The organism is Candidatus Methylomirabilota bacterium (assembly GCA_035315345.1).
Classification (GTDB): domain Bacteria; phylum Methylomirabilota; class Methylomirabilia; order Rokubacteriales; family CSP1-6; genus CAMLFJ01.
The window spans coordinates 1-57,671 of sequence record DATFYA010000205.1 but is presented as its reverse complement, the minus strand read 5'-3'; the positions used below and the strand labels follow the sequence as shown (position 1 = coordinate 57,671).

The 57,671-nt window shown below is 70.0% G+C and carries 50 protein-coding genes and 1 pseudogene (1 of these 51 running past the window's edge); 18 read left to right on the top strand and 33 right to left on the bottom strand.

Features of this window, described 5'->3' with window-relative positions:
* Window positions 1-974, bottom strand: the 5' portion of a protein-coding gene (ugpB, locus tag VKN16_26490) for a sn-glycerol-3-phosphate ABC transporter substrate-binding protein UgpB (protein ID HME97771.1). Its footprint begins 358 nt before the window's first position; only the first 974 of its 1,332 coding nucleotides appear in the window; the start codon lies at window positions 972-974; its stop codon lies off the left edge, out of view.
* A 168-nt stretch (window positions 975-1,142) separates the two neighbouring features.
* Here ugpB and VKN16_26485 point away from each other — a divergent pair, with 168 nt between their 5' ends.
* A complete protein-coding gene (locus VKN16_26485; protein ID HME97770.1) occupies window positions 1,143-2,687 on the top strand; it encodes an ABC transporter substrate-binding protein in 1,545 nt (514 codons plus the stop codon).
* Between the two features lie 9 nt (window positions 2,688-2,696).
* Here VKN16_26485 and VKN16_26480 read toward each other — a convergent pair whose 3' ends face one another.
* The 7 genes from VKN16_26480 to VKN16_26450 all read right to left on the bottom strand — a co-directional run bounded on the left by VKN16_26480 (window position 2,697) and on the right by VKN16_26450 (window position 10,904).
* Complete coding sequence (locus VKN16_26480) at window positions 2,697-3,041, bottom strand: hypothetical protein (protein ID HME97769.1); 345 nt, start codon at window positions 3,039-3,041, stop codon at window positions 2,697-2,699.
* Window positions 3,038-4,675, bottom strand: a complete 1,638-nt coding sequence (locus VKN16_26475) for a glycerol-3-phosphate dehydrogenase/oxidase (GenBank protein ID HME97768.1) — start codon at window positions 4,673-4,675, stop codon at window positions 3,038-3,040. Before VKN16_26475 ends, VKN16_26480 begins: the two co-directional genes overlap by 4 nt.
* A 4-nt stretch (window positions 4,676-4,679) precedes the next feature.
* Entirely contained in the window at window positions 4,680-5,459 is a 780-nt protein-coding gene (locus VKN16_26470) for an HAD-IIA family hydrolase (GenBank protein ID HME97767.1), read from the bottom strand.
* 62 nt (window positions 5,460-5,521) lie between these two features.
* Window positions 5,522-6,994: an NADH-quinone oxidoreductase subunit N gene (locus tag VKN16_26465; GenBank protein ID HME97766.1), complete on the bottom strand. Its 1,473-nt coding sequence runs from the start codon at window positions 6,992-6,994 to the stop codon at window positions 5,522-5,524.
* Window positions 6,991-8,508 (bottom strand): NADH-quinone oxidoreductase subunit M, encoded by a 1,518-nt coding sequence (locus tag VKN16_26460; GenBank protein HME97765.1) that lies wholly within the window; start codon window positions 8,506-8,508, stop codon window positions 6,991-6,993. Before VKN16_26460 ends, VKN16_26465 begins: the two co-directional genes overlap by 4 nt.
* A 7-nt stretch (window positions 8,509-8,515) precedes the next feature.
* The gene (gene nuoL, locus VKN16_26455) at window positions 8,516-10,396 is read right to left on the bottom strand and encodes an NADH-quinone oxidoreductase subunit L (protein HME97764.1); all 1,881 of its coding nucleotides are present in this window, start codon (window positions 10,394-10,396) and stop codon (window positions 8,516-8,518) included.
* A gap of 49 nt (window positions 10,397-10,445) precedes the next feature.
* A complete protein-coding gene (locus tag VKN16_26450; GenBank protein ID HME97763.1) occupies window positions 10,446-10,904 on the bottom strand; it encodes a hypothetical protein in 459 nt (152 codons plus the stop codon).
* Between the two features lie 60 nt (window positions 10,905-10,964).
* On the opposite strand from VKN16_26450, the gene VKN16_26445 reads away from it, so the two are divergent.
* Window positions 10,965-12,401, top strand: a complete 1,437-nt coding sequence (locus tag VKN16_26445; protein ID HME97762.1) for a M23 family metallopeptidase — start codon at window positions 10,965-10,967, stop codon at window positions 12,399-12,401.
* A gap of 13 nt (window positions 12,402-12,414) precedes the next feature.
* Here the strand turns inward: VKN16_26445 and VKN16_26440 are convergent, their stop codons facing one another.
* Genes VKN16_26440 through VKN16_26430 form a run of 3 tightly spaced genes read right to left on the bottom strand, consistent with a single transcriptional unit; the run spans window position 12,415 to window position 15,363 of the window.
* Entirely contained in the window at window positions 12,415-13,617 is a 1,203-nt protein-coding gene (locus VKN16_26440; protein HME97761.1) for an FAD-dependent oxidoreductase, read from the bottom strand.
* Window positions 13,614-14,336: a methyltransferase domain-containing protein gene (locus VKN16_26435; GenBank protein ID HME97760.1), complete on the bottom strand. Its 723-nt coding sequence runs from the start codon at window positions 14,334-14,336 to the stop codon at window positions 13,614-13,616. Before VKN16_26435 ends, VKN16_26440 begins: the two co-directional genes overlap by 4 nt.
* Before the next feature lies 1 nt (window position 14,337).
* Window positions 14,338-15,363, bottom strand: a complete 1,026-nt coding sequence (locus VKN16_26430; protein ID HME97759.1) for a type III polyketide synthase — start codon at window positions 15,361-15,363, stop codon at window positions 14,338-14,340.
* A gap of 114 nt (window positions 15,364-15,477) precedes the next feature.
* Between VKN16_26430 and VKN16_26425 the strand changes: the two genes are divergently transcribed.
* The gene (locus VKN16_26425) at window positions 15,478-16,002 is read left to right on the top strand and encodes a gamma carbonic anhydrase family protein (GenBank protein ID HME97758.1); all 525 of its coding nucleotides are present in this window, start codon (window positions 15,478-15,480) and stop codon (window positions 16,000-16,002) included.
* Window positions 15,999-16,628 carry a pyroglutamyl-peptidase I gene (gene pcp, locus VKN16_26420; GenBank protein HME97757.1) on the top strand — a complete coding sequence of 210 codons (630 nt, stop codon included), beginning with the start codon at window positions 15,999-16,001 and terminating at the stop codon, window positions 16,626-16,628. The genes VKN16_26425 and pcp overlap by 4 nt, the downstream gene beginning before the upstream one ends.
* A 209-nt stretch (window positions 16,629-16,837) precedes the next feature.
* Here the strand turns inward: pcp and VKN16_26415 are convergent, their stop codons facing one another.
* The gene (locus VKN16_26415; GenBank protein HME97756.1) at window positions 16,838-17,242 is read right to left on the bottom strand and encodes a hypothetical protein; all 405 of its coding nucleotides are present in this window, start codon (window positions 17,240-17,242) and stop codon (window positions 16,838-16,840) included.
* Window positions 17,243-17,412: 170 nt separating this feature from the next.
* Between VKN16_26415 and VKN16_26410 the strand changes: the two genes are divergently transcribed.
* From VKN16_26410 to VKN16_26400, 3 genes are read left to right on the top strand one after another with little or no spacing between them, the layout of a single operon-like run.
* Window positions 17,413-18,660 carry a flavin-dependent oxidoreductase gene (locus VKN16_26410; protein ID HME97755.1) on the top strand — a complete coding sequence of 416 codons (1,248 nt, stop codon included), beginning with the start codon at window positions 17,413-17,415 and terminating at the stop codon, window positions 18,658-18,660.
* Complete coding sequence (locus VKN16_26405) at window positions 18,657-19,811, top strand: LLM class flavin-dependent oxidoreductase (protein ID HME97754.1); 1,155 nt, start codon at window positions 18,657-18,659, stop codon at window positions 19,809-19,811. The genes VKN16_26410 and VKN16_26405 overlap by 4 nt, the downstream gene beginning before the upstream one ends.
* A 14-nt stretch (window positions 19,812-19,825) precedes the next feature.
* The gene (locus VKN16_26400) at window positions 19,826-21,427 is read left to right on the top strand and encodes a D-aminoacylase (GenBank protein HME97753.1); all 1,602 of its coding nucleotides are present in this window, start codon (window positions 19,826-19,828) and stop codon (window positions 21,425-21,427) included.
* Here VKN16_26400 and VKN16_26395 read toward each other — a convergent pair.
* The gene (locus tag VKN16_26395; GenBank protein ID HME97752.1) at window positions 21,420-22,142 is read right to left on the bottom strand and encodes a winged helix-turn-helix transcriptional regulator; all 723 of its coding nucleotides are present in this window, start codon (window positions 22,140-22,142) and stop codon (window positions 21,420-21,422) included. The two genes, VKN16_26400 and VKN16_26395, sit on opposite strands and share 8 nt — an antisense overlap.
* 128 nt (window positions 22,143-22,270) lie before the next feature.
* On the opposite strand from VKN16_26395, the gene VKN16_26390 reads away from it, so the two are divergent.
* Complete coding sequence (locus VKN16_26390) at window positions 22,271-23,440, top strand: acyl-CoA dehydrogenase family protein (GenBank protein HME97751.1); 1,170 nt, start codon at window positions 22,271-22,273, stop codon at window positions 23,438-23,440.
* An 18-nt stretch (window positions 23,441-23,458) separates the two neighbouring features.
* Here the strand turns inward: VKN16_26390 and VKN16_26385 are convergent, their stop codons facing one another.
* Both VKN16_26385 and VKN16_26380 read right to left on the bottom strand, forming a co-directional pair.
* On the bottom strand, window positions 23,459-25,057 hold the full coding sequence (locus VKN16_26385; protein ID HME97750.1) for an NAD(P)/FAD-dependent oxidoreductase: 1,599 nt from the start codon (window positions 25,055-25,057) through the stop codon (window positions 23,459-23,461).
* A 26-nt stretch (window positions 25,058-25,083) separates the two neighbouring features.
* A complete protein-coding gene (locus VKN16_26380; GenBank protein HME97749.1) occupies window positions 25,084-26,520 on the bottom strand; it encodes a 4-hydroxyphenylacetate 3-hydroxylase N-terminal domain-containing protein in 1,437 nt (478 codons plus the stop codon).
* Between the two features lie 110 nt (window positions 26,521-26,630).
* Between VKN16_26380 and VKN16_26375 the strand changes: the two genes are divergently transcribed.
* The 3 genes from VKN16_26375 (at window position 26,631) to VKN16_26365 (ending at window position 31,147) form a co-directional block, all read left to right on the top strand.
* Window positions 26,631-28,964 (top strand): xanthine dehydrogenase family protein molybdopterin-binding subunit, encoded by a 2,334-nt coding sequence (locus VKN16_26375; GenBank protein HME97748.1) that lies wholly within the window; start codon window positions 26,631-26,633, stop codon window positions 28,962-28,964.
* A 46-nt stretch (window positions 28,965-29,010) separates the two neighbouring features.
* Window positions 29,011-30,717 carry a PAS domain S-box protein gene (locus VKN16_26370; protein ID HME97747.1) on the top strand — a complete coding sequence of 569 codons (1,707 nt, stop codon included), beginning with the start codon at window positions 29,011-29,013 and terminating at the stop codon, window positions 30,715-30,717.
* Window positions 30,718-30,961: 244 nt separating this feature from the next.
* Entirely contained in the window at window positions 30,962-31,147 is a 186-nt protein-coding gene (locus VKN16_26365; GenBank protein ID HME97746.1) for a hypothetical protein, read from the top strand.
* 63 nt (window positions 31,148-31,210) lie between these two features.
* Here VKN16_26365 and VKN16_26360 read toward each other — a convergent pair whose 3' ends face one another.
* From VKN16_26360 to VKN16_26325, 8 genes are all read right to left on the bottom strand, one after another.
* On the bottom strand, window positions 31,211-32,407 hold the full coding sequence (locus tag VKN16_26360; GenBank protein HME97745.1) for an acetyl-CoA acetyltransferase: 1,197 nt from the start codon (window positions 32,405-32,407) through the stop codon (window positions 31,211-31,213).
* A 90-nt stretch (window positions 32,408-32,497) separates the two neighbouring features.
* Entirely contained in the window at window positions 32,498-33,622 is a 1,125-nt protein-coding gene (locus tag VKN16_26355) for a response regulator (protein ID HME97744.1), read from the bottom strand.
* A 16-nt stretch (window positions 33,623-33,638) separates the two neighbouring features.
* On the bottom strand, window positions 33,639-34,004 hold the full coding sequence (locus VKN16_26350) for a response regulator (GenBank protein HME97743.1): 366 nt from the start codon (window positions 34,002-34,004) through the stop codon (window positions 33,639-33,641).
* Window positions 34,001-37,516 (bottom strand): GAF domain-containing protein, encoded by a 3,516-nt coding sequence (locus VKN16_26345; GenBank protein HME97742.1) that lies wholly within the window; start codon window positions 37,514-37,516, stop codon window positions 34,001-34,003. Before VKN16_26345 ends, VKN16_26350 begins: the two co-directional genes overlap by 4 nt.
* The gene (locus VKN16_26340) at window positions 37,513-38,520 is read right to left on the bottom strand and encodes an ABC transporter substrate-binding protein (GenBank protein ID HME97741.1); all 1,008 of its coding nucleotides are present in this window, start codon (window positions 38,518-38,520) and stop codon (window positions 37,513-37,515) included. Before VKN16_26340 ends, VKN16_26345 begins: the two co-directional genes overlap by 4 nt.
* Window positions 38,517-39,614, bottom strand: coding sequence for a TRAP transporter substrate-binding protein (locus VKN16_26335; GenBank protein ID HME97740.1), 1,098 nt, complete (start codon window positions 39,612-39,614; stop codon window positions 38,517-38,519). The genes VKN16_26340 and VKN16_26335 overlap by 4 nt, the downstream gene beginning before the upstream one ends.
* A gap of 32 nt (window positions 39,615-39,646) precedes the next feature.
* Window positions 39,647-40,741 carry a TRAP transporter substrate-binding protein gene (locus tag VKN16_26330; GenBank protein ID HME97739.1) on the bottom strand — a complete coding sequence of 365 codons (1,095 nt, stop codon included), beginning with the start codon at window positions 40,739-40,741 and terminating at the stop codon, window positions 39,647-39,649.
* A 232-nt stretch (window positions 40,742-40,973) separates the two neighbouring features.
* Window positions 40,974-42,383 (bottom strand): OB-fold domain-containing protein, encoded by a 1,410-nt coding sequence (locus VKN16_26325; GenBank protein HME97738.1) that lies wholly within the window; start codon window positions 42,381-42,383, stop codon window positions 40,974-40,976.
* A gap of 312 nt (window positions 42,384-42,695) precedes the next feature.
* On the opposite strand from VKN16_26325, the gene VKN16_26320 reads away from it, so the two are divergent.
* The 3 genes from VKN16_26320 to VKN16_26310 are packed head-to-tail and all read left to right on the top strand — an operon-like array spanning window position 42,696 to window position 46,670.
* A complete protein-coding gene (locus VKN16_26320; protein ID HME97737.1) occupies window positions 42,696-43,682 on the top strand; it encodes a glycosyltransferase in 987 nt (328 codons plus the stop codon).
* Window positions 43,683-43,698: 16 nt separating this feature from the next.
* Window positions 43,699-45,459, top strand: a complete 1,761-nt coding sequence (locus VKN16_26315; protein HME97736.1) for a hypothetical protein — start codon at window positions 43,699-43,701, stop codon at window positions 45,457-45,459.
* A complete protein-coding gene (locus VKN16_26310) occupies window positions 45,456-46,670 on the top strand; it encodes a glycosyltransferase family 2 protein (protein ID HME97735.1) in 1,215 nt (404 codons plus the stop codon). The genes VKN16_26315 and VKN16_26310 overlap by 4 nt, the downstream gene beginning before the upstream one ends.
* A gap of 10 nt (window positions 46,671-46,680) precedes the next feature.
* Here the strand turns inward: VKN16_26310 and VKN16_26305 are convergent, their stop codons facing one another.
* The 3 genes from VKN16_26305 to VKN16_26295 all read right to left on the bottom strand — a co-directional run bounded on the left by VKN16_26305 (window position 46,681) and on the right by VKN16_26295 (window position 52,229).
* Window positions 46,681-48,351 carry a glycosyltransferase family 39 protein gene (locus tag VKN16_26305; GenBank protein HME97734.1) on the bottom strand — a complete coding sequence of 557 codons (1,671 nt, stop codon included), beginning with the start codon at window positions 48,349-48,351 and terminating at the stop codon, window positions 46,681-46,683.
* A gap of 199 nt (window positions 48,352-48,550) precedes the next feature.
* Complete coding sequence (locus VKN16_26300; protein ID HME97733.1) at window positions 48,551-50,635, bottom strand: glycosyltransferase family 39 protein; 2,085 nt, start codon at window positions 50,633-50,635, stop codon at window positions 48,551-48,553.
* Window positions 50,636-50,897: 262 nt separating this feature from the next.
* Window positions 50,898-52,229, bottom strand: coding sequence for an NAD(P)/FAD-dependent oxidoreductase (locus VKN16_26295; protein HME97732.1), 1,332 nt, complete (start codon window positions 52,227-52,229; stop codon window positions 50,898-50,900).
* Window positions 52,230-52,325: 96 nt separating this feature from the next.
* On the opposite strand from VKN16_26295, the gene VKN16_26290 reads away from it, so the two are divergent.
* Both VKN16_26290 and VKN16_26285 read left to right on the top strand, forming a co-directional pair.
* Window positions 52,326-52,625: a hypothetical protein gene (locus VKN16_26290; GenBank protein HME97731.1), complete on the top strand. Its 300-nt coding sequence runs from the start codon at window positions 52,326-52,328 to the stop codon at window positions 52,623-52,625.
* A 93-nt stretch (window positions 52,626-52,718) separates the two neighbouring features.
* The gene (locus tag VKN16_26285) at window positions 52,719-53,147 is read left to right on the top strand and encodes a hypothetical protein (GenBank protein ID HME97730.1); all 429 of its coding nucleotides are present in this window, start codon (window positions 52,719-52,721) and stop codon (window positions 53,145-53,147) included.
* 91 nt (window positions 53,148-53,238) lie between these two features.
* On the opposite strand, the gene VKN16_26280 is transcribed toward VKN16_26285, so the two are convergent.
* From VKN16_26280 to VKN16_26270, 3 genes are read right to left on the bottom strand one after another with little or no spacing between them, the layout of a single operon-like run.
* Entirely contained in the window at window positions 53,239-53,688 is a 450-nt protein-coding gene (locus VKN16_26280; protein HME97729.1) for a cytidine deaminase, read from the bottom strand.
* The gene (locus tag VKN16_26275; GenBank protein HME97728.1) at window positions 53,685-53,882 is read right to left on the bottom strand and encodes a hypothetical protein; all 198 of its coding nucleotides are present in this window, start codon (window positions 53,880-53,882) and stop codon (window positions 53,685-53,687) included. The genes VKN16_26280 and VKN16_26275 overlap by 4 nt, the downstream gene beginning before the upstream one ends.
* 13 nt (window positions 53,883-53,895) lie before the next feature.
* Window positions 53,896-54,756 (bottom strand): hypothetical protein, encoded by an 861-nt coding sequence (locus VKN16_26270; protein ID HME97727.1) that lies wholly within the window; start codon window positions 54,754-54,756, stop codon window positions 53,896-53,898.
* Between the two features lie 298 nt (window positions 54,757-55,054).
* Here VKN16_26270 and VKN16_26265 point away from each other — a divergent pair.
* A pseudogene (locus tag VKN16_26265) lies at window positions 55,055-55,156 on the top strand (DUF4242 domain-containing protein).
* 25 nt (window positions 55,157-55,181) lie between these two features.
* Here VKN16_26265 and VKN16_26260 read toward each other — a convergent pair.
* Complete coding sequence (locus VKN16_26260; protein HME97726.1) at window positions 55,182-55,550, bottom strand: alpha/beta fold hydrolase; 369 nt, start codon at window positions 55,548-55,550, stop codon at window positions 55,182-55,184.
* Here VKN16_26260 and VKN16_26255 point away from each other — a divergent pair.
* Complete coding sequence (locus VKN16_26255; protein HME97725.1) at window positions 55,471-55,659, top strand: hypothetical protein; 189 nt, start codon at window positions 55,471-55,473, stop codon at window positions 55,657-55,659. The genes VKN16_26260 and VKN16_26255 overlap by 80 nt on opposite strands.
* Window positions 55,660-55,686: 27 nt before the next feature.
* Here the strand turns inward: VKN16_26255 and VKN16_26250 are convergent, their stop codons facing one another.
* The 3 genes from VKN16_26250 to VKN16_26240 all read right to left on the bottom strand — a co-directional run bounded on the left by VKN16_26250 (window position 55,687) and on the right by VKN16_26240 (window position 57,506).
* Window positions 55,687-56,085: a hypothetical protein gene (locus VKN16_26250; GenBank protein HME97724.1), complete on the bottom strand. Its 399-nt coding sequence runs from the start codon at window positions 56,083-56,085 to the stop codon at window positions 55,687-55,689.
* Between the two features lie 9 nt (window positions 56,086-56,094).
* Window positions 56,095-56,601 (bottom strand): hypothetical protein, encoded by a 507-nt coding sequence (locus tag VKN16_26245; GenBank protein ID HME97723.1) that lies wholly within the window; start codon window positions 56,599-56,601, stop codon window positions 56,095-56,097.
* Window positions 56,602-56,882: 281 nt separating this feature from the next.
* The gene (locus VKN16_26240; protein HME97722.1) at window positions 56,883-57,506 is read right to left on the bottom strand and encodes a MarC family protein; all 624 of its coding nucleotides are present in this window, start codon (window positions 57,504-57,506) and stop codon (window positions 56,883-56,885) included.
* Window positions 57,507-57,671 lie beyond the last annotated feature (165 nt).

The window sequence follows — 57,671 nt, the reverse complement described above, 5'->3', positions numbered from 1 at the left end:
TCCGCCGCCGGCTTGCCCTTCATCACCCAGAGGGTGGCGCCCCCGATGATCGAGGTGGCGCGCTTGTACGGCGGCCCGTAGGTCGGCAGCTGGCCGGTGCCCCACTTGAAGGTCGCGCCCTTGGTGAAGCCGCCGATCAGGGCGGACGACTGCATGTACATCCCGCACTCGCCGCTCAGGAACTTGGGGTCGGCGGTGCCCGCGCGCCCTCCGTAGGAGAAGACGTGGTCCTTCTGCCAGGCCGCGAGCTGCGTGAGGTGCTTCACCCCGAACTCCCGGTTGATCAGGAGCTGCACGTCGAGACCGTCGAAGCCGTTGTGCTTGGTGGCGAACGGCTGGTCGTGCAGCGCGTGCATGTTCTCGACCTGGACCCACGAGGGCCAGCCGGTGGAGAAACCGCACTTGGTCGCCCCCGATGAGATCAGCTTCTTGCTGTACTCCTCCACCTGCTTCCACGTCTGGGGCGGCTTGCTCGGGTCGAGGCCGGCCTTCTGGAAGGCGTCCTTGTTGTAGTAGAGGATCGGGGTGGAGGAGTTGAATGGCATCGAGTAGAGGTTGCCGTCCTTGGAGTAGTAGCCCACCACCGGCGCGATGAAGTCCTTCCAGTCCACCGCGATCTCCTGCTCCTTCATGAGCTGGTACACGGGCACGATCGCGCCGGAGAGCATCATGGTCTGGGTGCCCACGTCGAACACCTGCACGATGTGGGGCGCCTGGCGCTGGCGGTAGGCCGCGATGGCCGCGGTGAGGGTCTCCGCGTAGGTGCCCTTGCGGAGCGGCTTCACCTCGTACTCGGCCTGGCTCTCGTTGAACTGCTTCACCAGCTCGTTGACCGCGTCGTTCAGCTGGCCGGTCATGGCGTGCCAGAACTGGATCTCGGTCTTCGCGAAGGCGGGGGCGGGAAGAGAGAGCACCGCGGCGACCAGGAGCAGCGTGGTCGTGACCGAGGACCAGCGCGTCGTCGTGTATGGCATGGATGACCTCCGCTTGTCGTTCGGGATCGTGCGTCTCCGCGCAAACGCGAGCGGCTTGGGATCTCGACCGCGCGGCGCCCGGGCGACGTGTTCGTCCACCACGGGCCCGGGCGCTCGGAACTATAGCACCATTGACTCGCCGCCTGGAAGTTGCTCTATTCGCGGTGGATGGACCGTCGGGGATTTCTCTCGCGCGGCTCCCTGGGACTGGCCGCCGGCATGGCGCCGACGACGGTGCGCCGCGCCGCCGCGGAGACGACGAGGAAGCGGGAGCTGGTGGTCGCCCAGTCCTTCGACGTCACCAGCCTCGATCCTCACGGATCCACCCTGTCGAACGACTGGCGCGTGGCCTTCAACCTCTTCGACACCCTCGTCCGCCGTCATCCCGACGGCACCCTGCACCCGGCCCTCGCGACTGCCTGGAGGCGGACGACGCCCACGACCTGGCAGCTCGCCCTGCGGCCCGACGTGCGCTGGCACGACGGGACGCCGTTCACCTCGGCCGACGCCAAGTACAGTCTCGACCGGACCCATGACCCCCGAGTGAAGGCCGCCCGCATCCTCGGATCCTGGTGGACCGCGGCGATCGAGCGGACCGAGGCGCCCGATCCCGCGACGCTGATCATCCATACCCGCTGGCCCGATCTGCTCATGCCGGGGCGCCTCGCGTCGTGCGTGGGGTCCATCGTCCCCTGGGCGTACGTCGACCGCGTGGGGTTCAAGGTCTTCAACGAGCGTCCGATCGGCAGCGGGCCCTTCCGCTTCGTGTCGCAGACCCGGGGCGACCGATGTGTCCTCGACGCCAATCCGGACTATTGGGGTGGCCGTGTCGACGTCGATCGGGTGGTCTTCCAGTCGGTCCCGGATCATGCGCGGCGGGCGGACCTGCTCCTCCGCGGTGCGGCCGACCTGATCGTGCCGCTGGCCCCCGAGGACCGCGCCCGCGTGGCGGCCGCGCCGTCCACCCGCGTCGCCGGCGTGCTCTACGCGGGTCTCTACGTGCTCGCGGTCAACGTCTGGGTCGCCCCCTTGAGCAACCCGTTGATCCGGCAGGCGCTGTCCCTCGCCATCGACCGGGAGACCATCCTCAAGGAGCTCTGGCGCGGCCGCGGTGTGGTGCCGAACGGACCCATCCCCCGCGGAGACGCCGCGCACGATGCGTCGCGGCCACCCCTGCCGTACGATCCCGGGGCCGCGCGCCAGCGGCTCAAGCAGGCGGGCTACCGGGGCGAAGCGATCCACTTCGAGACGACGGCGGGCATGATCGCCAACGACCGGGCCATGGCCGAGGCCATCGCCGAGATGTGGGAGGACGTCGGGGTCAAGGTCGTGCTCGACGTCATCGACACCGCCGTCCGCCACCAGAAGAACCGGCAGCAGGCCTTCAAGGGTGTCTGGTGGTCGGATCCGACCTCGATCATCCGCGACCCCGACGGCATGATGGGACGACTGCTCAGCCCGGGCCAGGCGCACGACTACTGGCGCCACGACGAGTTCGACCGCCTCGCGGTCGCCGCGCGGCGGAGCGGGGACGAGAGCGCTCGGGCCGAGACCTACCGGGAGATGACCAGGATCTTCCTCGAAGAGAACCCGTGGATCGTGGTCTTGCAGCCGATCGAGGACTACGGACTGCAGCGCTACGTGGAGTTCACGCCCAGTCCGGACCAGCAGTTCGACCTGCGCCGGGCCAACTTCCGGATGCGGCGCGCCTGAGCGTGGCGGCTACGGTCGCTTCTCGTACACCGCGGTGTTGCCGGTCCGCGCCGATTTGGCGTAGAGGTGATGCTTGTCGGCGTCGGCGGCCAGCGTGACGATGACCGACAGGGTGCCGACCTTGAAGTTCATCTGGACCTCGGATTCCGAGGCGAGGTAGCGGCCGGTCACCCGCTGTCCGCCCGGCTTGGTCGAGGTCACCCGGCCGTCGGTGGCGAACTCGAGCCAGTCCTTCGGGCCGCCGTCGGGATCGTGCGTCATCTCCCAGCGGCCGAGAAGCCAGGCCTGATCGGTGGCCGATGACACCGCCGCGCTCATGAGCAGCAGGGCCAGGGCCACCACGCGGGCCCTCATCGCTGGCGGAACCGCCGACTGCGCTCCACGTGCTCGAGGTAGGCCGCGATCTCCGCCTCGAGCCGGCGACGGGACCAGCCGGCCAGCTCGGCCATGCGTCCCGCGATGGACTCGGCGCAATCGAGACCCTGGCACCGGCTCTGGCCGATGCCGGTGCGGCGCAGCAGCACGTCCTGCAGCGACACCGCCATCTCCTCGCGCACCGCGTGGTGGAGCTGGGCCACGATCTCGAGATTGCTCGGGCAGAGGCGCTCGTAGCCGTCGGGCAGCTTGCGGGCCAGATCGAGCACGCGCGGATAGGTCCGGCCGTAGGTCTCCACCAGCATCCGGAGCCCGGACCTGGACAGCCCGGTCGCCGCCATCTCCTCGGAGACGTCCATCCAGGCGCGCACCTCGATCTTGCCGGCGTCCTCGTCGGTGCCGTCCAGCATCGCGCGGCCGGTGCGCGAGGGCTCGCGCCGGCCGAGCGCGCGCATCACCCGGTCGCCCACGTCCTCGGCCAGGCTGCGGAAGCAGGTGAGCTTGGTCCCCGTGACGGACAGGAATCGGCCGTCGGGGCCCTCGGGGACCACCTGGTGGTCGCGGGAGACGCGAGTGGCCGAGGCGCCCGGCTCGTAGGACAGCGGCCGCACGCCCGCGTAGGTATAGGACACGTTCTCCAGCGCCACCCGCTTGTCGGGCAGCACCTTGGCGACCTCGTCCAGCAGATACGTGACCTCCTCGCGGGTCGCCCAGAGCCGATCCGGATCGCCGGTGAAGTCGGTGTCGGTGGTCCCGACCAGCGAGAACTCGCGCCACGGGATGACGAAGATCATGCGCTCGTCGTGGGCGGAGAGATAGACCGCGCGGTCGGTCATGCGCGGCAGCAGGCAGTGGATGCCCTTGGTGGTGCGGAGCAGCTGCGGGGTCCGGTCGGCCACCCGCGCCATGGCCCGAACGCGATCGACCCACGGGCCCGCGCAGTTGACGATGGTCTTCGCCCGCACCGTCTGCACCTGCCCGCTCAGCAGATCGCGCGCCTGCACGCCCTCGACGCCGCCCCGGCCGTGCACGAATTCCTCGATCTCGCAGTAGTTGAAGGCCCGCGTCCCGTGGCGCACCGCGGAGAGGACGTTCTCCAGGCACAGGCGCTCCGGGTAGAGGAGCAGATCGTCAAAGTAGTAGCCGGCGCCCCGCAGATCCTGGGCCTGCACGCTCGGCACCAGGGCGAGCGCGGCCGCCGGGTTCAGCACCCGGTAGCGCTCGGTGGTCTTGCCCGGCGTCAGCAGGTCGTACAGCCACATGCCGAGGCGGACCTTGATGAGGCCGCGCGCGGCGCCCCGGTAGATCGGCACCAGGAAGGGGAGCGGCCGCACCAGGTGGGGCGCCAGCCGCTCGAGCGTCTTCTTCTCGCGCAACGACTCGCGCACCAGCTTGAAATCGGCCAGCTCGAGGTAGCGGAGCCCGCCGTGGATCAGCTTCGAGGATTTCGAGGACGTGCCCGAGGCGAAGTCGCCCTTCTCGAAGAGGGCGACCGAGGCGCCGCGCAGGGCCAGGTCGCGCGCGACGCCCGCGCCGGCCATGCCGCCGCCGATCACCACCGCGTCCAGCTCGGTGTCGTTCAGCGCGGTCAGTCGGTCCGACGTCACTCTCACGCGATCACTCCACCAGATCTCGGATCGACTGTAACACGTGGTCCGGAGCCACCGCGGCGATTCGGGCGTCGTCGGCGCGCGTGACCCCGCTCAGCACGAGCACGGTGCCGAGCCCGAGCCGCCGTCCCATCACGATGTCGGTCTCGATGCGGTCGCCCACGATCGCGGCTTCGCGCGCCGGCACCCCGAGGGCGGCGAGCGCCACCTCCAGGATGATCGGCGAGGGCTTGCCCACGATCGTCTCCACCTTCCGGTCGGTGACCGCCTCGACCGCCGCGATCATCCCGGCGCAGTCGGGGATCTCACCCCCCTCCACCGGGCAGGTGCGGTCGGGATTCGTGGCGATCAGGCGCGCGCCGCCCCTCACCGCCTGCAGGGCGACGTTCAATTTCGCGTAGTCGAAGGTGCGATCGAACGCGATCACCACCCAGCGCACCCGCTCGTCCGGCCGCACCTCGAAGCCGTGGGCGGCCATCTCGTTCCGCATCGGCGGCTCGCCGATGACGAAGACCGGCGCGCCGGGATCGCGGTCGCGCAGGTAGCGCGCGAGCACCAGCGAGGAGTTGATGACGTCGTCGGGCGCGGCGGGCACCCCGAGGCGCGTGAGCTTGGCCGCGTAGTCCGCGCGGGTCTCGAGCGGCTTGTTGGACAGGAACGCCACGCGCCGGCCCGCCCCGCGGATCGCCGCGATGACCGCGTCGGCGCCGGGGATCAGGCGCTCGCCCAGATAGACGGTGCCGTCGAGGTCGAAGAGCCAGCCGCGGTAGGGGAGGCGAGGAACCACCCCTCACCTTGCCCTCTGCCCGAAGGGGAGAGGGAAAAGAGGCCGGGGTGAGGGTGCGCGCACTATCTGAGCAGCGGAACGACGGCGGCCTGGGCCAGATCGAACAGCGGGCCGGGCGCGACGCCGAGCTGCACCACGCCCCACAGCGCGACCATCAGGGCGAGCGCCCCCGACAGCGACGGGGCCAGCACCGTGGGCGCGCCCTGGGGCTCGCGCATGTACATGTAGACGATGAGGCGCAGATAGTAGTACGCGGCGACCGCGGAGTTCAGCACGCCGATCACGGCCAGCCACACGTAGCCCGACTTCACCGCGGCGCCGAACAGGTAGAACTTCCCCACGAAGCCGGCGGTGGGTGGGATGCCGATCAGCGAGAGCAGGAAGATGGACAGGGCCAGGGCCAGCAGCGGATGCCGCGCGGCGAGGCCGCCGAAGTCGTCGATCTTCACCGCCTCCTGCCCGGCCCGCTCCAGCAGCACGATCACCCCGAAGGCGCCCGCGGTGGTGAAGGTGTAGGCGAGCATGTAGAAGAGCACGCTGCCGTTGCCGAGCGCGCCGCCCGCCACCACCCCGACCAGCATGTAGCCCACGTGGGCGATCGAGGAGTAGGCCAGCATGCGCTTGAAGTTCTGCTGGGCCAGCGCCACCACGTTGCCCACCGTCATGGTGACCGCGGACATCACCCACAGCAGCATCACCCAGTCCAGCGGAATCTGCCGCACCGCGGTGAGCAGCACCCGCAGCAGCGCGGCGAAGGCGGCCGCCTTGGACCCGGTGGCGATGAAGGCGGTGATCGAGGTCGGGGCGCCCTCGTACACGTCGGGGGCCCACATGTGGAAGGGCACCGAGGAGATCTTGAAGCCGAAACCCACCAGCAGGAGCCCGAGACCGATGACCAGCATCGGATCCTTGCCGGCCCCCGCGGCGACCGCGTTGGCGATGCGGTCGAGGTTGGTGGTGCCGGTGGCGCCGAAGATCAGGGCGATGCCGTACAGGAAGAAGCCGGAGGCGAAGGCCCCGACCAGGAAGTACTTCATCGAGGCCTCGCCCGCCTCGATGCGAGTGCGGAAGAAGCCGGCCAGCACGTAGAGGGCGATCGACATGGTCTCGAGCCCGAGGAACACGATGATCAGGTCGCCCGCCGCGGCCATCAGCATCATCCCGAGCGCGGAGAGCAGCACCAGGATGTAGAACTCGCCCGACTCCTGGCCCTCGCGCCGGATGTAGTCCATCGAGAGCAGGAGCACCAGGCCCGCCGCGTAGCCGATCACGACGTTGAAGAAGAGGGCGTACGAATCCAGCACCACCATGCCCCGGAAGCCGCGCAGCTCGGCGCCGCCGGTGGCGAACACCATCCAGAAGGTGACGACCAGCGTGGCCACCACTCCGAGCGCGCTGACGAAGCCGAGGTGCTCCTTGCGGTCGCGCGGCGGCACCAGGTCGAGCAGCAGCACGACGGCCGCGGTGGCGGCCAGGACCAGCATCGGCAGGATCGGCCGCAGGTCGACGACGGGCAGGACGAGCGGGGGGTTCACCGCGGCGCCACCATCGCGGCGGTCGCCTGCGCCTTGCTCTGGACCTGCGTGATCAGCGCCTGCACGCTCGGCTCGGTCATGGCGGTGAAGGTGGTCGGGTACACCCCGATCCAGAAGATGAAGAGCAGCACCGGCAGCAGCACCGCCCACTCGCGCGGGGTCAGGTCCCGGAGCCGCCGGTTGGCCTCGGAGGCCACCGGGCCGAAGCACACCCGCTGGTACATCCACAAGAGGTACACCGCCGCGAAGATGATGCCGCTGGTGCCCAGCACCGCGGCGAGCCGGTCCACCTGGAAGGCGCCCAGCAGCACCAGGAACTCGCCCACGAACCCGTTCAACCCGGGCAGCCCGAGCGAGGACAGGCACACGATCAGGAAGATCGCGCTGAAGGCCGGGATCACGCTCCACAGCCCGCCGAAGTCGGCGATGAGGCGGGTGTGCCGGCGCTCGTAGATCATGCCGACCATGAGGAAGAGCGCGCCGGTGCTGAGCCCGTGGTTCACCATCTGGATGAGGCCGCCGACCAGGCCCTGCGGGGTGAGGGTGAAGAGCCCGAGCACCACGAAGCCCAGGTGGCTCACGCTCGAGTAGGCCACCAGCTTCTTGATGTCGGCCTGCACCGTCGAGACCCACGCCCCGTAGATGATGCCGATGACCGAGAGCGCGAAGATCAGCGGCGCGTAGTGCAGGCTCGCGGTCGGGAACAGGGGCAGGCAGAAGCGCAGGAAGCCGTAGGTGCCCATCTTCAGGAGCACGCCGGCCAGGATCACGCTGCCCGCGGTCGGCGCCTCCACGTGGGCGTCGGGCAGCCAGGTGTGGAACGGGAACATCGGCACCTTGATCGCGAAGGCCAGCGCGAAGGCCAGGAACAACAGATTCTGGGTCGTCCCGGCCGGCACCACGTACCGGGCGAGCACCGGCAGGTCGAACGTGTAGATATTGGTGGCGACTCCGTGCTGGAAGTAGAGCACCAGGATGGCCACCAGCATCAGGAGCGAGCCGGTCAACGTATAGAGGATGAACTTGACCGCGGCGTAGACCCGGTTGGGCCCGCCCCAGATCCCGATGATCAGGTACATCGGGATCAGCATCGCCTCCCAGAAGACGTAGAAGAGGAAGAGGTCGAGGGACACGAAGACCCCGACCATGCCGGTCTCCAGGAGCAGCATGGTGATCGCGAATTCCTTCCAGCGCGACTCCACCGAGGTCCACGACGACAGGATGACCAGCGGCATCAGGAACGTGGTCAGCAGGACCAGCAGCACGCTGATGCCGTCCACCCCGAGGTGGTACGTCACCCCGAGCGAGGGGATCCACGGCCGCTGCTCCACGAACTGGTAGTCGGCGAGCGAAGGATCGAAGCGGAAGTAGAGGGGCAGCGAGATCACGAAGGTCGCCGCGGTGGTCAGCAGCGTCGCGTACCGGACCGCCGAGTCCTGGCGCCGGGGCAGGGCCAGCACCAGCAGCGCGCCCAGCGCGGGGAGGAACGTGACCAGGGTGAGGAGATAGGCCATCGCGCGTCTACCGGCGCGTGAGCAGGTAGGCCACCACCGCCACCGCGCCGAGCAGGATGCCGAAGGCGTAGTTCATCACGAACCCGGTCTGCACCCGGCGCAGGCCACGCGCCCAGCCCGCCATCGCGGCGGCGACCCCGTTCACGATGCCGTCGATCACGCTCGGGTCGAAGATGCGCGCGAACCAGAGCGACAGGTGGTAGATCGGCTTGACGATCACCGCGTCGTAGATCTGGTCGACGTAGTAGCCGTTCAGGAGCAGGCGGTGGACCGGGTTCCGGGCCACCCCGATGGAGGTGGCGCGCGCCGGGCTGCGCCCGTACACGAGCCAGGCCACCGCCACCCCCGAAATGGCCACCAGCGCCGAGAGCACCAGCAGCGAGAAGGCCACGCCCGCGCTGTGCTCGGCCTCGTCCAGCGGCAGCACCGGGGAGAGGAAGCGCGCGAAGGCGGTCCCGTGCGAGGACGGAATGCCCACCGCGAGGCCGGCCACCACGGTCAGGATCGCGAGGACGATCAGCGGGACGGTCATGGACGCGGGCGATTCGTGGATATGGTGCGCCACCTCCTTCGACATGCGCGGGCCGCCGAAGAAGGCGAGGAACACGAGGCGGAACGTGTAGAACGCGGTGAGGAAGGCGCCGACCATCAGGAGCAGCCACAGCACGTAGTGGTGCTCGTGGAACACCGAGGCCAGGATCTCGTCCTTCGAGAAGAAGCCGGAGAGGGGCGGCACCCCGGCGAGGCCGAAGGCGCCGACCAGGAAGGTCACGGTGGTGGTCATCATGCGCGGCGCGAGGCCGCCCATCTTGCGCAGGTCCTGCTCGCCGCCCAGGCCGTGGATCACGCTGCCCGCGCCCAGGAACAGCAGGGCCTTGAAGAACGCGTGCGAGATCAGGTGGAAGATGCCGGCCGAGTACGCCCCGACGCCGACCCCGACGAACATGTAGCCGAGCTGGCTGATGGTGGAGTAGGCCAGCACGCGCTTGATGTCGGTCTGCACGAGCCCGATGGTGGCCGCGAACACCGCGGTGAGCCCGCCCACCCAGGCCACGATCTCCAGGCTCAGCGGCGCCATCTCGAAGAGCTTGTGGCAGCGCGCCACCATGTACACGCCCGCGGTCACCATGGTGGCCGCGTGGATGAGGGCCGACACCGGGGTGGGCCCCTCCATCGCGTCGGGCAGCCAGGTGAAGAGCGGCAGCTGGGCGGACTTGCCGGTCGCGCCCATGAACAGCAGCAGCGCGATGGCCAGGTACACACCGCCGCCGACGCTGCCGTCGGCCTTGGCGAAGACCTCCGAATAGGTCAGCGTCCCGAAGGTGACCCAGATCAGCATGATGCCGAGGCCGAAGCCGAAGTCGCCGACCCGGTTCACGATGAAGGCCTTCTTGCCCGCGTCGGAGGCCGATTGCTTCTCGTACCAGAAGCCGATGAGCAGGTACGAGCAGAGGCCCACCGCTTCCCAGAAGACGTAGAGGACGAGGAAGTTGCCGGCGAGCACCAGCATCACCATCGAGAACACGAACAGGTTCATGTAGGTGAAGAAGCGGGCGTAGCCCCCATCGCCGTGCATGTAGCCCACGGAGTAGACGTGGATGAGGAAGCCCACCCCGGTCACCACGAGCAGCATCACCGCGGTGAGCTGATCGACCTGGGCGGTGACCGCGGTGTGGAACGGCTCCGCCACCACCCACGGGAAGAGATCACCGGTCCACGTCTCGCCGTGCCACACCCGGTTGAAGACGAAGCACGAGGTGACGAACGAGGCCAGCGGCGCAGATACCGCGAGCCAGTGCGCCTTGTGGCCGATGAGGCGCCCGAGGAGGGCGTTGACGACGGCGCCGGCGAGCGGGAACAGCGGGATCAGCCAGACGAGTCGTGACATGAGTTCGGGTGCAAACCCGCAACACTCTAAGCGGAAGCGGGCCGGAGTGTCAAGGATCGGACCGGTCGCCGCCGTCGCGCAGGCGCGGCTCCACGAAGCGAAAATACAACAGCGGAATCAAATAGAAGAGCAGCAGGTGGCCGGAGAGCAGCCGCACGCTGCCCGCACTCTCGTCGAGGAACACCAGACAGAGCACGAAGTTCATCAGCACGTAGGCCACCACCGCGAGCGTGGCGCGCCGCGTACCCTCCGGCACGAAGGCGGCGAGCCGGCGCCAGTCCACCACGCGCACCGTCCCCTGCCCGCGCAGCGGCGCGCCGGCCGCGCGCAGCCGCACGATCATGGCCGCGAGCAGCCCGAGCGCGCCGAGGAAGAGCGTCACCGCGCTCGCGGCGCCGACCGCGGGCGGCAGCGGCGTGAAGGTGGCGAGATGGAGCGCCGCGCTCGCGGCGAAGCCGGCCGCGGCGGCGATCCGGAAAATGTTTCCCCAGTCCCGCCGAGTGGACACGAGCCCCGATTCTACGCGCAAATCTTAGGTGGGAATTTCACCGGCTGCTACCATGACGGGGTGGCACGGTCGCGCATCCGGGTCTGGCTGATCATCTTCTTCATCCCCATCGTGGCGGTGCTCGGGGGCCTCGGCTATCTCGCGTGGCGGCAGAGCGTACCCGCGGTGCGCGTGGAGTTCCAGCCGACGCCCAGGTTCATCGGCGCCCGCACCCCGGTCACCCTGGACCTGCGCGCGACCCGCGGCGGCGTCCAGGCCGTCGACGTGCGTCTGATGCAGGGCGGGACCCGCGTCAACGTCGCGCAGCAGACCTTCTCCGGTCCGCCCAGCAACGAGCAGCGCGTGCAGCTGATCATCGCGGGCGGCACGCTGGGCCTGCGCGAGGGCGCGGCCGCCCTGGAGGTGCGAGCGCGCGACGGCTTCTGGCGCCCCATCCGCGTGGACGACCGGATCATCGCGAGCGTGCCGATCACGCTCGACTTCACGCCGCCGACCCTCGAGGTTCTCGCCTCCACCCGCTATCTCTCGCGCGGCGGGGGCGGGCTGGTGGCGATGCGGGCGAAGGGCGCCGCGCGCGTGGGCGTCGCGGTGGGCGACCTCTTCTTCCCCGCCTTCCCGGCCGGCGCGCCCGACTCGGGACTGCACGCCGCCCTCTACGCCCTGCCCTGGAACCTCGCCCCCAACTCGCCGATGACGGTCTCCGCCCAGGACGAGGCGGGCAACGCGGTGTCACGCGCGCTCGCCGTCGAGATCCGCCCCCGCAAGTTCCCGACGGACACCATCGAGATCAGCGAGCAGTTCCTCGCCAGCAAGATGCCGGAGCTCCTCCCCGAGCGCGGGCAGATCCCGCCCGATCAGCTGCTCGCCGCCTTTCTCACCGTCAATCGCGACAAGCGGAAGGAAGCCGAGGAGACGAAGCGGAAGCTCGCGCAGAAGAGCCGGCCCGCTCCCCTCTTCGAGGGCGCGTTCATCCAGCCGCGCAATACCAAGGTGTTCTCGAACTTCGCGGAGACCCGCACCTACCGCTATCAGGGCAAGGCCGTCGACAGCCAGGTGCACCTGGGTTACGACCTCGCGTCGCTGAAGACGAGCCCGGTCCCCGCGGCGAACTCGGGGGTGGTGGTCTGGGCCGCGCCGCTCACCATCTACGGCAACGCGGTGGTAGTGGATCACGGCTGGGGATTGCAGACCCTCTACGGCCACCTGTCGACCCTCGAGGTGAAGGACGGTGACCAGGTGAAGAAGGGCCAGGAGCTCGGCCGGAGCGGCGCCACCGGCCTGGCCCTCGGCGATCACCTCCACTTCGAGGTGCTCATCCAGGGTATCTCGGTGACGCCGGTGGAGTGGTGGGACGGCAAGTGGATCCGCGACCACGTGGGCCGCCCGCTCCGCGAGGCCAACATCCCCCTGCTGCAATCCGACCAGCCGGCCGCGGGGACCGACGAGGAGCGCCCGGCCACCTCGCCGTCGCCCCGTCGCCGACCCCGCCCCCGCTAGTTCGCCCGCTCCCCTACCCCCACATCGCCCGCAGCAGCTCCCGCGGCGGCACGAAGTCCCCGATCACACCCATCAGCATCGACAGCAGCGCCGGGCGCCGCTGCAGGACGTGGGCGGCAAGGTTGGCCGGGCGCCGTCGCGCGATGATGACCTGCAGCGCCCGGGTCACGCGCGCCTTGTCCCGAAACGCCTCCCGCCGCCCCCGCGAGTACGGAGCCAGCGCGGCGGCGGAGAGATCGCCCGCGGAGAGCGCGGCGTGCGCCACCTCCGCCAGCATCTCGGCCGACCGCAGCGCGGTGTAGAGCCCCTCGCCGGTGAACGGGTCGTAGAAGCCGGCCGCGTCGCCGGCCAGCATCACGCCGGCCACGCGCGGCTCGGCCACGCGATACGCGAGCGGCCCCATCGCCATCAGCGGGCCCTCGGGCCGCATGCCGTGGATCCGCGCCGGCACCCGCCGCAGCTGCTTGAGCCGCGCCGCGAAGAAGGTCTCCAGCCGGCCGCTGAACGGCCGCGCGTGGGCGAGCGGCACCACGAGGCCGAGATTGACGATGCCGGGCGCCACCGGATTCAAGATGCAGTAGTCGGGCGGGTCCACGTGGATCTCCCCCCGGCCGCCGAGGTCCTCGATGCCGCTCACGTGCCGGATGAGCGCCAGCCGCTTCAGCCGGTGAGGCCGAATCAGCCCGAGCGCGTGGGCCACCACCGACGCGCGCCCGTCGGCCCCGACCACGAGCCGGCCGCGGACGTCGACGGGCGATCCATCCGGCGCCTCCGCGTGCACGCCGGCCACCGCCGAGCCCTCGCGCATCAGGCCGGTCACGCGATGGCGCTCGCGCACGTCCACCGGCAGGGCCCGCGCCCGCTCGAGCAGCACGCGGTCGAAGATCTCCCGCCGGATCGCCAGCGCGTGGTCGCGATAGCCGCGCCATCGCCCGCCGGTCGGATACGTGCCGTCGAGCACGGTGCCGTCGGGAGCGACGATGCGCATGCCGTGGAGCGGCTGCGCGCCCGCCGCATCCACCGCCTTCAGCGCGCCGAGCCGATCGAGCACGCGCGCCCCCTCCGGCGAGAGGTACTCGCCGCAGATCTTCGGACGCGGGAAGGCCGCCTTGTCGAGCAGCGTGACCGACCAGCCGCGCTCGGCGAGCAGGATCGCGGCGGCGGAGCCGGCCGGCCCCGCGCCCACCACCACCACGTCGGCGCGGGCGGCGGTCACCGCCGCTCCCGCACCGCGCAGAGCCGCAGATACGGCCAGTGGTACACCACCGAGGCGTCGAGCAATCCCGCCTTCTCGCACAGCGCGGTCACCTCGGGCGGCGTGTACGAGCGCAGCACCGAGAGCGGTCCGTCGTGGCGCGAGATCGCGCTGCGCGTGACGAAGCGGGTGATCAGCCATACCACCGCGTGGGCGAGCCGGGTCCGCACCAGGTCGTTGACCACGAACCCCACCCGCGCGGCCGCGTCCATCTCGGCCAGGTAGCGCACCGCCGCGTCGGGCTCCAGGTGGTGCAGCGTCATGGCGGAGATGGTGAGGTCCACCGCGCCCGGGCGGATCGGCAGCGCGAGCGCGTCGCCCCGCACGAAGGTGATCTCCGGATACGTCCGGCTCGCCTCCGCGGCGATCCGCAGCGTGGCCGGGTCGCGATCGAGGGCGAACACCCGCACGCGCCGGCCGGCCCGCCGGGCCCACCGCACCACCGCGCGGGGAATGTCGGCCCCGCCGGTGCCCACGTCCAGCACCGTGACGACGCGATCGGCGGGGAGCACGGAGACCATCCGCTTGACGTGGATCATCGTGACCATGCGCCCGAAGAACCAGCCGTTGACGCGCGCGATGTCCGTCATGCAGCACGCGAGATCCGCGAACGGCACGGGAGGGCCGTCGATGATCTCCAGCGCGCCCGCGGCGCGGGCGAGGGGCGGAAGGAACGGCATGCTACCAGCGCAGCAGGGCGCCCTCGGCGGCGAAGCCGGGGCCGAGGGCGATCATGAGGCCCCAGTCGCCCGGCGCCGGCTCGTGCGATCGCAGCAGATCGTCGAGCACGAACACCACGGTGGCGGACGACATGTTGCCGAACTGCTGGAGCACGGATCGGGAGTGCGCCAGCCGAGAGTCGTCCAGCTCCATCACCCGGCCCACCTGCTCGATGACGCGACGGCCCGCGGAGTGCAGCACGAAATGCGCGATGTCCTCCTTCTTGAGCCCGTGGCTCGCCATCAGGAGGTCGGCCATCTCCTTCATCATGCCCGCCCCGATGCGGCGCACGTCCTTGGAGAGCACCACCCGCGGGCGGCCGCCCGGATACTCGAAGCCCATCGCGCCCAGGTGCTCGGAGCGGAACAGCGTGCGGTGCTCCACGATCTCGGGCCCGGCCCCGTCCCGGCCGATGGCGATGGCGCCCGCGCCGTCCGCGAAGATGGCGTGCGCGACCGCGCTCTCCAGCCGGTCGTCGAGGAAGTAGGCGGCCGAGCAGATCTCGACCGCGACCATCACCGCGCGGTGATCGGGGAACGCGCGCAGGTGATTGGACACCTGCTGCATCGCCACCATCGCGCTCGCGCAGCCGGTGTCGCCCACGTGCACCCGCTGGATCGTGGGCTTGAGCCCCAGCTCGTTGATGATCTGCGCGTCGAGGCTCGGGCACACCCGCCCGGTGCAGGTCGTGGTGGCGATGAAGTCCACGTCCTCGCGCCGCCAGCCCGCCCGCTCGATGGCCCGCGCCACCGCCTGCTGGCCCACCGCGACCGCCCCCCGGCGCCAGCGGTCGTTGAGCTGGTCCACGCTCTCGTCGGGCGTGAACGTCTCCGGGTCCATGTAGAGGTGGCGCGTCTCGATGAGGCTGTTGCTGAAGAATCCCATGCGCCGCGGATCGTCGTAACCCGACATGCGCAGCACGGTGGCCTGGTCGTATTGCCAGGGCGGAGTGGCGGTCGCGACCGCCTCGATCCTGGGCCGGGCCATGATGGCGCAGGCTACACCGCGCCTCCGGCCTTGTCCACCGCCCACTTGTCTTGCGTGCACGACGAGCGCACTATCGTGCCTCGCAGCCAATTCCTTCCGACCAAGGAGCCCCGGATGCCGCTCTTCTCGTTCGAAGGCAAGTCGCCGCGCGTGCACCCGACCGCGTTCATCGCGCCCACCGCCAACCTGATCGGCGACGTCACGGTGGAGGAGAACGCCTCCGTCTGGTACAACACCGTGCTGCGCGCCGACTTCAATCCGATCGTGATCCGCCGGGGCGCCAACGTGCAGGATTGCGCGGTCGTCCACGTGACGCCGGCCGGCGGCGTCGAGATCGGCCCCGGCGCCACCGTGGGCCATCTGTGCCTCGTGCACGCGGCCACCGTCGGCGAGGAGGCGCTGATCGGCAACTCCTCCACCCTGCTCGACGGCGTGAAGGTCGGCGTGCGCGCGATGGTGGCCGCCGGCTCGCTGGTCACGCCGGGCACCGAGATCCCCGACGGCGTGCTCGCAATGGGCGCGCCGTGCAAGGTGAAGGGGCCACTGGCCGGCACCGCGGCCGAGCGCTGGGTGCAGGTCAACCCGAGCGGCTATCAGGCCCTCGCCCAGCGTCACCGCACGGGAGTGCAGCCCGCGTGACCGCCGCGCCGTCCCGCCACATCCTGGTCACCGGGTTCGATCCCTTCGACGGCGACGCGGTCAACCCGTCGGGCGAGGTGGCCAAGCGGCTGGACGGCCGCGTGATCGGCGACCGCCTGGTGCGAAGCGCCATGCTCCCCGTCCAGCACGAGGCCGCGCGCGCGGTGGTCACGCCGCTGCTCGACGCGGCCGGTCTGCTCGGAGTGGTGCACCTGGGACTCGCGGGCGGCCGCGCGCGCATCTCGCTGGAGCGGGTGGCGGTCAACGTGATGGACTACTCGCGGCCGGACGCGCACGGCCAGGTGCTGTGCGACGTGGCCTGCGCCGACGACGGCCCCGCCGGGTACTTCAGCACGCTGCCCCTGCGCGAGATGCTGGCCGCGCTGACCGCGGAGGGCATCCCCGCCGCGATCTCGAATACCGCGGGCACCTACCTCTGCAATCACGTCCTCTACGCGACGCTGCACCACCTGGCCGCCCGCGAGCTCTCGCGACCCGCCGGGTTCATCCACCTGCCGTTCCTGCCCTCGATGGTGGCCGCGCACGACCGGGACGAGCCGAGCATGGATCTCTCCACGATGATCCGGGCCGTGGAGGTGGTGCTGCCGCTGGTTGGCGCGCACTGATCGCTTGACAGGATGCCGCGCGAGCCCTCGTCGCGCGAATCCAAGGTCGTTGAATCGCCCTTCCTGCGTGTCTCTTTGCCTCCTGGCGTTCACTTCACGGTCGGCTTCGAAAAAATCGCACGTGGCGCCATCACTTCCCGCGGCGCCGGCATGGCACGGTGAGCGGTTGGACCTGGCCTATACGCTGGACGTGCTCTACCCGCGAAGACCTACTTCGGACTGAGCGTCGCGTTCACCTGGCGGCCGTCCGAGAGCGTCGCGTCGCCCTTCAGGACGCGGCGGTTGCCGCTCTGGTACAGCGTGTAGACGATGGATCCGCGCGCGCCCTTGCCCTGCATCTTGCCGTCGGCGAGCGTCAAGGGGCCGCCCCCTTCGAACACACCGATCGTCCGGGCGATCCCGAAGTCGAAGCGCCCTTCCGGAGTGATGGTCATCTCGGCCCAGTCGTCACGAGAGGTGATCCCGGTCACCGGCCCGGCCCACTTGCCGGCCACCATCTTGAAGTCGGTGATGGGCACCGGCTGCATGCCGACCGTCGAGCCCTGGGTGGCGCACCCGGCCAGCGCGAGCACGGCCACGACCAGCAGCACCAGCGCGTGCGACGTCTTGAGCATCTCGATCTCCCCCCGAATGGTGTCCGGCCTTCCGCGTAGCGAAGACCCGCGACGCCGACTATAGGCGACGGCCGCGCATCCCCGCAAGGGGCCGGGCGGTCCGCGCGCCCGTTGCCGCTCCGTCCCCCGCACGCTACACTCCGCCTCGTCACGGAGGACGCGCACTCGTCATGGACATCGCGATCGTCGGCGGCGGCATCGGCGGGCTCACCCTGGCGCTCGCGCTCCATCAGCGCGGCCTCGCCTGCCGGGTGTACGAGAGCGCTCCCGAGGTGCGGGAGCTGGGCGTCGGCATCACACTCCTGCCACACGCCATGCGGGTGCTGACCGCGCTCGGGCTCGGCGAGTCGCTGGCGAGCCAGGGCATCGAGAATCGCGAGAGCTGCTTCTTCAACCGTTTCGGCCAGCTCATCTATTCCGAGCCGCGCGGCCGGATCGCCGGCTATCCGGTCCCCGAGGTCGGCATCCATCGAGGGCGGGTGCACTTGACCCTCTGGCGCGCGGCGGTCGAGCGCCTCGGCGCGGAGCGCCTCGTCAGCGATCACCACTGCGTCGGCCTCGAGCAGAGCGGCGGGCGCGTGACGCTGCGATTCCGCTCCACGCAGACCGGCGCGGCGCGCGAGCCCATCACCGCCGACGTGGTCGTCGCCTGCGACGGCGTGAACTCGGCGGTGCGCCGGCAGTTCTATCCGGACGATCCGCTCTGCTTCGGCGGCATCAACACCTGGCGCGGCGTCACGCGGGCCAAGCCGTTCCTGACCGGGCGCAGCTACGTGCGGGTGGGCTCGATCCAGCGCGGCAACCTGGTCATCTACCCGATCGCCGACGACGTGGACGGCGACGGCCGGCAGCTCATCAACTGGACGTCCCAGGTCGCCCAGCCCGGCTACGAGCGCAACGACTGGAACAAGCCGGGCCGGCTCGAGGACTTCCTCCCGATCTACGCGGGCTGGACGTTCGACTGGCTCGACATCCCCGACCTGCTCCGCCGCTCGGACGTCATCTTCGAGTACCCGATGGTGGATCGCGATCCCATCGATCGCTGGACCTTCGGCCGCGTCACCCTGCTGGGCGACGCCGCGCACCCGATGTACCCGCGTGGCTCCAACGGCGCGGCGCAGGCCATTCTCGACGCGCGCGCCCTCGCCGACCGTCTGGCTGCCGGCGGCGACCCGGCCGCCGCGCTCGCCGCCTACGAGGCCGCGCGCTCGGGTCCGACCGCGCGCGTCGTCCGCACCAACCGCGAGCAGCCGCCCGACTACCTCATCCGCCGCGTGGAGGAGCTGGTCGGCGACGCGCCGTTCGACGACCTCGACCGCTACATCTCGCGTGCCGAGCTTCGGGGCTTCTCCGAGGAGTACAAGCGGGTCACCGGCTTCACCCGGGACGACGTGACCGAGCCGGAGCGACCCGCTTGATCACCCGCTTCTCGACCCTGTACGTCGGCCACATCGAGCTGGAGCGGTGCGGGCTCGACGGCACGCCCGCCGACGACCGCCGGTATCCCAACGAGCGCCTCGCCGAGGCCTTCGACACCGCCGCCGCGCTCGCCCGGGCCGCCGACACCCTCGGATACGAGACGCTCTGGCTGGCCGAGCATCATTTCCAGCACGAGGGCTTCGAATGCATCCCGAGCATCCCCATGCTCGCGGTGGATTTGGCCCATCGCACGCGGCGCGTGAAGATCGGCTGCGCCTTCAACGTGGTGCCCACGTGGCACCCGCTCCGTCTCGCCGAGGACTACGCGGTCGCCGACATCCTCACCAACGGTCGCGTGGTCTTCGGCGTCGGCCGTGGCTATCACAGTCGAGAAGTCGAGACGTTCGGCAACCCGATGCTGGACGCCGAGGCCAACCGCGAGCTCTTCGAGGAGCAGGTGGAGGTCATCCTGAAGGCGTTCCGCGAGGACTCCTTCTCGCACCGCGGGAAGCGCTACACGATCCCGCCCGACGTGCCCTATCGCGGCTACGCGCTGAAGGAGATCACCCTCGTGCCGCGTCCGCTCCGCCGGCCGGTGGAGGTCTGGCAGCCGATCGTGAGCGGCGGGGCGCGCGGCCTCGAGTTCATGGCCCGCCACCGCATCAAGGGGATCATCTCCGCCACCGCGGAAGAGCTGGTCCAGCGCTGGGCGCGCGAGTACCAGGAGACGGCGCGCCGCCACGGGCGCGACCTCGCGCTCGGCGAGGACCTGATCCTCGGCTTCCGCATGTGCATCGACGACACGGTGGAGGCCGCCATCGAGCGCGCGCGCCCCTACTTCGAGGAGCACGCCAAGGTGATGGCACCGCTCGGCATGCTGCGCTACAGCGAGGAGCACGTCCGCGCGGTGGCGGCCCGCCGGCCCCAATCGCCGACCTCGGCCACCCTCGAGAACGGGGTCGGCAACCGCTCGTGGCTGTGCGGGCCGTCCGCCGACATCGTCGCGTACCTGAAGGAGATCGAGCGCCGCTATCCCGGGCTCGACCACGTCATGATCGGCTGGGCCATCGGCACCCCGCGCGATCTCATGATCGAGCAGCTCGCCCGCTTCGCGCGCGAGGTCATGCCCGCCTTCCGCCCTCGCGCCTGACCGCTGAGTCATCGGTGGACGATCTCGTCATCCGCGGCGGCATGATCCTGGACGGCACCGGGGTGGCGCCGGTCCCGGGCGATCTCGCGGTGCGCGACGGCCGGATCGCGTCGATCACGACGCGACACTCGGGACCGGCCCGCCGCGTGATCGACGCGACGGCGCAAGTGGTCGCGCCCGGGTTCATCGACATCAAGACGCATTCCGACTTCACGCTGCCTTACGCCCCGCGAGCGGAGAGCAAGATCCTGCAGGGCGTAACCACCGACGTGGTCGGCCACTGCGGGTTCTCGCTGGCGCCGGTCACCCCGGGCCGAGCCGGTCTGCTCCAGGAATACCTCGCCGGGTTCGCCCCGTGGATCGAGACGCGGGAGACCACCTTCGCCGAGTACATGGACACCTTCCCGCCGACCGCGATCAACACGATCATGCAGGTCGGTCACAACACGCTCCGGCTGATGACGGTGGGCATGGACGATCGCGCGCCCACCGACGGCGAGATGGCCCTCATGCAGCGGCTCCTGGCCGAGGGCCTGGCCGCGGGCGCGCGGGGGCTCTCCTCCGGCCTCTTCACCGCGCCCGGCTCTTTCGCCAAGCCGGACGAAGTGCTCCGCCTGCTCGGCGTGGTCAAGCAACATCGCGGAGCCTACGCCACCCACCTGCGCAGCGAGTCGGACGGGATCTTCGAGGCGGTCCGGGAGGCGATCGACGCGTCGGAGACCTCAGGAGTAGACGTCCAAATCGCCCATCTGAAGCTGTCCGGACTCGACAATCGCGGTCGGGCCCCGCGGCTGCTCGCCGAGATCGACGCCGCGCGCCGTCGCGGGGTCCGCGTCGTCTGCGACGCCTACCCGTACACGTGCGCCGCGAATCCGCTGCGGAACCTCCTGCCGCTCTGGGTTCAGGCGGGCGGCCTTCCGGCGATGCTCGGCCGGCTTCGTGATCCGGCCGTGCGTCGGCGTCTCGCCCGCGAGATCGACCAGCGCGGGCTCACGAGCTTCGGGCGGATCGCCTCGTGGGACGCGGTGAGCGTCAGCACGTCGCGGACGCGCTCCGGAGACGCCGGCCGCAGCATCGCCGCACTCGCACGTGACGCCGGGATGGAGCCGATCGATCTGGTGTGCAATCTCCTCGAGGCGGACGCGGGCGCAACCTTCGTGGTCGTCTGCTCCATCGACGAGGCCGACGTGCAGTCTCTTCTTCGCTCGCCGGCGGTGCTGGTCGGCTCGGACGGCCGCGCGGTCGCGCCGCAGAGCGTGGCCGGACAGGGACGGCCCCATCCGCGCTTCTACGGGACGTTCCCGCGAGTTCTTGGCCACTACGCGCGGGATCTCGGCCTGCTCTCGCTCCCCGAGGCCGTGCACAAGATGACCGGGGCATCGGCTCGCGTGCTGGGGCTCGTGGATCGTGGGCTCCTGCGTGAGGGTTACCGAGCTGACATCACGACGTTCGACCCGGCCGCGATCACCGATCGCGCCACCTACGAGGACCCGCATCGCTACCCGGACGGGATCGGGAGCGTCGTGGTGAACGGAATCGTCGTCGTCGATTCGGGTGAGCACACCGGCGCCCTGCCGGGACGCGTGCTCCGGCGCGGGCCAGCGGGAATCAGCTGACGCGAGAGGCCGTCAGAGTTGCCCGCGGAGGACGCTCGACGTGGGCGAAGTGGCTCAGGAGCAGCCACGTCGGAAACGCGCGGACGAGCTCGCGGGGCCCCTCCATCCGGAGACCGCCCTCCCGCACCGCCTGGGCGAACGGGAGCGCGCCGGTCCAGACCCGGGCCATCGCGCCCGCGTCCGCGGAGACCACCAGATCCACGTCGTAGCCGGGATCCTTCAGGCACACGTCCGACCCGCCGCGCTGGAGGATCAGCCAGGAGGTCCGGAAGGACCGGCACCGCGACGGGAACGCGCGGAAGTCGAACCGCACGACGACCCGATGCCGAGGCAGACGCGGAAAGTCGATCCGCCGCCGCACGTTCCACATGAGCAGCATGAGATCCAGGTTCTCGGGATCGAACTGCGTCGTGGCCCACCGCTGGCCCCATTCGCCGAGCCGCTCCAGGACCCCGCGCAATTCCTCGGCCGCGGGAGTCGGGAGGTACTCGCGTCCGCGCCCGCGGGCCAGCGGCCGGCTGGTGATGACGCCGGCGTCCTCCAGCTCGCGCAGGCGCTGGCCGAGCAAGGTGCGCGAGATCAGCGGCATGCCTTGCCGGATCTCGTTGAACCGCCGGCCGCCGGCCAGCAGCTCCCGGAGGATCAGCGGCGTCCAGCGCTCGGCGAAGGTCTCGCACGCCATGGCGATCGGGCAGAACTGGCCGTAACCCTTCATGCTGCTCCGACTCTAGGCGCGCGGCCGGGGCGCCGGCAAGTCCATTTTTTGGTCTTGGACGGCCCCCCGCTCCCCTGCCATCCTGAGCACGTCGGGGGCCCGGATCCTCGGACCGACGGAGGTGAACGATGAGCACGCAGGCCCTACCCAACGCTGACCGGGCGCGGTTCGATCAGGGCGCGATCGCGCGCGATCTGGGACCGCGCTTCGCCGCCCGCGCCGCCGCCCACGATGCCACGGATGGCTTCGTCGCCGACAACTACCGCGATCTCCGCGAGCGCCGGGTGTTCTCGGCGGGCGTGCCCGCCGAGCTGGGCGGCGGCGGCGCCTCCCACGCCGAGCTGTGCGAGATGGTGCGCGCGCTCGGGCAGTGCTGCGGATCGACCGCGCTCGCCCTGGCCATGCACACGCACCAGGTCGCGATCGCGGCCTGGCGCTGGCGCCACGAGGGCGGCGTCATGGAGCCGCTGCTCCGACGGATCGCCGCGCAGCAGACGATCCTGGTGACCAGCGGCGGCTCCGACTGGATCGCCGGCTCCGGACGCGCGGAGCCGGTGGACGGTGGCTACCGCATCAGCGGCCGCAAGGTCTTCTCGAGCGGAGCCCCGGCGGGAGACCTCTTCATGACGATGGCGATCCACGACGACCCGGAGCGCGGTCCGACGGTGCTGCACGTCGCGATTCCCTTCGACGCGCCGGGCCTCGCCATCCAGGAGACGTGGCGGACGCTCGGCATGCGTGGCACCGGCTCCCACGATATCGTGCTGGACGGCGTCTTCGTCCCCGAGAGCGCGGTCGGCCTCCGGCGGCCGCCCGGACGGTGGACCCCCGCGTGGCACGTGGTCGCCATGCATGCGCTGCCGCTGATCTACGCGGTCTACGTCGGCGTGGCCGAGGCCGCCCACCCCCTCGCCCTGCGCGCCGCGGCGCCCCGACGCCACGACGCCGCCGTGCAGGAGCTGGCCGGCCGCATGGAGAACGAGCTGGCCGTCGCGCGGATGGCGTTGCGCCAGATGGTCGACGCGGCGGCGCGCGACCGCCCGGGCACCGAGACCACCAACGAGGTGATGATCGGACGGGCGGTGGCGGGCCGCGCCGCGATCGGGACCGTCGAGGCCGCGATGGAGCTGGCCTCGGGCGCGGGCTTCTACCGCGACCTGGGGCTCGAGCGGCTCTTCCGCGACGTCCAGGGCGCCCGCTATCACGCGCTACGCGGGAGCGCCCAGCTCACCTACGCGGGACGCGTGGCCCTCGGCCTGGACGTGAACCCTCTCCCCTCCGGGGAAAGGCCAGGGTGAAGGGCAGGGGCGCGGGGCCTACGCGAACACGAACCCCGGGTATCCCCGCGCCGCCACCTCGTCGCACCGCTCGCGGTACTTCGGCGCCCCGCCCGCGTAGACGATGAACGTGCGCTTGTCCTTGCCGGCCACGTTGGAGTTGATGCCCATCATCCACGAGTCGACCTGGGTGAAGAGCATGCGGCGCCCGGTGTCGTGCACGTGCTGGGTCCACTCGCGCTCGGCCTCGGGGGTGGACTCGACGCGGGCGTAGCCCCGCTCGCGCATGTGGGCGATGAGGGCGGTCACCCAGTCCACGTTCTGCTCGATGCAGCGCGGGATGTTGCAGAAGGTCGCCGCGTTGTGCGGGCCGACCAGGGTGAACAGGTTGGGGAAGCCCACGATCTGCAGGCCCAGATAGGTGCGCGGGCCCGCGGCCCACTTCTCGCGGAGCCGCTGCCCGCCCACGCCGCGGATGTCGATGCGATCGAACGACCCGGTGACGGCGTCGAACCCGGTGGCGTAGATGATCATGTCGAACTCGCGCTCGCCGTCGCCGGTCTCGATACCGGCGGGGGTGATGCGCCGGATCGGCGTCTCCCGAATGTCCACCAGCCGCACGTTCGGCTGGTTGTAGACCTCGTAGTAGCCGCTCTCCAGCGGCACGCGGCGGGTGCCGAAGCCGTGGTTGGTCGGGATCAGCTTCTCGGCCACCTCGGGGTCGCGCACTCGCGAGCGGATCTTCCGCCGCATGAACTCGGTGATGGTGGCGTTGGCCTCCTGGTTGATCAGCACGTCGCGGAAGTTGCCCATCCAGATGCCGAAGCCCGGCGCGCGGTAGAGCTTCTCGAAGAAGGCCTCGCGCTCCTCGGCGCTCACCTCGAGCGCGTTGCGCGGGTCGGCCTGGTGGATGAAGCAGCCGAACGAGTCGCGGCACCGCGCGAAGATCTCGGGATAGGTCGCCTTGATGCGCGCCTGGGTCGCCGCGTCGATCCGGCTGTTGTGCAGGGGGGCGCACCAGTTCGGCGTGCGCTGGAACACGGTGAGATGGCCGACCGTCTTGGCGATCTCGGTGATGGCCTGCACCGCGGTGGCCCCGGTACCGATCACCGCCACGCGCTTGTTCGCGAAGCTCACCGGCTCGTGGGGCCAGCGGCCGGTGTGATAGGCCTCGCCGCCGAAGCTCTCCAGTCCGGGGATGGTGGGCATGGTCGGCGCGGACAGGGGCCCGATCGCGGTGATCAGGAAGCGTGCCCGCGCCCGGCGGCCGTCCTCGCTCTCGATCTCCCACTGCCCGGCCGCCTCGTCGTACGTCGCGGCCTTGACCCGGCAGTTGAACTCGATGTCACGGCGGAGGTCGAGCTTGTCGGCCACGAAGTTGCAGTAGCGCAGCGTCTCCGGCTGCGCCGCGAAGTGCTCGCTCCACTCCCACTCGCGCAGGATCTCCTCGGAGAAGGAGTAGCCGTAGGTCCAGCTCTCGGAGTCGAAGCGGGCGCCGGGGTAGCGGTTCCAGTACCACGTGCCGCCCACGCCCGAGCCGGCCTCGAACACCCGCGCCCGCAGGCCGAGCCCGCGCAGCCGGTGCAGCTGGTACATGCCGGAGATCCCGGCGCCGATCACGAGGACGTCGTCGGTCATCGCCGAGAGCATAGCAGACGCGGCGGTCAGTACTCCGAGAGCAGGCGGTCCACCATGGCCTTGGCCGAGCTCCAGTCGTAGGAGCGGAACATGCGGCGGTTCACCACCGGCTGCGCGGCCGAGTAGAACATCTCGTACTGCAGCTGGCGACCTCCGTACTCGGTGCCGACAAAGTCCCAGATCAGCTTCAGCAGCTTCACCCTCTCGCGCGCGTCGGCCGCGGTGGACTTGTAGTACCGCTCGGTGGGCTCGCGGCTCTCCGGCGACCGGAACGCGGCCTCCGACGACGGCAGGTTCTGGAAGGCGCCCCCGGCCAGCTCGCGCATCGTCCGGTACATGTCCACGATGAGCCGTCGCTGCAGGCTCATGCCCGCGTAGATGTACTGCGGATGCGGGCGCGCGTAGCCCTCGCTGACGAGCGGACGGCGCTCGGCCGCCTGCACCAGCGCGTCGAACGCGGCGCAGAAGGTGGCGATGTCGCCGCCCAGGACGGCCTGCGTGCCCGCGTCCCCCTCCCCGCGCCCGACCTCGACCAGCTTCATGGCGAGCCCGGCCAGGAATTCGAGCTTCACCCCGAAGCGCACCAGCGACTGGAAGTTCGCGGTCACGTGGGCGGGCGATTCGTGGAACTGGGCGGTCACCCGCTCGACGCTCTTGTACACGAACACGTGCTCCCACGGCACCGCCACGTCGTCGAACACCACGGTGGTGTCGACCTCGTCGAAGCGCGAAGAGAGCGGGTAGTCGTACACGCTGGTCGCCAGAGTGGCGTAGGGCCGGCGGGGCAGCAGGCGCAGGCCCTCCGCGTTCACCGGCACCACCACCGAGATCGCGTAGTCGACGTCGCCCGCGGTGAGCGGCGTGATGTAGCTCACGAACAGCCAGTCGGCCATCGTCACCGACGTGGCGATCGAGTGCGCGCCGCGAATGACGATGCCCGCGTCGGTCTCCTTCACCACGCCCGGGTGCAGGAAGGGCTCGGGATGCTGATGGGCGGGCGTGACGCGGTCGATCTGGGGCGGCACGATGGCGTAGGCCAGGTAGAGGTCCTCGTCGCGCGCCCGCTCGTAGAAGCGGACGACGTGGTCGCCGAACTGCCGCCCCCCGCGATCGAACAGTTGCCGCCAGCCCGCGAAGCCGGTGAGCACCGAGGCCACGTGGTCGGGGGTGCGCCCCATGAGCCCGTACGAGCCCTCGGCCCAGAAGCGGTGGACGGCGCGCCGGCGCCCGAGGTCCTCCGCGGACCGCGGGATCAGCCACATCGCGCCGATGCGCCGGCCGCTGGCCGGATCCACGCAGGTGGTGACGTCGGGCGCCTCGGCCGCCGCGTCGTAGCGCTCCGCGATGCGCCGGGTCGATTCGGCGAAGGCGGGATGACGGGTCACGTCGCCGACGCGCTGGCCGTCCAGGACCACGACGCGCCCGTCGCGGAGGCTCGCCAGATAGTCGGCGCCGCGCCGCATGGCCGGACTCTCGCACACCGCCGCGGCGAGGCGCAAGCGGGGCGCGGTATGATCGCGCGCGGGAGGGCTGCGCACTCGTGTCCACCGCCGCGAATTCCGGATCCTCGAGCGTGTTCGGCGCGCCCATGCCGCGCAAGGAGGACGCGCGGCTCGTCACCGGCCACGGCCGCTACGCGAGCGACGTCGAGCGGCCGCGCATGCTCCACGTCGCCTTCGTGCGCAGCCTGCACGCGCACGCGCGGATCCGCAGCGTCGACACCGCCGCCGCTGCGGCGGCACCCGGCGTGGTAGCGGTGGCCACCGGCGCCGACGCGGACTTCGCCCCGCACCGCATGCGCGCCCGCTCTGCGCTACCGACCTACGTCGAGACCGAGCAGCCGATCCTGGCCGTCGCGAAGGCTCGGTTCGCGGGCGAGGCGCTGGCCGCGGTGGTGGCCCGCGATCGCTACGCGGCCGAGGACGGCGCCGGGCTCGTGCGGATCGACTACGCGCCGCTGCCCGCGGTGGTCGACGCGGTCGCCGCCCGCGGCCACCAGGCGGTGGTCCACGAGGCGGCACCCGACAACGTGCTGCTCTCGCGCCGGTTCGAGGGCGGCGACGTGGAGGCCGCGCTGGCCGCCTCCGCGGTGGTGGTGGAGCGCGACTTCCGCACCAACCGTCAGACCGCGGCCCCGCTCGAGGGACGCGGCGGCGTCGCCGACTGGAACGCGGCCGAGGGCAAGCTCACCCTCTGGTCCAGCACCCAGGTGCCGCATCTGGTCCGCCACGGCCTGGCCGGCCTGCTCGGCCTCGCCGAGAGCCGAATCCGCGTCGTGGCCAAGGACGTGGGCGGCGGCTTCGGCATGAAGGCCGTCCTCTATCCCGAGGAGGTCGCGCTCTGCCTCCTCGCGATGCGCCTCCACCGGCCGGTCAAGTGGGTGGAGGCGCGCCGCGAGGGGCTGCTGGCCGCGGCGCACGCGCGCGACCACCATTACGCGGTGCGCGCCGGCTTCGATCGCGCCGGCGTGCTGCTGGCCATGGACGTGCGCGCGGCCTGCAACGCGGGCGCCTATTCCGTGTACCCGTGGACCGCGGGCATCGAGGCGCTGATGGCGGGCGGGCTCCTGACCGGCCCGTACAAGCTGCGCAACTACCGCTGCGACGTCACCGCGATGGCGACCAACACCGCCCCGGCCGGGCCCTACCGCGGCGTCGCCCGGCCCGCCACCACCTTCGTGATGGAGCGCGTGCTCGATCTCGGCGCCCGCGCCCTCGGCCTCGATCCGGTCGAGGTCCGCCGCGTCAACCTCGTGGGTCCCGCCGACCTGCCCTACACCGCGGCCACGCGCCTCGTCCACGACAGCCCGACCTATCCGGTGTGCTTCGAGCAGGCGGTCGGGGCGATCGGCTACGGGGCGTTCCGTGCCGAGCAGGCGCGCCTCCGGCGCGAGGGCCGCCACGTGGGCATCGGCTTCGCGAACTACAACGAGCTGACCGGCCTCGGTCAGGCCGCCTCCGCGGGGCCGCGCATGCCCTTTCGCACCGGCCACGAGGGTGCGACCGTCCGCGTGGATCCCTCGGGCGCGGTCACGGTCCTCGCCGGCGTGACCTCGCAGGGCCAGGGCACGGAGACGACGGTGGCGCAGATCGTCGCCTCGGAGCTGGGCGTGCCGTTCGACGCGGTCTCCGTCGTGATCGGCGACACCGACGCCACGCCCTTCGGCCTCGGCGCGTTCGCCTCGCGGCAGGCGGTGATCGGCGGCGGCGCCGCGATGCGCGCGGCGAGCGCGGTGCGCGACAAGACCGTGCGCATCGCCGCGCACCTGCTCGAGGCCGCGCCCGAGGACCTGGAGACGCACGACGGGCGCGTGGCGGTCCGGGGCGCGCCGGGACGCGCGATCGCCTTCGCCGAGGTGGCCCGGGTCGCGCACCTCGAGACCCATCGGCTGCCCGCCGACATGGAGCCGGGCCTCGAGGCCACGCGCTTCTACGATCCCATCCGCGGCACGTTCGCGGCCGGATCGCAGGCCGCGGTGGTCGAGGTGGAGGCGGAGACCGGCGTGCTGACGATCCATCGCTACGTCTGCGTCGAGGACACCGGGCGCGTCATCAACCCGCTGATCGTCGAGGGCCAGGTGCAGGGCGCGATCGCGCAGGGCATCGGCGGCGCGCTCCACGAGCTCCTGCTCTATGACGAGGACGGCCAGCTCCTCACCGGTACCTTCATGGAGTACGCGCTGCCCGTCGCGGCCACCATTCCGCCGCTCGAGCTGCACCACGTCGAGGAGCCGGCCGACAACCTGCTGCGCGTGCGCGGCGTCGGCGAGGGCGGCACGCTCGGGCCCGCCGCGGTGATCGCCAACGCGGTGGCCGATGCCCTGGCCCCGCTCGGCGTCGAGCCGAACGAGCTGCCGATCTCTCCGGGCCGGCTGTGGGCGCTGGTCCGGGGGCGCGCAAGGCCGTGAAGTCTTGCCGATCCGCCGCGCCTTCTTCTATCCTCGGGAAGACGCCATGAAGCTCCGCACCTTCCTGCTCGCGGTGGTGAGCCTGACGCTGGTGCCCCTCCTCGGCGTGGCCGGCATCGCGATCTGGTGGGCGCACCAGGACGAGCGCCGCAACCTCGAGCAGGTGCTGCTGTATCACGCCCGCTCCCTGAGCGTCGCGGTGGACCGCGAGGTCGAGACCACGCGGGCGGGCCTGATGGGGCTCTCGACCTCGGACGATCTCGACGCGAAGGACCTCGGCAAGTTCTACGAGCAGGCGCGCCTGGCCCGCGAGGCCTACCGGCGATGGCTGACGGTGGCCCTCGTGGATCCGTCGGGACGTCAGGCGCTCAATCTCATGCATCCGCTCGGCACCGCGCTGCCGAGCCTGTCGGGGCTCGAGACGTTCCAGCGCACGATCCAGGCGCGCGAGCCCCAGGTGTCCGATCTGATCGTGGATCCGACCACCGCCCGGCGGGTGATCGCGGTCACCCTGCCGTTACTGCGTGACGGCGAGATCCGGCACGTGCTGATCGCCTTCCTGACCCCGGAGAGCTTCGCGTCGGTGCTGGCCTCGGCCCAGGTCGCCGGCGGCAACGTCGCGACCATGGTCGATCGTCACGGCGTCGTGGCGGCCACGACGCGCGACGCGGGCCAATGGGTGGGCAAGCCGTCGCCCGTCCTCGTCACGCGCGTCCGCGAGCACGAGGAGGAAGTGTTCGCCGGCCCCTCGCGCGAGGGCTCCGCGGCCTACACCGCGTTCAGCCGCGGGCTGCAGTCCCGCTTCACGGTGAGCATCACCACGCCGCAGGAGCAGCTGGAGGCGCCACTGCGCCGCTCGCTGTGGCTGCTCTCGGCGGCCGCCGTCGCGGCGCTCGTGCTCTCGCTCGGCGTGGCCAACGTGGCCGGGCGCCGGTTCACCGGGCGGTTGCGCCGGCTGACCGGCGCGTTCACCGCCTTCGGCCGCGGCGAGCCCATCCCGGAGCTGCCGCAGTTCACGCTCTCGGAGCTGAGCGGCGTCAGCTCCGCTCTGCGCGACGCGATGGCGGTCCTGCAGGCGCGGGCCACCGCGCTGCAGGAATCGGAGCAGCGCTACCGCACGACCTTCGAGCGCAACCCGGCCGGGATGTGCCTGGCCCTCCAGGACGGGCGCATCGTCGACTGCAACGAGGCCTTCGCCCGCATCCTCGGCTTCGATGGCCCGGCCGAGGTGCTGGCCACGAACATCGCCCAGCTGTACGTCCAGCCCAAGGAGCGGGAGCAGCTGCTCGAGCGGGTGAAGGCGGCGGGCACCGCGGTCAACGGCGAGATCCAGATGCGCCGGCGCGACGGGCGCCTGATCTGGGTGCTGGTGAGCGTGGTGCCCAGCTCGGGCCCGCCCCGGGGCGACTTCGAGACGACCCTCGTGGACATCACGGAGCAGAAGGCGGCCGACGAGCTGCGCACCATCGCCCGGCTCGCCAATGGCGCGGCCCACGAGATCAACAACCCGCTGGCGCTGGTCGTCGGCCGCCTGGAGATGCTGCTGGACGACGGGGGCCTCGCCCCCGACCTGCGCGAGCGCATCGTCCACATCCACGCGGCAGCCGAGCGCATCCGCGAGATCGTGGTGGACATGACCCACCTCACCCGCGTGCAGCTGTACGAGCACACCGGCAGCGGGCTGCCCGAGATGATCGACATCCGCAAGTCGGCCGCCGCGTCGGGCGACCCGCCGGAACCGCCCGCGTCCTAGCCGGTCGGCGGTCCGGGCACTTCGGGACCGGGGCGGGCGGGCGTCGTACCCGAGCCGCCGCGCGATCCAGCGCGCCCGCGCGGGCAGAACGACCCGGTCGGCGCGCTGGCGCGTCCATTCCTCCGTGGCATCGTTGTTGCCGTCCGTTCTCCGTGTGGAGTCGAGCCGGTGAAGCGAACACTCGCGACGGGAGGACAGGGCGATGAATGGAACTCGGCGAGCCATCGGAGTCGGTGCGTTCATCGTGCTCGCGCTCGGGACGGCCTGGGCGCTGGAGCACAAGGCCAGCCAGCGGGAGCGCGACGCGGCGGGTCACATCGTCGCGCCGGCGGCCGTCACGCCGCGGGAGGAATCCGGCGCGGGCCAGACGACCGCGCCTGACTCGCAGCCGGAATACGACCGCTCGGACCTTCTGCTCAGCCAGGGATAGGGCGCGGACTCCAGGGCTATGGCGGCCGACACGCGCGCCATGGCCCTGGCCGCGGTCGGAATCTCAGCTGCGCTCGGAGCCGACGACCGAGACGAACGAGACGCACTCGCCGGGCGCGCCGCCCAGATTGTGCGTGAGGGCCAGCTTGCGGCCGCGCGCGACGCTGGCGATCTGCCGCTTGCCAGCCTCGCCGCGCAGCTGCAGCCACGCCTCGAAGAGCATCCGGAGCCCGGAGGCGCCGATCGGGTGGCCGAAGGACTTCAGCCCGCCGTCCGGGTTCACCGCCAGCTCGCCCTCGAGGTCGAAGGTGCCGTTCAGCACCTCCTTCCACGCGGTGCCGCGCTGCGCGAAGCCGAGGTCCTCCATCAGGACCAGCTCGGTGGGGGTGAAGCAGTCGTGCACCTCGGCCATCGCCAGCTCCGCGCGCGCGTCCTTGATGCCGGCCTGCGCGTAGGCGTCGGCGGCGGAGGCGACCACCTCGGGGAACGTGGTGTAGTCGTAGTCGGGATCGATCGGCCCGGTGGCCGGCCCCGCGATGAACGAGAGCGCCTTCACGAAGAGCGGCTTGTCGGTGTACTTGTAGGCGTCCTCGGCCCGCACGATCAGCGCGGCCGCCGAGCCGTCGGACACGCCGGAGCAGTCGAAGATGCCGAGCGCCCCCGCCACCTGGGGGGAGCACGCGATGACGTCCTTGGCGACCTCCTTGCGGAACTGGGCGCGCGGGTTCAGCGCCCCGTTCTTGTGGTTCTTCCAGGCGATGCGGGTCATCGCCTCCTTGAAGGTCGCCTCGTCCACGCCGTGCTTCTTGCAGTAGGCGGGCGCGAGCAGGCTGAAGGTCGCGGGCGCGGTGAGGCCCGCGCGCGTGCCGTCCTCGGGGGCGCCGATCGAGGGCAGGCCGGAGATGCCGGAGTCCTTCAGCTTCTCCACCCCGATGGCCATCGCCAGGTCGTAGGCGCCGGAGGCCACCGCGTAGCAGGCGTTGCGAAAGGCCTCGGAGCCGGTCGCGCAGTAGTTCTCGAGCCGGCTCACCGGCTTGTAGTCGAGCTTGAGCGGGCGCGACAGGGTGAGGCCGCTCTGGCCGGAGAACAACGTGCCGAGCCAGAACGCGTCCACCGCGTCGATCGGCACGTTGGCGGAGTTGAGCGCGTCCTGCGACGCCTCCACCAGCAAATCGCTGACGCTCTTGTCCCAGCGCTCGCCGAAGCCGGTGCAGCCCATGCCGACGATCGCCACGCGGTCCCGGATCCCATTGCTGGCCATAGGAAGCCTCCTCTCGACGACGCGTTCCTGTGCTCGGCTACCAGCGCATTGTAGCCGTACTCGATCGCCCGACGCCAGGTCTCGCGCCGGTCAGGAGCCGGGCGAGCGCAGCGCCCGCGCATTGAACACCGGCACCGGCTTGAGGAAGCCCTTGAGGGTGAGCGTGCCCACGTCCTCCAGGTCGACCACGTCCTCCAGCGCTCCCGCCACGCGGGAGGAGACGAGGACCTGGCCGCCGCGCGCCTCCCCGCACAGTCGCGCCGCCAGGTTGGTGACGGTGCCGATGGCGCCGTAGTCCCAGCGCCCCTCGAACCCGATGGCGCCGATGGTCGCGTAGCCCTGGGCGATCCCCACCCCGAGCGCCAGGTCGTGGCCGCGCTTCCGCCAGCCGATCGAGAGGTGCGCCACCCGGTCGCGCATGGCGAGGGCCATGCGGATCGCCCGCTCCGCCGGGTCGGGGACCCGCACCGGGTCGTTGAAGAAGATCATCATGCCGTCCCCGGTGAACCGCTCGAGCGTGCCCTCGTGCGCGAGGATGAGCCCGCCCATCTCCGCGTGATACTCGCGGAGGACCTCCATGACCTCTTCCGGCTCCGCGGTCTCCGCGAAGGCGGTGAAGCCGCGCAGATCGAGGAAGACCACCGTGACTTCCCGCCGATGCGTCTTCAGGGGGTCGTCGGCGCCGCCGGCCACGATGAGCTCGGCGAGCTGCGGGGAGAAGAAGCGCCGCAGCCGGCCGAGCTGCTCGAGCTGGTCCACCTGCTCGGCCACGCGGCGCTCGAGCGTCCGGTTCCACTCCGCGCGCTCCTCCGCGAGCGCCTGGACGGTGTCGTGGAGCTGTTTGATGCGCAGCATCGACTTCACCCGCGCCACCAGCGCGGGCTGATCCACGGGCTTGGTCAGGTACTCGTCGCCCCCCGCCTCGAGGCCGGCCACGATGTCCTTGGGGTCCGCCTTGGCGGTGACCATGATGATCGGGATGAACGGGATCGACGCGTCGGCCCGCAGCCGCCGGCAGACCTCGAACCCGTCGAGCTTGGGCATCATCACGTCCAGCAGGATGAGGTCGGGCTGCGCGGCCGGGACGGCGGCGAGCGCCTCCTCGCCGTCGCTCGCGGTCACGATGTCGTAGCCGTGGGCGGCCAGGCGCGCTTGCAGGATGTGAACGTTGGCGGGCGTGTCGTCCACGATCAGGATCCGCGGCGGCGTTCTCACCGGGGGCGCTCTCGTCTCACCCCAGGTAGCCGCGAATCTTGGCCAGCAGCTCGCGCGGGACGAAGGGCTTGGTGACGTAGGCGTCGCACCCGGCCTCGAACGCCTTCACGTCGTCGCCGCTCAGCGCGTAGGAGGTGACGACGATGATCGGGATGTGCCGGAGATCGGGGTTGGCCTTGATCCGGCGCGTCGCCTCGTAGCCGTCCAGGCCCGGGAGCTGGATGTCCATGAGGATGAGGTCCGGGCGCTCCTTCTCGGCCATGGCCACCCCGTCCTCCCCGGTGAGGGCCTCGATCATCTCGAAGCCCGCGCTCTGCAGGAGCAGGCGCAGGATGCGACGGTTCTCCTCGTGGTCCTCGATGGCCAGGATGCGCTTGCTCATGCCCGCTCCGCCGGCCGCTCCGCTACGAGCGGCACCGTGAAGTAGAAGGTCGATCCCTGCCCGGGCGCCGACTCCACCCAGAGGCGTCCCCCGTGCAGCTCGACGATGCGCTTCGAGATGGCGAGGCCGAGCCCGCTCCCGCCCTTCTTGCGGGTGCTGGAGCTGTCGACCTGCTGGAACTCCTCGAAGATGCGCTGCTGGTCGGCCTCCGAGATGCCGGGGCCGGTGTCCGACACCGAGACCAGGAACGACCCGTCCGCGACGCGCGCCTCGATCGACACCTGACCGGCGTCGGTGAACTTGATCGCGTTGCCGACCAGGTTCATGAGCACCTGGGTCAGCCGGCGCTCGTCGCCCCGCCCGGGCGGGAGATCGATGGGCACGATCGCCTTCAGCGCGAGCTTCTTCCCCGCCGCCAGGGACTCCACCGCGGACGCCACCGCGTGGACGACCTCCCCCATCGCATAGTCGCCCAGGGAGAGCGTGAGCTGGCCCGCCTCGATGCGCGACAGGTCCAGCACGTCGTTGATGAGACCGAGGAGGTGGTGCCCGTTGCTCTTGACCCGCTCCAGCGTGTCCCGGATCGCCTCCGGCACGTCGCCGAAGATGCCGTCCAGGATCAGGTCGGTATAGCCGAGCACCGCGTTCATCGGGGTCCGCAGCTCGTGGCTCATGTTGGCGAGGAACTGCGACTTGTGCCGGCTCGCCAGCTCGAGCTGCTGGCTCTTGTCCTGGATCTCCTGGAAGAGGCGCGCGTTCTCGACCGCCACCGCGGCCTGGGCCGCGAAGGAATGGAGCAGCTCCACGGTGTGGGCGGCGATGGGCTGGTGGGTCACACGGTTGTCGGCGAGGAGAACGCCCACCGTCCGCCCGCGCGCGATCATCGGGCTCACCAGGAAGGCCTTGAGCCGCAGGGCCGCCATCTCCGAGTAGGGGGGACGCAGCCGATATCGCTCGGGCACCGGGTGCCCGTCGTCGAACACGCGCGGCTCACCGTCCTCGTAGACCGCGGCCAGCGCCCCCGCCTCGGCGAACGGGATGGTGACCCCGACCAGCGGCCGGTAGTCGCTCTCGGTGAGCCCGGCGCCCGCGCTGACGACGAGGCCCTCGCCGTCGGGGCTGGGGGTCCAGATGTAGAGGTGGTCGAGCCCGACCACCTGGCGGGCCGCGTCGACGACTCGCGTGAGCTGCTCGGTGAGGGACAGCGGCTCCTGGAGCGCGGTGGAGAGGCGCGCGAGCTGCTCCTGGTTGCGGGAGAGCTCCTCGAGGGCCCGGCTCTTCTCGTCGATCTCGCGGAAGAGCCGGGCGTTCTGGATGGCGATGACCGACTGGGTCGCGAAGGTCTGGAGGAGGTTCACGACCGGCTCCGGAAACGCCCCCGCCGTCTTGCGCCGCACCACCAGCGCGCCGACCACGCGCTCCTCGCGCAGGAGCGGCACCGCGAGCAGCGCCCGAAATCCCGCCTTCAAGACGAACGGCAGCGGATAGCCGGACGCGTTCTCGAGGTCGGGGATCTGGACCGCGACGCGCTTCGTCGCCGCCTGGCCGACCACGGTCTCCCCGAGCCGGATGTGGGACCGGCGGAGGGCCTCGATCATCTCCTCCGCGATCCCGTGGTTCGCCCGCGGCACGAAGACCTGGGTGGCCTCGTCGAACTCGTAGATCGTGCCCGCGTCGGTCTGCGACAGCGCCACCGCGTGCGAGACGATGCTGGTGAGGACGGCCTGGAGGTCCAGGGTCCCGCTGATCGCCTGCCCCACCTCGCCCAGCTGGGTCAGCTCGGCGGTACGCTGCTGCAGCTCCTTGAACAGCCGCACGTTCTCGATCGCGATGACGGCCTGGTCCGCGAAGGTCTGCAGGAGCGTGACCTGTCGGTCGGTGAACGGCCGAGGCTCGAGCCGCCCGACCGAGATCGTCCCGATCGGCTCTCCGCCCAGCAGCATCGGCACCGCGAGGGTGCTTCGATTCTGGATGCCGATCGCGATCGACCGATCGTACTCGGGGTCCGCCATGACGTCGGGCACGTGAACGACGGTTCGATCGAGGACCGCGCGCGCGGTGGTGGTGGCCCGGCTCGGGCGGACCGGGAACAGCGCCTTGATCGCCTCGATGCCCTCCGGGCGGACGTGCTCGTAGGCGGCCAGGTGAACGAGCCGGCCGTCGTATCTACCGACCACGCTGTAGGACGCCCCGCACAGCCGGACCGCCTCGCGGGCGATGGCGTCGAACACCGGCTGCACGTCGGTCGGCGACTGGCTGAGCACCTGGAGGATCTCACTCGTCGCGGTCTGCTGCTCGAGGGTCTCGCTGAGATCCCGGTTGGCCTCGGCCAGCTCTCGCGTGCGCGCTTGCACCTTCTGCTCGAGCCCCTCGTAGGACTCCCGCAGGCTCGCCGCCATCTGGTTGAACGACGACGCGAGGCCCTCGATCTCGTCGCCGGTCCGGAGCTGGATCGGCTGATCGAGCGTGCCGGCGCCGATCCGCGTCGCGCCCTCCTGCAGCACGCGGATCGGCGCGGTCATGCGCCGGGCGAGGAGGAGGCTGGCCAGAACCGAGAGCAGCAGCCCCAGCACGAAGATGACCACGCTCCGGACGATGGGGGCCCGCAGAGGCGCGTAGGCGTCCGCGGCGGAGCGCTCCACGAAGACCAGCCACCCGAGCGAGCCGATCGGCGCGTGCGCGGACAGGATCTTGTCGACGCTGAAGCCGTTGGCGGCCACCGCCGCCTCCGCGTCGTCGGCCATCCGGGGCCGCTCGGCCCGCGCGGATCCCACGCGGGCCAGCGACGAGAGATCCTGGTCCGCGCGCAGACCCAGGGCCTCCGGGCCGGCGATCACGTGGTTGCGGGAATCCACCACGTAGGCGTAGCCGCCCGGGCCGACCTCGATCTGCGACATCATCTTCTGCACTGACCGCAGGCTCACCTCGGCCGTCGTCACCTCGATGGCGTACTTGCCGACCGGGATGGCCAGCGTCGAGTACGGCTCCGACTCGTTCTTCAGGTGGACGGGACTCCAGTAGGTCTTCCCGCTCTTCGCCTCGAGGAACTTGGGCGCCCGGGAGAAATCGTCCTGGCTGCCCACCACGTCGGGATCCAGCCGAGAGACGCGGAGCTGCTCCTTGCCGGACAGGTCCAGGTAGCTCAGCTCGCTGATGGCGGGGACGTTGCGGAGCACCCGGACGAAGTCGAGCGCGCGCTGATCGGCGAGGGCCGCCCCGAGCCCCTCCCGGAAGCCGAGCTTGGCGGGGCCCACCTGGCTGGCGTCCGGGTCGTCGGAGGCGGTCCGCGTCGTCTCCCGCACCTGCTGCTCGATCTCGCTCAGGAACTGCTGGATGCGGCCCGCCGCCGCCACCGCCTTCGCGCGCTCCTCCCGCACGATCGCTCGCTGGGTCTCGCGGTACGAGAAGTAGAGCTGGACCAGGCTCGCCGCCATCAGGACCCCGCCCACGAGGACCAGGAGCACCGCCACGTACTTGCGGAAGAGGCGCCCGGAGCGGGCGGGCTCGGTCATCGGCGGAACGCGTCCGCTCGGAGCATGATCTTCCGTGGCACGGCGAGACCGAGGAGCTCCGCGGTCTTCAGGTTCACGGCCAGATCGATCTTCTCCGCTCCCTCGACGGGCAGCTCGCTCGGCCTGGACCCCCGAAGGATCTTGGCCACCAGGGCCGCCGCCTGGACCCCCTCGGCGTAGTAGTCGGGCCCGTAGGACACGAGGCCGCCGTACCCGACCCAGAGCGCGGTTCCGAAGACGACGGGAATGCGCAAGCTCGTGGAGCGCTCGATGGCGGCCACCGCCAGGTCCGGGTTCGAGCCTTCCGGCAGGAAGACGGCGTCACCGCGCCGCACGTCGCGGAGTGCCTGCCTGAGCTCGGCCGCGTCCAGCACGCCCTTCGGCACGACCTGGAGCTGCATGCGCGCCGCCGCGTCGAGCGCCCTGACGATCATCGGCCGCGTCCCCGGATCGACGTCGTAGTAGATGAGCCACACCCGGTGCACGGCCGGAGCGAGCGTCTTCAGGACCTCCAGGCGCTTCGCCGCGAGCTCGGTCTGCAAGCTCGAGACACCCGTCACGTTGGCTCCCGGCCGGGCGAGCGCCCTGACGAGGCCCGCGGCCAGGGGATCACCCACCAGGGTGAACACGATGGGCACGCTGCGGGTCGCCTCCTTCGCGGCCCGCGTCGCCGCTCCCTGGCTGGTGAAGATCAGATCGACCCCGCTCTTCACCAGCGCCGCGGCGGCCGCCGGCATGGCGTCGAGCTTACCGGCGGTGAAGCGGATGTCGAACGTGACATCGCGCCCGTCCTCGAACCCCAGCTCGCGGAGCCCCGCCTTGAGCCCTTCCACCGTCGGATGGCTGGCCGCCCACGCCGCGTTGAGGACCCCGATCCGGAACGGACGCCGCGGCGGCTGCGGGGTCGGCTGGGCCCGAGCCGTGACCACCCAGGCGAAGGCGGCCAAGGCGGCCGCGAGCAGGAAGAGCCGGAGCGCGAGTGCCCGTCGGGTACCCGCTCTCATCCCGCGACGAATTGATGGTAGGCACCCTCGGCCACGCGGTCCCACGGTGCGAGCAGGGCCTGGAACTTCGCGTAGGAGGCGTGCACCTTGCGAGTCATCGGCGTCTTCTGCGACTCCTCCCTGACGACCTCCGCCGCGAGCTTCCGCAGATCGCGCAGCACCGGAGCGGGAAACGGCAGCACGTCCACCTTACCCTTGAACTCGGTCTTGAGCTGCTGGAGCGCGATCGCGTTCTTCGCGTGGTGCTCCGCCAGGCCGTACACCTGGCCGGCCGCCGTCGCATGGTCGAGGATCCGCCGCAGATCGATCGGGAGCGCCTCGTACGCCTTCTTGTTGAAGGCGAAGTCGAGCGTGGTGCCCGGCTCGTGCCAGCCCGGGTAATAGTAGTAGCGGGCGGTCCGGTGGAGGCCGCTCTGCATGTCGTAGTGCGGCCCGATCCACTCCGCGGTATCGATCGTGCCTCGCTCGAGCGCCGCGTAGATCTCGTTGCCGGGCGTCAGGACCGTGGTGGCGCCCGCTCTCGCGTAGACCTTGCCGCCGAGGTTCACGATGCGCATCCGGAGTCCCTTGAAGTCGGCGGTCGTGGCGATCTTCTTCCGGAACCAACCGGCCATCTGAGGGGCATCCGCCATCGCGGGGCGCGGGACGAGGTTGAAGGGCGCGTACGCCTCCTCCATCAGCGTGAGGCCGTCACCCTGGTAGTACCAGGCGGCCATGCCCTGCGGGTTCATGCCGAACGGAATGGTGGCGAACCACTCGATGGCGGGCTCCCGGTCGTTCCAGTATTGCGGCGAACCCATGAAGGCCTCGATGGTGCCCTTGGAGGTCGCGTCGAAGCACTCGAGTGGCTGCATGATCTGGCCGCCCGGGAACGCCTCGATGCGGAATCGCCCTCCGCTGGCCTCGTCGACGATGCGACCGAGCCGTTGCGCCGCGGCCAGCAGGATGTCGAACACCTTCGTGAAGCCCGTGGACATGCGCCAGTGGATCTTCGGCTGCGCGATGACGTTGGGCGCGTCGACGATGGCGCCGGCCACGGCAGCCGCCACCAGGCCGCCCCCGGTTGCGATGAATCTCCGACGTTCGCTCGTCACTCTTTCCCTCCTCACTGCGCTGAGAGGCGCTCTCACCCGACGATGAGGTGGCGGTAGGCGCCTTCCGCGACGTGGTCCCAGGGCCCCACCAGCGCCTGGAACTTCGCGAACGAGGCGTGCACCTTGCGGGCCATCGGCGTTTTTTCCGATTCCTCCCGGACGACGTCGCCGGACAGCTTGCGCAGGTCGCGCAGTACGGGCGCGGGAAGCTGGAGCACCTGCACCTTGTCCTTGAACTCGGACCGGAGGCGCCCGAGCGCGATCGAGTTCTTGGTGTGGAAATCGGTGAGGCCGACGACCTGGACGGTCGCGGTGGCATAGTCGAGCGCCCACCGCAGATCGGCGGGGAGGGCGTCATAGGCCTTCCGGTTGAAGCTGAACTCCGTCACCGTCCCGGGCTCGTGCCAGCCCGGATAGTAGTAGTAGCGCGCGGTCGTGTGCAGCCCGAGCGTCATGTCGTCGTGAGGCCCGATCCATTCGGAGGCATCGATCACGCCCCGCTCGAGGGAGGCATAGATGTCCGCGGCCGGCGTGAGGACCGGGGCGCCGCCCGCCTTGGCCACGACCTTGCCGCCGAGACCCGGAATGCGCATCCGGAGGCCCTTGAAGTCGCCGATGGTGCTGATCTTCCTCCTGAACCAGCCGGCCATCTGCGGGGCGATGGCCGGACCCGGGCGCGGCATCAGGCTGAACGGCGCGTACGCTTCCTCCCAGAGCTTTAGCCCATCGCCGTGGTGATACCAGGAGAGCATGCCCTCCGGGTTCATCCCGAACGGCACCGTCGAGAACCAGTCGAAGGCGGGATCCTTCTTTACCCAGTAGTACGGAGCGCCCATGAAGACCTGGATGGTTCCCTTCGAGGTGGCATCGAAGCATTCGAAGCCCTCCATGATCTGGCCGCCCGGGAAGACCTCGATCCGGAGCCGCCCGCCACTCGTACGCTCCACGACGCTGGCCAGCAGCTGGGCCGAGCCCTGCAGCATGTCGAGTTTCGGGGTCCACGTGGTGGACATGCGCCACTCGATCCTCGGCTGGGCGATGACGTTGGGGGCGTCGATGGCGGCGGCGGCGACCGCCGCCACCAGCCCGCCCGACCCGACGATGAATCTGCGCCGTGCGCTCTTCACGTGGCCTCCTCCTGGTTGACGGTGCCGGCCGAATTCGCGACCCGCGGAGCTTCGATGCGAGGGCGGCGCGCCTTTCGACCACGCCGGTCGGGGTCAGACGCCATCGTGACCGATGTCTGCCGGGGACACGCAGTGAGGGCACCGCAGAGAGCCCGAGCGATGGCGGCGTGGGACCGAAAAACTGCGCGGAGTGTAGGGCACACTCCGCGCGGTGTCAACAATCGCGGCTCCGCTACGCGGCCGACGGTCGCGCCTTCCAGAAATAGTTGTGCACCTCGCGAGCGGTCATGAGCCGGCGGAACGTCATCTCGACCCGGTTGCCGATCTTCACCGCCGCGGGGTCCACGTCGGTCAGCTCGCAGGTGAAGCGGCCCCCGCCCTCGAAGTCGAGCACGCCCACCACCACCGGCGGCGACAGCGAGTAGGCCAGCCGGTCCACCGTGTAGGTGGCGATGGTCGCGGGCACGTCGGCCATGCGCTCCGGGGTCATGCGGTCCACCGCCCGGCACTTGAGACACACGCGTGTGGGCGGCAGGTGCCGCGTGCCGCATGCCTGGCAGCGGCTGCCGGTGAAGCCGAACTTCCAGGCCTCCGCCCGGAAGGCGGGTGGCGCCGCGGGGGCCTGCGGGTCCGGGCGGCGCGGCGGCTCGCGCTTGAGGAAGCCGCGCCAGGTGAGGAAGGTCGCGTAGGAGACCTTGCCACCGGCCTTCACCTGATCGGCCACCGGCACGCGCTGGCGTTTCCCTGGAAGCGCCGCCGTCGCGCGCCAGATGGTCACGTCGCAGCCGTCGGCCAGCGAGACCAGCATGATGAGGTTGTCGGCCTTCGCCCGGTCGAGCGCGTCGGCCAGGAGCAGCCCCGCGTGCGCGGCGCCGGTGTTGCCCACGGAGCCGCTGAGGTCGTCGCCGAGCGCCTCCGGCTTCGCCCCCGCTGCCGCGGCGGCGCGCTTGTTGGCGCGTCCGTGCGGGCCCGCGACCACCACGTGGGCGAGCGTGCCGGCGGTAACGCCGGCCTGCTTCAGCGCGCTCGCGATCGCCGTCTCCGCGAGCGGCACGTAGGCGTGCTCGCCGAAGCGCTCCTCCCACTGCCGCGACGAGGAGTCACCCGGCATCCGCCAGCGCTCGAGAAACTCGGCGGTGACCGACGTGGCCGCCACCGGCTCGGCCAGCACCGGCGTGTCGGCGTCGCCCGGGCCCAGGAGGAACGCGGCCGCCGCGTCTCCGCCTTCCCGCTCGTCCGCGCCGCCCGGCAGGCCGGTGCGGATGTCCGACTGCACGGCCAGGGTCGGCCGCCCGGCGTCGATCGCCGCGCGGAGGGCGCCGGCGGCCGAGCGAATCGAGCCGAGCATGTCGTACGCCATGGCCGACTCGTCAAGGGCGAGCGCGGCGTGGATCGCGGTGGCGTTGGTCTTGTCGAGATACGCGGGGTCGGTGGTGGCGAAGTACACTGCGGCGGGCGACGCCTTTGGCGTGCCGCGCAGCGCGGCGCGCGCCGCCTCCACGCCCATCGAGGTCGTGTCCTCGTCGTAGGAGGCAACCACCCGGGTGCCCTTCCCACCGCCACTGCCCAGGGCCTCGCCGATGGCCTTTCGCTCGAGCCGGTAGTACGGAAGGTATGCGCCGTAGGCGACGATGCCGTTCATGGGAACGTGACGAAACTACCACACATTCTCGACGTGAGCGCCAGTGGCGACGGAGTCGCCGTCAAGCCTCAAATGGGTAGTCGAAACGCCAGAATAGGTAAAGCTTTCTCCAACTGGCAGTACGTGCACCGTCGCACATCGCTACGCGTACGGAAATCGCGTGCTGAACTCCGCTGGCACCTTGCTGGCATCCTGGATCTGCGAGACCATTCGAAATGTTTCCCGTGTGCGCTGACACGTGAGCCCGCGAGGGCCCAACCCAATCGATACTCAACCCGCCGACTCGACCGCGCCTCTCACGAGCAAGCCGCGATGACCGCGCCCGATCGGCCACTCGTGAGTGTCATCGTCACCTTCTACAACCAGGCGGACTTCGTCGCGCCGGCGCTCGAGGGCGTGCTCGCCCAGCGCTACCGGCCCGTCGAGGTCATCGTGGTCGACGACGGCTCCAGCGATGACACGCTTCGCGCCTGTGCCGCATACGGCGATCGCATCACCGTGGTCCATCAAGAAAACGCCGGTCCATCCGGCGCTCGCAATTCCGGTCTTCAACGAGCTCGCGGATCCTTGCTGGCCTTCCTCGACGGCGACGACATCTGGACACCCGGGAAGCTCGAGACCCAGGTGGAGGCCGCCCTGCGCTGTCCCGAATCGGGTCTCGTGGCCGTCGACGGCGAGGCCTTCTCCTCGGAGGGCATCACCCGGGACACGCTGTACGGGCCCGGCCTCCTCGAGCTGATGCGGCCATCGAATGGGCGCCTCTTCACCGCCCGCTGCTTCGACATGCTCCTGGATGGCAAGTTCAGCTTCATCACGACTCCCTCACAGGTGATGATCCCGGCCGCGGTGTTCCATGAAGTCGGGATCTGGAACCCCCGGTTCCGGGTGAACGCCGACTACGAGCTCTACCTTCGCATCGCGGCGCGCCGGCCATTCACCTTCCTCAAGGAAAAGCAGGTGCGCTACCGGATCAATCCCGCGGGATTGTCGGGCCCCGAACCGGGCCGTTCCTTCAGCTGGGTGGAGGAGAAGCCGGCGGTCTTTCGCTCGATCGCCGGCCACGACCGGCGGCGGGCCGCGCGTCTCATCAACGAGGTGACCCGCGATGCCGCGAAGCGCGCGTACTATCTCGGCAAGGGAGGCCACCGTCGGTTCGCCCGTCGGTTTCTCCTGCGCTTTGCGCTTCTCACTCGTCGCCCTCACCTCGTGCTCCCGTATGTCGTGGGACTCTGGTTCCCCCCCGACGTGCGCACCTGGATCCTCCGCGCGGTCCGGCGCTTCACCAGGCCGAAAGCGTGATGGATCGCCGCGCGTGGTGAGGGCTCCGGGACTCGCACACCGCTTCAGGTCCGACATCATCGCCGCGGTCATCCTCGCGACGATGATCCTCGCCAGCTGGGCCCCGCGGGCGGTCGGCCCGCTGGATTTCCGCTGGGACGGCGCGGTCTACTACGTGCTGGGCACCTCGCTCGCGGAAGGGAAGGGCTACCGGCTCCTGAACGAGCCGGGGAACATCGAGGCCACCCAGTACCCCCCGCTCCTGCCTCTCGTCGTCGCGCTCCATCAGTGGCTCGTCGGATCCAGCGATTTCGTCGTCGTCGGCGGGCAGATGCGGCTCACGTTCTTCCTCGTTTTCGTCGCATATATCGTCGCGGCGTACGCGGTGCTGCGGCGATATCTCCCACTGGCCTACGCGCTCCTCGCCGGCGTCCTCGTTCTCCTGCACGTGCACACGAACTTTCTGTCGGATCTGTGCTTTGCCGAGATCCCATTCGGGCTCGCCACCGCGCTGTTCGTGCTCCTCGCCGGCCGGCCGACCGGGCCGTTCCGCTCGCTGGCGGCCGGCACCTGCGCGGTAGCCGCGTACCTGTTGCGGACCATGGGCATCGCGCTGTTTGCCGCCTGGGTGCTGGACGCGCTGCTCGACCGGCGCTTCCGCGCGGCCGCGCTTCGAGCCGCGGTCGCCGTCGTGCCGATCCTCGGATGGCAGGCCTATATCGCCCACGTCGAGCGGAGCGCCGCGTACACGCACCCCGCGTATGCCTACCAGCGGGCCGACTACCTCTTCTACAACGTCAGCTACGCCCGGAACGTGTCCCTGCGCGATCCGTTCAAGCCGGAAGAGGGAAGAATCTCCGCTCGCGAGCTCGCCCGGCGGTTGCTCGTCAATCTCAAGCACATGCCGACGAGTCTCGGCGGCGCGGCGACGGCGAGGCCCAACTACTGGATACGGATGAGGGACCTCCCGGTCGTCGGCCGGATCGTCCCCTGGCGGATCGCCCAATACGTGCCGCCCGTGATCGGATTGATCGTCCTGGTCGGCGTCGCGACCCTGTTCGCCCGCGAGACTCGGCTGATCGGGCTCTACATCGCGCTGACGGCGCTGGCGCTCTGTCTCACGCCGTGGCCGGCTCAGTGGCCGCGATACTGGGCGCCCGCGATGCCGTACGTGGCGCTGGCGCTGGCCCGTGGGTTGATGAAGCTGGCGAGCTGGAGCCAACGCCTGCCGAGACCTGTGCGGCGGGTGAGCCAGGCCGGGCGGGTCGCTCTCGTCGCCGTCATCCTCGCCGTGCAAGTCGTCGCCATCGTCCGCATCTACGTGGACTATCGCTTGCCCGCCGAGCTTCGGGCGCGAGACGGCCACGTGGTCAGGCCATTCCTGTTCTTCTACGGTCCGACCTACCGGGCGCTCGACGCCGGGCTGGATTGGCTCCGCCCCCGGGCTCGACCCGATGACGTGGTGGCCGCGTCGATGCCCCAGTGGGCGTACCTGCGCACGGGCCTGAAGACGGTGATGCCGCCGTTCGTGATCGACCCGGTCGACGCCCAGGCGCTGCTCGACTCGGTGCCGGTCCGCTTCGTGGTCGTCGATGGGACCGACGTGAACTTCACGCGCAAGTACACCCTGCCCGTTCTCGAGGGCTCTCCCGATCGGTGGATGCTGGTCTACTCGGATCCCTCGGGAAACCTCGAGATCTACGAACGAAGCCCAGAGCCCGCCGTCCCCGACTCCGCCCCGTCCCCCGCTCGCGGCGTCGATCGCCGATCTCGGGCGGCTCCGGAGCGCCACCCATGAAGCTCCTCATCGTCATTCCCGCCCTGAACGAGGAGCAGAGCATCGAGAGCATCATCCAGCGCTCGCTGGATGCCCGCGCGCACATCATCGCGGGCTCGCCGGTGACCGCGGTGGACATCACGGTGGTGAGCGACGGCTCCACCGACGAAACCGTCGAGCGCGCCCGCCGCTACCGCGACGCGATCAAGCTCATCGTGTTCGAGCAGAACCGGGGATACGGCGCCGCCATCAAGGAGGCGTGGCGACAGTCCGACGCGGACCTGCTCGGGTTCCTCGACGCCGACGGCACCTGCGATCCGAGCTTCTTCGCCGATCTGTGCCGGACGCTGGAACAAGAGCGGGCCGACGTCGTGCTGGGCTGTCGCCTGACCCAGGCCAGCAAGATGCCGCTGGTCCGCCAGATCGGCAACCGGGCGTTCGCGGCCTTGCTTCGCGCCCTGTCCGCCTCCGACGTGCGCGACACCGCGAGCGGCATGCGGGTCGTTCGACGAGCGAGCCTGGGAAGCCTGCTGCCGCTGCCCGACGGCATGAGCTTCACGCCGGCCATGACCGCCCGCGCCGTGCTCGGGACGGCGGCGAAGATCGTCGAGATCGACATGCCGTATCACGAGCGCGAGGGGGAATCGAAGCTCCGCCTGGGCCGGGACACCGTGCTGTTCTTGCGGGCAATCCTCGAGGCGGCGTTCCTCTACCGGCCCGCGCGCCCACTCGCGATCGTGGGCCTCGTGGCCCTCGCGGTGGCCACTGCCTGGATGCTGCGGCCGATCTTGTTCTACCTGGAGCACCACCGGGTGCAGGAGTGGATGATCTACCGGTTCCTGGTCAGTCACGTGCTCGGAACGATCGCCGCGCTCTTGCTGTGCGCCAGCTACCTGACCGCGAAGATGGTCCGGATCGCGCGGCCCGCCGGCGAGCCTTCGCAGGACGACATCTGGAGTCGGTTCCTCCAGAGCCGACTGTTCTGGCTCCTTCCCGCGGTCTGCTTCCTGGTGGGCGGTGCCCTCGTCCTCGCGAGCTTTCTCGAGCTGGTCCGGACCGGGGAAACCTACGAGCACTGGTCGCGCTTCGTCGCCATGTCGTTCTTCTGGTCGATCGGGTCCATCTTCGCGGTGACCCGGGTCATGGACTACGTCCTCGAGTTGCTGGCGGCCCAGCTCGGCTATGAACGGCAGGCCGCGCGGCGGCGCCGGGACGATCCGCCCGCAATCTGACGCGTCTTCCTCACCGGCCATTCGCCCCCGGCGCGCCCCCTCGGGACGGCCCCCAGACGAACCGCTCGCCCGATAGGGGGCGAAAGACGCCGATCCGGGCGCCCTGTCGCTCACTGTCGTCGACCAGCCTCGCGTGGACCAGCAGCCAGGACTCTTCCGGGGCCGGTTCGCCGACCTCGTGAATCTTCACCAGGACGACCGTGCTGCGGCCTTGGGTGAGTGCCTCCACATCGGTCGGCACGCGCCGCTGGCCGAGCTGGCCGACCCATGACGCCACCATCGTGGCTCCGGTCAGGTAGCGCGCGATCCCGAGCACCCCCGACGGGATCGAATGCACCAGGACGAGGTCCTCGGGGCCGACGCTCGCGCTCAGCCTCGCGGCCACCGGCCGATACGGCTCGTATTCGCGCGAGGGAAGGTGGAAGATCGTGCGGCCCCCCGAGCTCCACGCCAGCAGAACCGCCAGGAGCAGCGCGGCACGCGCCACGAGCTTGAGCCGGCTCAAGCCGACCGCGGCAAGAACGAGCACGCCGGGAAGGCCCGCGAGCGCGTAGCGCGGACGCGCCGCCGTGCTCGTCCCGCTCACGAAGTCGAACACGAGGGGCCCGATGCAAGCGGCCGCTACCCAGAGCCAGACGAGTCCACGATCGCCGGAGAAGAGCCGCCGTCGCAGCCCCGCTGCGAGCGCCAGCGCCACCGCGGCGAACGCGAGCGCGGCGAGCCACTGGGAGCGCGTCGAGCTGTGCCAGGAGGCATGACCCGACTGCCAGGCCCCGTCACCCGACACGAACGTCCAGACCAGCCAGAACGGCAACGAGAGCGCGCGGCGCAGGCTGACCGGTGAGTAGAGCCAGTACCCGGTCACGCGCCATCGGCCGAGCGTCTCCGGCACCACCGCGTACCAGGGCAGCACGAGGAGGGCCGTCGCGACGGCCCCGCCGGCGAGCCAGCTTCGTCGGATCCGGCCGGGAGTCACGGCCAGCCAGGCGAGGCAGGCAACCCACACGAAGCAGGCGAAGTAATGGGTGAGGAGGGCGGCCGCGCTCACCACGGCCCAGGGCCCGACCAGCCAGGGCCTGGCGTCCTCGGTCCTCAGGGCGAGGGTCAGCGCGACCATGCTGACCGCGAGGAACACGAGGAGCGAGTACATCCGGCCCTCGACCGAATAGTAGAGTCCCAGAGGGCAAACCGCGAAGAGCCCGGCTGCAAGGAACGCAGCCGCCTCGCCGCCGACCCGGCGCGCGATCAGCCACAGGACCGGAATCGACGCCAGCGCCCACAGGGCGGAGAAGAGCCGGAGCGCGGCGTCGCTCGCCCCGGCCCAGCGCGTCCAGCGGTTCAGCATCAGGTAATAGAGTGGCGGACTCGTGTCCGAGAGACGGACGGCCCGAACCACGCGCCGGAACCCCGCCGGCGGGTCTTCGTGCTCCAGGTAGCGCCTGAAGTCGGACGCGGGCAAGGGCGTGGACGCTTCGACATAGTCCCCCTGGGCGGGGTCTGCCTCCGCGGCGGGGTGCTCGAGGCTATGACCGGTGGCGATCGCGAGCGAGAAGACCTCGTCGGCCCAGAGGCCCTGTCGATCGAGCAGCGCCAGGCGCAACCCGGTGGCCAAGGCGATCACGGCCAGCAGCGCCACGATGCGGCCACCACGCCCGCCCACCGCCGCTCGGATGCCGGTCATAGAGCCGGCGTCATGTCGCGGTGGACGCGCCCCCTGCTCTCGCCCGGCTGATGGTGCGGTCCTCCGGATGGAGCGGCGTGGAGTCAGGGACGTCGGGACCGCGGATCCGAGTCCGCTGGTCGGGCACGAGATCGCTGGGCATGCGGCGTACGGAGCACATGATACTCCTTCGTCCGGCTCCTCCGAAGAATCGGACCCGTCACCGCGCCTTCGTCGCGGCTCGTGCGGCGTCGAGTCGGGCAAGCGCGATCACGGCCAGCTTCGTCGCCTGATCTATTCGGAATTCCTCCGGCCGAGTCCTTCCCGTCGCATGGACGATCACTGCGCTCTCCATCGTGCGAGCGAACAGACGCACATCACCACGCCGGGCGGGCGATGCGACATAGGCGCTCACGCCCGCTCCCGACACCGCGACGCTCGATGGCTCGCGCCGCTCCAGGTCGAACGCGCCGGTGCTGATCACGGTCACGCTCACGACCGTCCCGTCCTCCCCTCGCAACGTGCAGGAGACCCCGTCGAGATCCCAGCCGCCGCTCGACGGGCCACGGGCGAGCGGGCCGACGACCGCTCGCGCCACTGCGCGCGGGACGAGGCTGCGAGGGTCGACGGCGGGAAGCGTCCACGTGCTCGGGAGCGCGTCGGCCGGGATCTGCGGGTACCGGGCCACGGATTCGATGCCGCTTTCGAGCGATACCGGCTCCTCGGCCGGCGTCGCGTCCTCGGAGATCCCCGCGATGCGGAGTCCGATCTCCCGGGCGCGACGCTTGTCGATCACGACGATTCGATCGTCGCCCCACCAGTTCGGATAGATGTCGAAGTTCACCTCGCGGGGACCGAACCACGCGCTGGTCAGATCGCGTCGGTTCGCCGGCCAGTCGTGCCAGCGACGCATTCCCTCGCGCGCGTAGAGGACGAACGCATCGGCATCGGCGGCGGTGGTGGTCACGTTCGGCGGCGAAGGAGCAACTCGCGAGACGTCGAGCGTCACGCGTGGAGAGAGCAGGTATCGTGACCCCGGGCGCATCCTGACGTACTCCGCCGCTTCACGGGCAAAGCGAGCGGTATGCCGGGCGACAATGCTCTCGGCACTGGAGATCAGCCACGCCGCGTTGAAAGACACCGCGCCGACGAGCAGGAGGAGCCACGCCGCGCTCGCATAGTTGGCGCGCGCGCGACGCCCGCCCGGTGACTCGCCGCGGGCGGCGAGAACCCCGGCGACCACGGCGGCGCCGCGTGCCGCCCCCAGCGCGACAAAGGGCGCGACGGCCAGAACATTGCGCACCACCATCGTGCCCTGGGTCGAGAAATAGAGCAGGTAGGCGCAGGGAAAGACGAAGAGCACGGCGGCCTTGCGCCCGTCGCGCGCGAACTCGTGTCCAACGCCGAGGATCGCGAGACCAAAGAAGAGCATTGCGATCACGATGTTGGACGACAGCAACACCGTCGAGAAATACGCCAGCATGCGCCCGGTGTGCTCCAGACCCCGGTGAACGGTATGCCCTCCGTGTCCGGTGGCGTAGTGGTGCATTTCGTAGAGCATCGCTTGCGCGACCTTGTGCGGCTCGAAGACGAGCGCGGGAGTCACGGCCAGAGATACCGCGGCGAACAGTGCCGCGAGCTTGACGAGCAGCGTCGACTTGGCTCTCGGGGAGCCCCCCTCCAGGCAAGATATCGCCGCCAGCGCCACCGGCAGCAGGAGCAGTCCGCCCGGATACTTGGTTCCAGATCCCACCGCAGCGGTGGTCGTCGCCGCGATCAGCCACGACTGCCGACGTGTATGCAATGCCCGCAGCGCGAACAACACGGTGAGCGTCGCGAACTGCATCAACATCCCATCGGACGCCACCCACCGCAGGTGATACGCGACCTCCCACGAGCCACCGAGCACGCACGCGGCGAAGAGGGCCTCGCCCCACCGGCCGCCGCGCTGTTGCCGGACGAGCAGGTACACCCACACCAGCGTGAGAGACGTGATGGTGAGATACACGGCCCGCAGGCGGAAGAGGTACGCTTGGGAGTCGAGAGCACGAACGAGATGAGCGCCGAGATGTTCTCCCGGCTCGCGCGGCGTTGCCACGTCCGGCAAGAGGACCGCGAGATTGAGCCAATAGTCGAACGACGGGTAGGTGTAGTACCCGGGCAACAGCGTCACCGACTCCACCATGTGCTTGGTCGGCCCGATCTGCCACGGTCGCTCGTCCCAGTGCAGTCCGAAATCCAGCCCGCGGAGACCGGTGCCCACGAGGAGGAGAAAGGGCAAGACGATCGGTGCGATGCGCAGCACGGAAGTCCCTCGACCGGTCGACCGCGACGGGTCGGTACGGGTCGCTTCCGAGAGGGTCACGCGTGGCCGCCGGGAATGGGCGGCGCCGTGTCGCTTCGTGCGCTCGCCGAGAGCCAACACGGGGCGTGCACTGAATGGTCAAAGCGAGCGTGTCGCACGCGCGGGATGGTGCCGGGATACACGGCCTCCACGGCGCCCCCATCCCACACGACGCCGACGGCAACCTTCAGGCTCACGACGCGACGCCCGCTCCCATGACGGCTCACCCCGGACCGGGGGTGTCGAAATCGTCCATGATCATGGCCGCCGCGGTACGACCCTGGCGGATCGCCTGGCTGATCGTGCGGTCCTCCGGGTAGAACTGGGTGGAGTCGGTCACGTAGAGGCCGCGGATCGGCGTCCGATGGCCGGGCATGAGGGCCGCGAAGTTGGTGGTGAAGACGGGCTGGGCATGCGGCGTGCGAAAGACATGGTACTCCTTGACCCAGCTCTCGGAAAATTCCGGATTCATGAGCTTCAGCATGGCGGTGTACTCGGCGAAGAGATCCTTGTCGTCGGCGCGATAGCGCGGCTCGGTGGTGGGCAGGTAGAAGGGAACGTAGACGATGTTGAGGCCGGCGCGCTGGAGGTTCTCGTTCAGCGTGCTCTGCTCGATGATGCCGTTGCAGGCGATGCGCGGATCGTTGATGTTGGTCCAGAAGTTGCGACTGAACGGCCGCCGCAGGCTCAGCAGCATGCAGACGATGCCGATGTACTTCACCTGCCGCACCCGCTCGAAGTAGGGATCGGACTGGCTCGGGACGAGGCGGTCCAGGGTGGGCAGGGCCACCGTGGAGATCACCGCATCGCACGGAAGGCGCTCGTCGCCGGCGTGGACCTCCGTCACGCGCCCGTCGTGGACCTCGATGGGGCGGACCCGCACACCGGTCCGCAATTGGACGTTCGGCTGCGCCCGCAGCCACGCGACGAGCGGGTCGACCAGGGTGACGGTCCCGAGCTCGAGGCATCCGAACATCTCCCGCTCCAGCATGCTGCGACGCGAGGACGCGACACGCCAGATGCGGTGCCACACCCACGCCGCAGAGATCTGGTCGTGATAGTCGCCGAACTTCACCTTGAGCAGCGGGTGCCAGATCACCTGGTACGCTCGCTCGCCGATGCACTCGATCAGCCAGGGCTTGGCCGGGATCTGATCCAGCCAGCGCCATTGCGCGCGGTACCGGGAGCGCGCGATGTGGAGGCCGAACCGGATGCGCTGCGACCACGGCACCGCCGAGAACCGGAGCAGGTCCCACGGCGACCCGAAGGGGTAGTACCGGCCGTTGTAGTAGAAGGCGGTATGGGTGTGCCGCCAGTGGAGCTTTCCGCCAAGGCCCAGCTCGTCGACCAGCGTCAGCAGATCGCGATCGGAACGGCAGATGAAGTGGTAGAAGCGCTCGATCGGGTGGCCCTCGAGACGGAAGGAGCTGGCCAGGCCGCCGAAGTCGGGGGCGGCCTCGAGCACCACGACTTGATGACCGGCTCGCGCGAGGTCGTAGCTGGCCGCCAGCCCGGCCAGCCCGCCCCCGATGATGACGACACGCTTGCGTTCCATCGCGACTGGCCTTTGGTCTCATCACTATACCCGTCCGGGGCACGGAGGCGATGAGACCGCACGTACTACGCCTTGACACGTGCACGAGGCCCTTGTATGGATCGATCCATGCGTCGCCGGGCGGCCCTCATCGCGCTGGTCCTCGTCGGACCCCTGTTCGCGCTCACCCCGCTGGCCCAGGCGACGCCGCAGGACGAGACCTGGATCGGCGGCATCTACGATGGCGCCGACACCGACGACATCGTCGTCCTCATCACGACCGAGGGCGGTGTCACCCCGTCCGCCTTGCCCCCGGTCTTCCACGGCGTGCTCGTCGCGGCCATGCCGCAGCACGCCGTCACGGGCGTTTCCACGGCGCCGCCGTCGGCGCTGCAGTCCCGCGCTCCACCGGCCTAGCTCCCGCCTCCTGTATCAGCGGTCAGCCCGCGGCCTCGTCGCCGGAGGGCGGCCACCTCGAGGATCGGGCCACCGCCCGGAGGGAGAATACCCATGACGATGCCGAAAATGACGCCACCGCATCATCGATACGCCAATCGCACCCCGTGGCCGGAGGCCAGTCGCGAGGTTCCGGCCGCGTGGCTCGAGGAGGAGGCGCGATGCTCGACGTCCCCCTATTCGCTGCTGGCCTCCTGGAAGGGTAGCCGCGGCGGCGTCCCGTCGCACGTGATGCTCAAGATGCTGCGCCGGCGGCTTCGCGAGCACGCACCCGACGCGCCGAGAACGGCCGCGCCGCCGGCGCGCCTGCAGCGCGCGCAGGACCTGCTCGCCGAGATCTGGGCGCGCAGCGGCCCGGCCGGCGAGAAGCATCCCAGCTGGCGGCTCGTCGAGGGCCTGCTGCGCATGGCGCTGGACCGCGCGACGCCAGTGCCGGCCGCGCCCGATCACGTCCAGCCCGCGCACGCCGAGCGGGCGCCGTGAGCGCCCACGGCCGGTGGGGCCGACGCGAAGCGGACGTCGACCGCGCCGTCCCGCTCCACGCCTCAACGCCCGACCGCGCGCCGGGAAGCCTTCAGCTCGGCTGGCGCCCGTCGGCGCCCTGCCGCGGCGGTAGTTTGCTCACGTCGAGATCCTCGGGACCGAATGGCCGGGGCAGCAAGTTCCTGACGGTCTCGATGAGGTAGCCCCCCTTACCGTCCTCGAGAATCAACTCGGCATCGCGAGCCAGCTCCCAGAGCACCTGTCGGCACACCCCGCAAGGGGCCGCGGTCGCGCCGGAGGCCGTCACTATCGCGATCGCTTCGACCTTGCCTTTCCCTTGAGCCCAGGAGCTGAACAAGGCCACGCGCTCAGCGCAGATACTGGGCGAGTACGCGGCATTCTCAATATTGCAGCCGACGACGATGTCGCCGGAATCTACGAGTGCCGCGGCGCCCACCCGAAACCCGGAGTAGGGCGCATGAGCAAGCTTCATCGCCCGGTGCGCCTCGTCCAGAAGATGTCGATACTTCGAGGAGCTCACTTTCTGACCATTGCGTCGAATCCCAGGGTGACCAAGCTCTTCATCATGGTGCGATTCACCGAAGAAAGCCGTTCGAGGGCTGCCAACAACTCCCGACTGGGCTTTGGCCGTTCGTCGACACCGCGTACGACGTAGACCTCGGCGATGCGGGCGTCCGAAACTGCCGTCTCGTCTTTCTGGTATTCGTAGGGCATCTGAACCTCCAGTCTAGCTGAGTCTCTTGAAGACTAGCCCGAGCGACTGGGCCACGACAACCAAATCCGGAAGGAGGCGTGCCAACTCCTCACGGCTCTTTGCGTGTTCTAGACAATCCAACCCGAAAACGCCGAGGATACCGCCAGCCACATCCGGGTCCGGAATCGGCGTACCGATGATCCATTTTAGCCGCTTGTCAACCTTTGCCAGTTGAGTGCCGGGCAGCGTGTGGATGCCCCAGTCACGCTGCATGATAGCGATCGTCTGTTCACGAGCCTTGTACGCGGCACCCGCACAGCCAACTCCGGGAGCCATCGTGACGGTCTGCTCCACCGGATCGGTCATGTTATGAACAAGACCCTTGGGGATGTGAAGCTGTTGCGTCTCGTCGGGAACGAAAACATTTGCCCGAATGAGTCCCGGCTCAATGCCAAGGCGGGCCGCAACGGTCTGACAGGCCAGATCGAGCACATCCGTGACCTGTCCTCGCTCCGGTACACTGACATCAACCCGCACAAGGGTCGGTATCCAGTAGCTCGTGAAATGAGCACGGTGGAAGTAGTCGCTGTGCGTGTGCCGCTCGAACCGCTGTCCCATGAGACCCGGATGTCTTCTCAAGAATCCATCGGTTCCCGAAGCGCCGGAATCCGGGACCAGATAGCGAGCCAGTCGCGGCCAGCGATCGAGTGATCCGTAGTCGTTGCGAACGAAATTGACCTGACCGGCCTCGAGCTTGGATCCCCAATCGAAGTTGCGATCGACGATGCTACCCGAAAAGATGATCTTGTCGAAATGAAGTTCTGGATATTTCACCAGTAGTGCCGCGACGAGGTAGGTCCCGAAGCTGTGAGCGACCACCGATGGCCGTTGCACCTTTGCGTCGCCCGTGACCCGTTCGTACTCGCTTCGCAGCCATTCAACTTTTCGGTCGCGGGCTCTACGGCACGCGAACTTGAATATGGAGAATGATCCATAGTCCAGCGCGTATGGAATGAGACCGTGACGGGCCAGGACCGGGGCGAGGTCCTTCTGCCATACCCCTCGGGTCCGAATACCATGCAACGAAATGACACAACGAAACATCGATCGTCTCCTCACCCGCGACCTGGGACGGCAAGAAGATGCTGTTCTTCAAGGTGAGCGTCAAGCGTATCCTTCGAAGCGCTGCTATGCGCCCGCGCCGGAAGCGATCCGCCGGGTGGCAGACCGCAACAAGCTCCCCGTGGACCGCATCACCGACGTCCGCGTCCTCGACCCATATTTCTCTCGCTGAGCGCGCGGTCGTTCCCCCTCTCCCCTCAGGGGAGAGGGCAGGATGAGGGGTGGTCTCCCACGAACCCGCGCAGCACCTGACAGAACTCCGCGGTCGCGGTGAAGATCGGCAGGTGGCCGCGCCCCTCGAACAGGTGTAGGCGCGCGTCGGGCAGGTGCTGCGCCAGATAGCGCGCGGCGGCCACCGAGACCCGGCGGTCCTCCGTCCCGTGCAGGATGAGCGTCGGCGTCTTCACCTGGTCCAGGATCGGCGCGATGTCCACCGTCGGATCCGGGGTCCAGGTGCTCAGGATGCTCTCACGGGGAAGGCGGAGGATGTTGCGCGAACGCCGCCACGTCCAGATCGACCAGATCGGTGGCCACCGTGACTGTGTCGCCCTCGGTCTTGAGAACATCGGCGCAGCTCGCGAGCGCGCCACTCACCTGCTGCACGTGCAGTACCCGCGCACGGTGGCCGACGCGCTGGCTGCCTTCTTCGCCCGCCACCCGCTCCGGGCGCCATGAACGCGCCCGTGTTCGCCGGACGCCTGGTCAGGCGGCGTCGTCATCGCGGATCTCGGCAAACCCCATGAGCGCAGGGCTCCCGGTCGCATGAGGCCACGCCGTCACGTGAATGCTCGGGCCGATCTCGACGTTGTAGTGACCGAGCCGCGCGGTGAAGTCGAACTCGCCCACATGCCGGGTCGAGAACACGGCATGGAAGCCGTGATACAGATGTCCCGGCTCGTCGATGATTGCGATGCCTCCGCGCAGCTCGCCGTCGTGCTCGAAGAGCTCGGACAGGCGCGCGTGAAACGGCGCCGGCCCGGCCGCCTCCTCGTAACTCAACCGCGGCGCGCCGGGATCGCGGCGAGACCAGCCGTAACCGTAGAACGGCCGGATCAGCACCCGGCGACCGACGTAACGACGGCACTCCTCGCTGAGTCCCACGGTGCGCCGTCAGGCTACACGCCGCAGGTCTTCGAAGGCGACCGGCAGGATCTTCCACCGAACGTGGCCGATACCCAGCTCGCGTACCGTCGCCATGCTGAGCGGCGGCTTGACGAGGGAGGGTACGATGCGCTCGCCTCGGCCCTCGAGCCCGAGGAACAACCCCGACCGGGCGCCCTCGCGAATCTCGAACCGCCTCCAGGGAAAGCCGCGGGTGACGACACGGTCGAGGAATTGCCCGCCGATGGCAACCGTCTCCCCGGTATCGAGCTTGAGGAAGAAGGTGGGACCTTCGTCTTCCGCCTCTTCCACCTTGATGGCATCGACCACCGACAAGACATGAACCGCCGCGGTGTTCGACTCGAGGTCGGCTCTGATGCGCGCGCGCAGGTCTCGACCGCCGGTCCAACGCCGCGAGCGCCAGTGGAGCGTGAGACCGACAAGGGCCGTGGGCACGATCCAGACGGGGTGGTCGATCGAGAGCGACCGCTGGAACTTGAAGGCCAGCCCGGCCACCGCGGTCAGCGCCAGCGCGAAGAGGACCGCGCGGGACCACACGGTCGACCGGGAGACGTAGCCTACGAGCTCGGCCCGCTCCCGCTTCGTCAGAGGATCTTCTCTCCGCTGCACCTTCTCAGTTTCACACAGGCCGAAATAATCCGGGTGGGGCCGCCAGCAGGTGCTCGATCTTCACCGGCAGCTCGCGCACGCGCACGCCGGTAGCGTGGTGCACCGCATCCGTGATGGCGGCGGCCATGCCGGCGAGGCCGCTCTCTCCGATCCCGTGAAACGCCGGCTCAGCGCACGAACACGCCGCTCTGCTTGAGCCCGGCGAGGATCATCTCGGCGGAGACGGCGGCCAGCAGGATGCCGAGGATGCGGCTGACCACGTTCATGCCGGTGGCACCGAGCAGCCGCTCGATTCGTCCGGCCACGAGGAAGGCGACGAAGGTGAGCAGCATGACGGCCGCCAGCGCGAGCAGGAGCAGCCCGGTCTGGAGCACACCGTTGGCCGCCTCGGTGGCCTGCACCACCACCGTGGTGATCGCGCCGGGCCCGGCGATGATCGGGGTGGCCAGGGGAAATACCGCGATATCCTTGCGCCCGATCGGGTGCTCGCCCGCCGCGGCGGCGGGGCCGATCGGGCGGCCGAACACGATGTCGATGGACAGGAGCAGCAAGAGGATACCGCCGCCGACGCGCACGCCGGACAGGCTGATGCCGATGCCGCGCAGGAGATCGTCGCCGACGAGGGCGAAGACCAGCAGCAGGCCCGATGCGATGAGCGTGGCGCGCCCGGCCACGCGGCGCTGCTCCGCCCGCGAGTCGCCCTTGGAGAGCACGGCGAAGACGGCGGCGCCTTTGATCGGGTTGACGGTCACAAACAGCGCGGTGAACGACGCGAGGACGAAGGCGGTCATCGCGAGGACTCGGCCATGAAGAGGGCGAAGCTCACGCCTCGCCGCGGGCCCGGTCCCGCAGCACGAACTTCTGGATCTTGCCCGTGGAGGTCTTGGGTAGCGGGCCGAAGACCACGCGCTTCGGCACCTTGAAGCCGGCCAGGTGGTCGCGGCACCACTGGACGA

Excerpts from the sequence above, each read along its gene's own strand:
- VKN16_26485 (HME97770.1), top strand. The coding sequence starts at position 1,143 with ATGGACCGTCGGGGATTTCTCTCGCGCGGCTCCCTGGGACTGGCCGCC.
- VKN16_26480 (HME97769.1), bottom strand. The coding sequence starts at position 3,041 with ATGAGGGCCCGCGTGGTGGCCCTGGCCCTGCTGCTCATGAGCGCGGCG.
- VKN16_26460 (HME97765.1), bottom strand. The coding sequence starts at position 8,508 with ATGGCCTATCTCCTCACCCTGGTCACGTTCCTCCCCGCGCTGGGCGCG.
- nuoL (HME97764.1), bottom strand. The coding sequence starts at position 10,396 with ATGTCACGACTCGTCTGGCTGATCCCGCTGTTCCCGCTCGCCGGCGCC.
- VKN16_26435 (HME97760.1), bottom strand. The coding sequence starts at position 14,336 with ATGCCGTTCCTTCCGCCCCTCGCCCGCGCCGCGGGCGCGCTGGAGATC.
- VKN16_26430 (HME97759.1), bottom strand. The coding sequence starts at position 15,363 with ATGGCCCGGCCCAGGATCGAGGCGGTCGCGACCGCCACTCCGCCCTGG.
- VKN16_26425 (HME97758.1), top strand. The coding sequence starts at position 15,478 with ATGCCGCTCTTCTCGTTCGAAGGCAAGTCGCCGCGCGTGCACCCGACC.
- VKN16_26415 (HME97756.1), bottom strand. The coding sequence starts at position 17,242 with ATGCTCAAGACGTCGCACGCGCTGGTGCTGCTGGTCGTGGCCGTGCTC.
- VKN16_26410 (HME97755.1), top strand. The coding sequence starts at position 17,413 with ATGGACATCGCGATCGTCGGCGGCGGCATCGGCGGGCTCACCCTGGCG.
- VKN16_26395 (HME97752.1), bottom strand. The coding sequence starts at position 22,142 with ATGAAGGGTTACGGCCAGTTCTGCCCGATCGCCATGGCGTGCGAGACC.
- VKN16_26390 (HME97751.1), top strand. The coding sequence starts at position 22,271 with ATGAGCACGCAGGCCCTACCCAACGCTGACCGGGCGCGGTTCGATCAG.
- VKN16_26385 (HME97750.1), bottom strand. The coding sequence starts at position 25,057 with ATGACCGACGACGTCCTCGTGATCGGCGCCGGGATCTCCGGCATGTAC.
- VKN16_26380 (HME97749.1), bottom strand. The coding sequence starts at position 26,520 with ATGCGGCGCGGCGCCGACTATCTGGCGAGCCTCCGCGACGGGCGCGTC.
- VKN16_26370 (HME97747.1), top strand. The coding sequence starts at position 29,011 with ATGAAGCTCCGCACCTTCCTGCTCGCGGTGGTGAGCCTGACGCTGGTG.
- VKN16_26360 (HME97745.1), bottom strand. The coding sequence starts at position 32,407 with ATGGCCAGCAATGGGATCCGGGACCGCGTGGCGATCGTCGGCATGGGC.
- VKN16_26350 (HME97743.1), bottom strand. The coding sequence starts at position 34,004 with ATGAGCAAGCGCATCCTGGCCATCGAGGACCACGAGGAGAACCGTCGC.
- VKN16_26345 (HME97742.1), bottom strand. The coding sequence starts at position 37,516 with ATGACCGAGCCCGCCCGCTCCGGGCGCCTCTTCCGCAAGTACGTGGCG.
- VKN16_26340 (HME97741.1), bottom strand. The coding sequence starts at position 38,520 with ATGAGAGCGGGTACCCGACGGGCACTCGCGCTCCGGCTCTTCCTGCTC.
- VKN16_26325 (HME97738.1), bottom strand. The coding sequence starts at position 42,383 with ATGAACGGCATCGTCGCCTACGGCGCATACCTTCCGTACTACCGGCTC.
- VKN16_26320 (HME97737.1), top strand. The coding sequence starts at position 42,696 with ATGACCGCGCCCGATCGGCCACTCGTGAGTGTCATCGTCACCTTCTAC.
- VKN16_26310 (HME97735.1), top strand. The coding sequence starts at position 45,456 with ATGAAGCTCCTCATCGTCATTCCCGCCCTGAACGAGGAGCAGAGCATC.
- VKN16_26305 (HME97734.1), bottom strand. The coding sequence starts at position 48,351 with ATGACCGGCATCCGAGCGGCGGTGGGCGGGCGTGGTGGCCGCATCGTG.
- VKN16_26295 (HME97732.1), bottom strand. The coding sequence starts at position 52,229 with ATGGAACGCAAGCGTGTCGTCATCATCGGGGGCGGGCTGGCCGGGCTG.
- VKN16_26290 (HME97731.1), top strand. The coding sequence starts at position 52,326 with ATGGATCGATCCATGCGTCGCCGGGCGGCCCTCATCGCGCTGGTCCTC.
- VKN16_26285 (HME97730.1), top strand. The coding sequence starts at position 52,719 with ATGACGATGCCGAAAATGACGCCACCGCATCATCGATACGCCAATCGC.
- VKN16_26275 (HME97728.1), bottom strand. The coding sequence starts at position 53,882 with ATGCCCTACGAATACCAGAAAGACGAGACGGCAGTTTCGGACGCCCGC.
- VKN16_26255 (HME97725.1), top strand. The coding sequence starts at position 55,471 with ATGTTGCGCGAACGCCGCCACGTCCAGATCGACCAGATCGGTGGCCAC.
- VKN16_26260 (HME97726.1), bottom strand. The coding sequence starts at position 55,550 with ATGTTCTCAAGACCGAGGGCGACACAGTCACGGTGGCCACCGATCTGG.
- VKN16_26240 (HME97722.1), bottom strand. The coding sequence starts at position 57,506 with ATGACCGCCTTCGTCCTCGCGTCGTTCACCGCGCTGTTTGTGACCGTC.